At 56.6% G+C, this 57,671-nt stretch carries 55 protein-coding genes (1 of these 55 running past the window's edge); 6 read left to right on the top strand and 49 right to left on the bottom strand.

Annotated features, from left to right (window positions below):
* Nucleotides 1–214 precede the first annotated feature (214 nt).
* The 8 genes from ACFFSY_RS31035 to serS all read right to left on the bottom strand — a co-directional run bounded on the left by ACFFSY_RS31035 (nt 215) and on the right by serS (nt 7,279).
* Nucleotides 215–769, bottom strand: coding sequence for an SLOG family protein (locus ACFFSY_RS31035; RefSeq protein WP_377501590.1), 555 nt, complete (start codon nt 767–769; stop codon nt 215–217).
* A 139-nt stretch (nt 770–908) separates the two neighbouring features.
* Nucleotides 909–1,265, bottom strand: a complete 357-nt coding sequence (locus ACFFSY_RS31040) for a DUF3243 domain-containing protein (RefSeq protein WP_377501592.1) — start codon at nt 1,263–1,265, stop codon at nt 909–911.
* Nucleotides 1,266–1,410: 145 nt separating this feature from the next.
* Entirely contained in the window at nt 1,411–1,770 is a 360-nt protein-coding gene (locus ACFFSY_RS31045; protein ID WP_377501594.1) for a hypothetical protein, read from the bottom strand.
* A gap of 77 nt (nt 1,771–1,847) precedes the next feature.
* Nucleotides 1,848–3,155 carry a hypothetical protein gene (locus tag ACFFSY_RS31050; RefSeq protein WP_377501596.1) on the bottom strand — a complete coding sequence of 436 codons (1,308 nt, stop codon included), beginning with the start codon at nt 3,153–3,155 and terminating at the stop codon, nt 1,848–1,850.
* Nucleotides 3,152–4,255, bottom strand: coding sequence for a DUF58 domain-containing protein (locus ACFFSY_RS31055; RefSeq protein WP_377501598.1), 1,104 nt, complete (start codon nt 4,253–4,255; stop codon nt 3,152–3,154). The genes ACFFSY_RS31050 and ACFFSY_RS31055 overlap by 4 nt, the downstream gene beginning before the upstream one ends.
* Before the next feature lie 32 nt (nt 4,256–4,287).
* The gene (locus ACFFSY_RS31060) at nt 4,288–5,250 is read right to left on the bottom strand and encodes an AAA family ATPase (RefSeq protein ID WP_377501600.1); all 963 of its coding nucleotides are present in this window, start codon (nt 5,248–5,250) and stop codon (nt 4,288–4,290) included.
* 146 nt (nt 5,251–5,396) lie between these two features.
* A complete protein-coding gene (locus ACFFSY_RS31065; RefSeq protein ID WP_377501602.1) occupies nt 5,397–5,783 on the bottom strand; it encodes a VOC family protein in 387 nt (128 codons plus the stop codon).
* 212 nt (nt 5,784–5,995) lie between these two features.
* The gene (gene serS, locus ACFFSY_RS31070) at nt 5,996–7,279 is read right to left on the bottom strand and encodes a serine--tRNA ligase (RefSeq protein ID WP_377501604.1); all 1,284 of its coding nucleotides are present in this window, start codon (nt 7,277–7,279) and stop codon (nt 5,996–5,998) included.
* A gap of 375 nt (nt 7,280–7,654) precedes the next feature.
* Here serS and hlpB point away from each other — a divergent pair, with 375 nt between their 5' ends.
* Nucleotides 7,655–7,963, top strand: coding sequence for an HNH nuclease-like protein HlpB (gene hlpB / locus ACFFSY_RS31075; protein WP_377501606.1), 309 nt, complete (start codon nt 7,655–7,657; stop codon nt 7,961–7,963).
* Between the two features lie 101 nt (nt 7,964–8,064).
* Here the strand turns inward: hlpB and ACFFSY_RS31080 are convergent, their stop codons facing one another.
* Nucleotides 8,065–8,598: an ADP-heptose synthase gene (locus ACFFSY_RS31080; RefSeq protein WP_377501608.1), complete on the bottom strand. Its 534-nt coding sequence runs from the start codon at nt 8,596–8,598 to the stop codon at nt 8,065–8,067.
* 183 nt (nt 8,599–8,781) lie between these two features.
* On the opposite strand from ACFFSY_RS31080, the gene ACFFSY_RS31085 reads away from it, so the two are divergent.
* Nucleotides 8,782–9,762 (top strand): YpdA family putative bacillithiol disulfide reductase, encoded by a 981-nt coding sequence (locus tag ACFFSY_RS31085; protein WP_377501610.1) that lies wholly within the window; start codon nt 8,782–8,784, stop codon nt 9,760–9,762.
* A 51-nt stretch (nt 9,763–9,813) separates the two neighbouring features.
* Here ACFFSY_RS31085 and ACFFSY_RS31090 read toward each other — a convergent pair whose 3' ends face one another.
* The 10 genes from ACFFSY_RS31090 to ACFFSY_RS31135 form a co-directional block, all read right to left on the bottom strand.
* Nucleotides 9,814–11,223 carry an aldehyde dehydrogenase gene (locus ACFFSY_RS31090; protein ID WP_377501612.1) on the bottom strand — a complete coding sequence of 470 codons (1,410 nt, stop codon included), beginning with the start codon at nt 11,221–11,223 and terminating at the stop codon, nt 9,814–9,816.
* 108 nt (nt 11,224–11,331) lie between these two features.
* Nucleotides 11,332–12,243, bottom strand: a complete 912-nt coding sequence (locus ACFFSY_RS31095; RefSeq protein WP_377501614.1) for a polysaccharide deacetylase family protein — start codon at nt 12,241–12,243, stop codon at nt 11,332–11,334.
* A gap of 143 nt (nt 12,244–12,386) precedes the next feature.
* Nucleotides 12,387–13,397, bottom strand: coding sequence for a phosphotransferase (locus tag ACFFSY_RS31100; RefSeq protein ID WP_377501616.1), 1,011 nt, complete (start codon nt 13,395–13,397; stop codon nt 12,387–12,389).
* 163 nt (nt 13,398–13,560) lie between these two features.
* The gene (locus ACFFSY_RS31105) at nt 13,561–14,235 is read right to left on the bottom strand and encodes an MOSC domain-containing protein (RefSeq protein WP_377501618.1); all 675 of its coding nucleotides are present in this window, start codon (nt 14,233–14,235) and stop codon (nt 13,561–13,563) included.
* 418 nt (nt 14,236–14,653) lie between these two features.
* Nucleotides 14,654–16,246, bottom strand: coding sequence for an amino acid permease (locus tag ACFFSY_RS31110; RefSeq protein ID WP_377501620.1), 1,593 nt, complete (start codon nt 16,244–16,246; stop codon nt 14,654–14,656).
* Between the two features lie 68 nt (nt 16,247–16,314).
* Nucleotides 16,315–16,605 carry a hypothetical protein gene (locus tag ACFFSY_RS31115; RefSeq protein WP_377501622.1) on the bottom strand — a complete coding sequence of 97 codons (291 nt, stop codon included), beginning with the start codon at nt 16,603–16,605 and terminating at the stop codon, nt 16,315–16,317.
* A gap of 15 nt (nt 16,606–16,620) precedes the next feature.
* Entirely contained in the window at nt 16,621–17,208 is a 588-nt protein-coding gene (locus tag ACFFSY_RS31120; RefSeq protein WP_377501624.1) for a response regulator, read from the bottom strand.
* Between the two features lie 95 nt (nt 17,209–17,303).
* Nucleotides 17,304–17,915, bottom strand: coding sequence for a PdaC/RsiV family protein (locus tag ACFFSY_RS31125; RefSeq protein ID WP_377501626.1), 612 nt, complete (start codon nt 17,913–17,915; stop codon nt 17,304–17,306).
* A gap of 89 nt (nt 17,916–18,004) precedes the next feature.
* Complete coding sequence (locus ACFFSY_RS31130) at nt 18,005–18,730, bottom strand: phosphonate ABC transporter ATP-binding protein (protein WP_377501628.1); 726 nt, start codon at nt 18,728–18,730, stop codon at nt 18,005–18,007.
* Between the two features lie 570 nt (nt 18,731–19,300).
* Nucleotides 19,301–19,438 (bottom strand): hypothetical protein, encoded by a 138-nt coding sequence (locus tag ACFFSY_RS31135; RefSeq protein WP_377501630.1) that lies wholly within the window; start codon nt 19,436–19,438, stop codon nt 19,301–19,303.
* 124 nt (nt 19,439–19,562) lie between these two features.
* On the opposite strand from ACFFSY_RS31135, the gene ACFFSY_RS31140 reads away from it, so the two are divergent.
* Nucleotides 19,563–20,300 (top strand): HAD family hydrolase, encoded by a 738-nt coding sequence (locus tag ACFFSY_RS31140; RefSeq protein ID WP_377501632.1) that lies wholly within the window; start codon nt 19,563–19,565, stop codon nt 20,298–20,300.
* Between the two features lie 313 nt (nt 20,301–20,613).
* On the opposite strand, the gene ACFFSY_RS31145 is transcribed toward ACFFSY_RS31140, so the two are convergent.
* The 9 genes from ACFFSY_RS31145 to pdhA all read right to left on the bottom strand — a co-directional run bounded on the left by ACFFSY_RS31145 (nt 20,614) and on the right by pdhA (nt 32,530).
* Nucleotides 20,614–22,998 carry a DNA topoisomerase 3 gene (locus ACFFSY_RS31145; protein WP_377501634.1) on the bottom strand — a complete coding sequence of 795 codons (2,385 nt, stop codon included), beginning with the start codon at nt 22,996–22,998 and terminating at the stop codon, nt 20,614–20,616.
* Nucleotides 22,999–23,010: 12 nt separating this feature from the next.
* Nucleotides 23,011–24,174 carry a hypothetical protein gene (locus tag ACFFSY_RS31150; RefSeq protein ID WP_377501636.1) on the bottom strand — a complete coding sequence of 388 codons (1,164 nt, stop codon included), beginning with the start codon at nt 24,172–24,174 and terminating at the stop codon, nt 23,011–23,013.
* A gap of 52 nt (nt 24,175–24,226) precedes the next feature.
* Nucleotides 24,227–24,547 (bottom strand): hypothetical protein, encoded by a 321-nt coding sequence (locus tag ACFFSY_RS31155; protein ID WP_377501638.1) that lies wholly within the window; start codon nt 24,545–24,547, stop codon nt 24,227–24,229.
* Between the two features lie 89 nt (nt 24,548–24,636).
* A complete protein-coding gene (locus ACFFSY_RS31160; protein ID WP_377501640.1) occupies nt 24,637–26,124 on the bottom strand; it encodes a glutamate synthase subunit beta in 1,488 nt (495 codons plus the stop codon).
* A gap of 221 nt (nt 26,125–26,345) precedes the next feature.
* Entirely contained in the window at nt 26,346–26,849 is a 504-nt protein-coding gene (locus tag ACFFSY_RS31165; RefSeq protein ID WP_377501642.1) for a dihydrofolate reductase, read from the bottom strand.
* A gap of 639 nt (nt 26,850–27,488) precedes the next feature.
* On the bottom strand, nt 27,489–28,910 hold the full coding sequence (gene lpdA / locus ACFFSY_RS31170; protein ID WP_377501644.1) for a dihydrolipoyl dehydrogenase: 1,422 nt from the start codon (nt 28,908–28,910) through the stop codon (nt 27,489–27,491).
* A gap of 2 nt (nt 28,911–28,912) precedes the next feature.
* A complete protein-coding gene (locus ACFFSY_RS31175) occupies nt 28,913–30,214 on the bottom strand; it encodes a dihydrolipoamide acetyltransferase family protein (RefSeq protein ID WP_377501646.1) in 1,302 nt (433 codons plus the stop codon).
* A 98-nt stretch (nt 30,215–30,312) separates the two neighbouring features.
* Nucleotides 30,313–31,290, bottom strand: coding sequence for an alpha-ketoacid dehydrogenase subunit beta (locus ACFFSY_RS31180; protein ID WP_377501648.1), 978 nt, complete (start codon nt 31,288–31,290; stop codon nt 30,313–30,315).
* 160 nt (nt 31,291–31,450) lie between these two features.
* The gene (pdhA, locus tag ACFFSY_RS31185; RefSeq protein WP_377501650.1) at nt 31,451–32,530 is read right to left on the bottom strand and encodes a pyruvate dehydrogenase (acetyl-transferring) E1 component subunit alpha; all 1,080 of its coding nucleotides are present in this window, start codon (nt 32,528–32,530) and stop codon (nt 31,451–31,453) included.
* Nucleotides 32,531–32,820: 290 nt separating this feature from the next.
* Between pdhA and ACFFSY_RS31190 the strand changes: the two genes are divergently transcribed.
* A complete protein-coding gene (locus ACFFSY_RS31190; RefSeq protein WP_377501652.1) occupies nt 32,821–33,561 on the top strand; it encodes an alpha/beta hydrolase in 741 nt (246 codons plus the stop codon).
* 96 nt (nt 33,562–33,657) lie between these two features.
* On the opposite strand, the gene ACFFSY_RS31195 is transcribed toward ACFFSY_RS31190, so the two are convergent.
* A complete protein-coding gene (locus tag ACFFSY_RS31195; protein WP_377501654.1) occupies nt 33,658–34,140 on the bottom strand; it encodes a low molecular weight protein-tyrosine-phosphatase in 483 nt (160 codons plus the stop codon).
* Complete coding sequence (locus ACFFSY_RS31200; protein WP_377502125.1) at nt 34,137–34,820, bottom strand: trimeric intracellular cation channel family protein; 684 nt, start codon at nt 34,818–34,820, stop codon at nt 34,137–34,139. Before ACFFSY_RS31200 ends, ACFFSY_RS31195 begins: the two co-directional genes overlap by 4 nt.
* 269 nt (nt 34,821–35,089) lie before the next feature.
* On the opposite strand from ACFFSY_RS31200, the gene ACFFSY_RS31205 reads away from it, so the two are divergent.
* Nucleotides 35,090–35,731 carry a thiamine diphosphokinase gene (locus ACFFSY_RS31205; protein WP_377501656.1) on the top strand — a complete coding sequence of 214 codons (642 nt, stop codon included), beginning with the start codon at nt 35,090–35,092 and terminating at the stop codon, nt 35,729–35,731.
* Nucleotides 35,732–35,846: 115 nt separating this feature from the next.
* Here ACFFSY_RS31205 and ACFFSY_RS31210 read toward each other — a convergent pair whose 3' ends face one another.
* From ACFFSY_RS31210 to ACFFSY_RS31290, 17 genes are all read right to left on the bottom strand, one after another.
* Nucleotides 35,847–37,823 (bottom strand): endonuclease MutS2, encoded by a 1,977-nt coding sequence (locus ACFFSY_RS31210; RefSeq protein ID WP_377501658.1) that lies wholly within the window; start codon nt 37,821–37,823, stop codon nt 35,847–35,849.
* Between the two features lie 504 nt (nt 37,824–38,327).
* Nucleotides 38,328–39,104, bottom strand: a complete 777-nt coding sequence (locus ACFFSY_RS31215) for an MBL fold metallo-hydrolase (protein ID WP_377501660.1) — start codon at nt 39,102–39,104, stop codon at nt 38,328–38,330.
* Between the two features lie 30 nt (nt 39,105–39,134).
* Nucleotides 39,135–39,803, bottom strand: coding sequence for a GNAT family N-acetyltransferase (locus ACFFSY_RS31220; protein WP_377501662.1), 669 nt, complete (start codon nt 39,801–39,803; stop codon nt 39,135–39,137).
* A 15-nt stretch (nt 39,804–39,818) separates the two neighbouring features.
* Nucleotides 39,819–40,487, bottom strand: coding sequence for a GNAT family N-acetyltransferase (locus tag ACFFSY_RS31225; protein ID WP_377501664.1), 669 nt, complete (start codon nt 40,485–40,487; stop codon nt 39,819–39,821).
* A 7-nt stretch (nt 40,488–40,494) separates the two neighbouring features.
* Nucleotides 40,495–41,355: a carbon-nitrogen hydrolase family protein gene (locus ACFFSY_RS31230; RefSeq protein ID WP_377501666.1), complete on the bottom strand. Its 861-nt coding sequence runs from the start codon at nt 41,353–41,355 to the stop codon at nt 40,495–40,497.
* A gap of 61 nt (nt 41,356–41,416) precedes the next feature.
* Nucleotides 41,417–42,772: a HAMP domain-containing sensor histidine kinase gene (locus ACFFSY_RS31235; RefSeq protein ID WP_377501668.1), complete on the bottom strand. Its 1,356-nt coding sequence runs from the start codon at nt 42,770–42,772 to the stop codon at nt 41,417–41,419.
* Complete coding sequence (locus ACFFSY_RS31240; protein ID WP_148931157.1) at nt 42,769–43,467, bottom strand: response regulator transcription factor; 699 nt, start codon at nt 43,465–43,467, stop codon at nt 42,769–42,771. The genes ACFFSY_RS31235 and ACFFSY_RS31240 overlap by 4 nt, the downstream gene beginning before the upstream one ends.
* Nucleotides 43,468–43,685: 218 nt before the next feature.
* Nucleotides 43,686–45,338: a serine/threonine protein kinase gene (locus ACFFSY_RS31245; RefSeq protein ID WP_377501670.1), complete on the bottom strand. Its 1,653-nt coding sequence runs from the start codon at nt 45,336–45,338 to the stop codon at nt 43,686–43,688.
* 101 nt (nt 45,339–45,439) lie between these two features.
* Entirely contained in the window at nt 45,440–46,456 is a 1,017-nt protein-coding gene (locus tag ACFFSY_RS31250; RefSeq protein WP_377501672.1) for a 23S rRNA (cytidine(2498)-2'-O)-methyltransferase RlmM, read from the bottom strand.
* Nucleotides 46,453–47,238, bottom strand: a complete 786-nt coding sequence (locus ACFFSY_RS31255; RefSeq protein WP_377502128.1) for an ABC transporter ATP-binding protein — start codon at nt 47,236–47,238, stop codon at nt 46,453–46,455. Before ACFFSY_RS31255 ends, ACFFSY_RS31250 begins: the two co-directional genes overlap by 4 nt.
* A 53-nt stretch (nt 47,239–47,291) precedes the next feature.
* The gene (locus ACFFSY_RS31260; protein ID WP_377501674.1) at nt 47,292–47,597 is read right to left on the bottom strand and encodes a cyclic-phosphate processing receiver domain-containing protein; all 306 of its coding nucleotides are present in this window, start codon (nt 47,595–47,597) and stop codon (nt 47,292–47,294) included.
* Nucleotides 47,594–48,430, bottom strand: a complete 837-nt coding sequence (locus ACFFSY_RS31265; RefSeq protein WP_377501676.1) for a deoxyribonuclease IV — start codon at nt 48,428–48,430, stop codon at nt 47,594–47,596. The genes ACFFSY_RS31260 and ACFFSY_RS31265 overlap by 4 nt, the downstream gene beginning before the upstream one ends.
* 6 nt (nt 48,431–48,436) lie before the next feature.
* A complete protein-coding gene (locus ACFFSY_RS31270) occupies nt 48,437–49,252 on the bottom strand; it encodes an Fpg/Nei family DNA glycosylase (RefSeq protein ID WP_377501678.1) in 816 nt (271 codons plus the stop codon).
* A gap of 98 nt (nt 49,253–49,350) precedes the next feature.
* The gene (locus ACFFSY_RS31275; protein WP_377501680.1) at nt 49,351–50,166 is read right to left on the bottom strand and encodes a TIGR01457 family HAD-type hydrolase; all 816 of its coding nucleotides are present in this window, start codon (nt 50,164–50,166) and stop codon (nt 49,351–49,353) included.
* Between the two features lie 234 nt (nt 50,167–50,400).
* The gene (locus ACFFSY_RS31280; RefSeq protein WP_377501682.1) at nt 50,401–51,795 is read right to left on the bottom strand and encodes a ribonuclease H-like domain-containing protein; all 1,395 of its coding nucleotides are present in this window, start codon (nt 51,793–51,795) and stop codon (nt 50,401–50,403) included.
* Nucleotides 51,796–51,851: 56 nt separating this feature from the next.
* A complete protein-coding gene (locus ACFFSY_RS31285) occupies nt 51,852–54,107 on the bottom strand; it encodes a DEAD/DEAH box helicase (protein ID WP_377501684.1) in 2,256 nt (751 codons plus the stop codon).
* A gap of 149 nt (nt 54,108–54,256) precedes the next feature.
* Nucleotides 54,257–55,228 carry a metal-dependent hydrolase gene (locus tag ACFFSY_RS31290; protein WP_377501686.1) on the bottom strand — a complete coding sequence of 324 codons (972 nt, stop codon included), beginning with the start codon at nt 55,226–55,228 and terminating at the stop codon, nt 54,257–54,259.
* 213 nt (nt 55,229–55,441) lie between these two features.
* Between ACFFSY_RS31290 and tlp the strand changes: the two genes are divergently transcribed.
* The gene (gene tlp / locus ACFFSY_RS31295) at nt 55,442–55,657 is read left to right on the top strand and encodes a small acid-soluble spore protein Tlp (RefSeq protein ID WP_377501688.1); all 216 of its coding nucleotides are present in this window, start codon (nt 55,442–55,444) and stop codon (nt 55,655–55,657) included.
* 91 nt (nt 55,658–55,748) lie between these two features.
* Here tlp and rnz read toward each other — a convergent pair whose 3' ends face one another.
* Nucleotides 55,749–56,675: a ribonuclease Z gene (gene rnz / locus ACFFSY_RS31300; protein ID WP_377501690.1), complete on the bottom strand. Its 927-nt coding sequence runs from the start codon at nt 56,673–56,675 to the stop codon at nt 55,749–55,751.
* Nucleotides 56,676–56,831: 156 nt separating this feature from the next.
* Nucleotides 56,832–57,671: the 3' end of a methionine synthase gene (gene metH / locus ACFFSY_RS31305; RefSeq protein ID WP_377501692.1), read on the bottom strand. Its footprint extends 2,601 nt past the window's final position; 840 of the gene's 3,441 nt are visible here — the last part of the coding sequence; its start codon lies beyond the right edge, outside the window; its stop codon occupies nt 56,832–56,834.

Consider the following 57,671-nt stretch of genomic DNA (forward strand, 5'->3'; position numbering starts at 1 on the left):
ATCCGGGAACAACAGCGATCGGAAGAACATGCGACCGCGCAGTGGATGCGGTAACCAAAAAATTGCATTTGAAAACGGGGGTGTCCCAACGTCATCTTTTCGATGACTTTTGGGACACCCCCCTCGTTATCCTACATATGAAAGATGAGTTACCGCATCAGAAGCTCGTTCGTATGTCGGATGCATCAAAAACGCGCTTAAGAACATCAGCCGCTCAGCTAATGTCCCAATTCTGCTCGTCCGCCGCGTTCTGCACATCTTCTCCCGTCAGGATGATATACCCATACCCTTCTTCCTCGTGCTTCTTCAAGGCGCGCTGCTTCATGAACTTGGGACTAGCCTCTCCGTTCTCTTCGTCATAAAACAGCAGAATGCCGTCCGTCTTGCGAAACAGCAGCTCATCGCGCGCTTTCAGCTGCCATACCCCTTCATAAGGTTGTTTGCTGACGCTCGCGTAATAATCCACCTGCTTCAACATTCCCCGGTAATAATCTTGCTTCGCTTCATTCCATTTCTCTTCCGGGTTCAGATAAGCCGCTATGATGGAGAGCTTGAGCGCCGGATACCGTTCCTTCAGCGCGATCGCCACCTCGCACGCCCACAGGTCCACGCCATATTGGCCTGGCGTGATGACCCATTCCAGCCCGTCTTCGATAAGCGGCACAAGCTTGTTCTCGATGGCCTTCTTGATAAGCGGGATTCCTTTATGTTTTTGATCGAATATGCCGAGTTCATGGGCGCGATAGCCGGTTACGAGCAAATTATTCATGCTAAACTCCTTGCCTCATCGGGGATGAAGGAATAATTGAGATGCCCTCAGTTTACCCGGATCGCGCCTGGATTGCAAAATGAAAAGCCTTGGCGGCGCGGCATGTACGGCCGCGAACCAAGGCTTCCTCTTGTATGGATTAATGCGTGCCCGCTTCTTTGTTCTGCGCCAGTCTGACAAGCATATGCGCCAAGATGTGCCGTTCCTGCTCATCCCCGACTTTCCATAGCTGCTGGAGCAGCTGCTCCTCGGCGTTGCGAGGCTCCTCGTGCTCGGCGAGATACTGAGCAACCTTCTGCGCGGCAACGGCCAGCTGCTCTTCGTTCAGCCCGATTGCTTCCGCCATCTTGATCCGCTTGCTCAAATACGAACGAAACTGCTCGAAATCCGCCAAAATCTCGTCCTTCTTCTTGGAGCTGAGCCGTTCGATCGTATCCTCGATCTTGCCATTTTGGAGTTCTCCGTCCTTCAGCACTGCATGGTTACGTTCCGTCATCGTTAACGCCTCCTTCTTGGTAATCGGTACACGTATCTTTACCGTAAGGAGACAGGCTTGAATCACCTGCGCATGGCAAAACCGCCCTCGATCCGAATAACGGATCTGGGGCGGCGGCGTGCGCGAATCGATTCGGGAAGCGCGGCTATTGCATAAATCCCGTCGAATTGATCGGCGGGACCGCGCTTGAGGCGGCATTGGCGTTCATGGACATTCGCACTTGCGCCTCGGCTTGCTGGACCCGCTGTGCGATCGCCTGAATTTGGCGTTTTTGCGCATCCATCTGCATTTGAAGCTGATTCTCCGCGATGGAGAGCTCCTGCTGAATGGCTTGCAGCTCGATCAGCACTTGATTGACTTGCTGAGAACGTGAATCGAGGCCGACGTTGCGCAGCGCTTGCTGCGCTTGTATGCGCTCTTGTTCCTTCTGCTGCTGCACTTGCTGCTGGAATTGCTCGTACGAAAGCTGCTGGCTGTTGATCGATTGATTCGGTTGCTGCTGCATATCGGTCAGAACCTCCCTGTTTGCCTAAGGAATAGTTCTAATATGCGCAAAGTCGATTGCTTTATGTAACCAACGGATTATTTTTTTGGTTTCCTTGGCCGTATCTCCCCGGCTAGCCGCGTAAGCTCCTCGTCCTTCGCCTCAATGCCGCCATAGCGATAGGCTGAGTATGCCCGTGTAAGCCTTGTTCCGATATGACGGTCTCCATCCGCGCCTTCTCGAAGCGCTTCGGCTTGCCCTATCTCAATCGGAGTTCGCGACGGATCGAACGGCAAACTCGAATGATGGCGCTCGGATAACCACGTCCGGTAGAGGTGAACAAGCCGGTCAGCCGGACCGCCAGATCTCGGCATCGCTGCATTCCGCCTTCGAATACCGAAGAACGAACGCCCTTTGCGCTCCGGCTTGACGATCCGGTCTACCTCGTCCTGGTAATTGCCTTGATCCACAAGCCGTTCTCGTCGCAGCCAAAGGGTAAGCCGCGCAAGCAAGCCGCGAAGCAGTGCCGGAACAAGCGGCAGACGGCGAATGATCGCAATCAGTATAAAGAGGCCGACAATCCCAATAAAACCGTACATCACCCAATCCCACCACGGAGAGGGCTCGGTTGGCTCGCCGGCGGGTAGCATCGAGGGCGGCGGGGCGACCGGCGTATCTGGCGGCGGCGGCGCGGGCGCTGGTTCCTTGGGAGCTAGGAGACGACGGATCCAAGCGGCAGCTTCGCCCCAGACAGCCCGGAATATTACCTGCAAACTACCGCTCACGGCCAATAGCAGCGTAACCATTAATACAAGTATCGATAGCCGAACGTTACGGCTTCTGACCGCCGCGTCGGCTCCAATGTCCGCCCCCGGCGCGGCCGACTCCGCGCGGACCGTTCGATGATTCACGACGAGCAGCATGATCATCATCGCCGCAACGCCGCCAGCCAGCAAGAGGGCCGACGGAACCGCGAAACGTTCGTTCCGCTGCAAAATAAATGAATACAGCACGTAAATCAGCAGCCCGATGCTGAAATGAGCCGACGTAAATCGTTCCGCCCAAGGCGCGAGCGCCGCTCGTGCCCCGCGATATAAGCCGATCGTGCATCCCAGCGAGGCCGCGATAGCTACAGCTATACCTGCTGAGAAGACCGCAAACAGCAGCGTCCCGACCCCAAGGCCACAGACGCATGTTAGCAGTAAGGTCACTGACGGCTGGCGGAACGCCGCACGTCTGCCCAATAGATAACCGATCGGATAACCTAGCAGCGGGACAAGCCACCAGCCCCTCTCCCATACTGCCGGTTGAACAAGTCCATCCGCTATTAAGAGCAGCGGCAAATAAATGATACACTCGATAACACCTTGGACAAGTACGAGACCGGCTTCCCGAATCCGCATCATGATCGGTACGCCTCCTCGTCCGCCAGCGCTTCGATCGGCAGCCAGTTCACCAGATGACCTTGCTGTCGGAGCACAACAGCCGCCTCCTCCAACGCTTCGCTCCAGAACGCGGACACCACCACGATGTCGCACCGCTCTTCCTCATCCGTTCCGACATCGCGAAGCAGCTCTTCGAACGGAACGCACCGGTGAATGATCAACCTCGCCATAGCGTCAAGGACAAGCATTAGATGCTCCCTGCCCGCCCCTCTCGAGGTCGCGATGTGCTGGCCGGGCTGGTCCAAATCATAGCCGTTCGAGGTAAAACTGAAGGCTAGCCCTTGTTCTTCCGCCAGCTGCATCAATCCCGCGGCCTTGCGGATACCATGCTCGATCAGCTCCTCGTCCGTCACAGCCTGCCACATCCCGGCATGGTCCTCCACGTTCAACAGGACAGCTAACCGGTAGTCGGCTGTATAGTCATGCTTGCGCACCTGAAGCGTCCCCGTACGTGCGGTCGCTCCCCAGTTGACGCTCTTCAGCGGATCGCCGTTCCGGTAGGCTCGAACGCCGCTGACGAGGAACGGATCTTCCATGATCCACCTGCGAACGGATGCATCGCCTTGCCAGCTATGTGCGGGCAGGCCCAGCTCGCTCCGTTCCGCCGGAAGCGGATAGACGGTCAGCTCGGCATTCAGCGTGACTTGCTTCCAATCCCGGAACAAGCCGAATAGATCGCCCCACGACACCGCGGCCGTAGCGAGCCGATATACGCCCCTCCTGGCGCATCGAACTTGATGCCGGCGCGTAATCTGCCTCCGCCCGCCTAAGCTGAACAGGCTTGCATGATTCTGATACAAGGAACCGCTGCTTACATCCAAATTATCGCCGCTGCCGAATTGCAATCCGCTTCGGAGCTGCGATTCGACTCGCAGCCAAGGGACGGGAAGCCGCTTCTCATTCCGGATCCGTTCGATCATCTCGATACGTTCCCCCTCGAAGCAGCTCTGCACGCTGAATGTCCGTTCATAAGACAGCTTGCGCATGCCCCAATAGCGGAACAGCAGACGCTGGGCGGCAAGCACGGGGACGAGGATGAGAATAACCCAATGAATCGTCATCGCTGCACCTTCGATTCCGGCCGCTTCATCGGCTAACCCGCATGCAGCGGCGCATCCGCCGGCACCGCGATCTGGGATAGGACCGAAGCGATGACCTCATCGGCCGCGTGTCCTTTCAGCCGCATCGCGCCTCTTACGACGATTCGATGGGCAAGAGCAGGAACCGCGAGCGCTTTGACGTCGTCGGGCAGCACATATTCCCGTCCGCTTAATGCCGCGCGGATCTGGCATGCCCGAAGCAGCGCCTGCACGCCGCGAGGACTTACGCCTAGTACAACGTCCGCATGCGTACGCGTCGCCTCCGCAATCGCCAGCATATAGCGAAGGAGTTCTTCGCTCACGCTTACCGTTCGACACAGCCGCTGAGCTTCGATGATCTCTGACGGCTCGGCGACAGCCGTCAGCTCTTCAAGCGGATTCGCTTCAAGGAACCGCTTCATGATCGCAATCCCCTCCTCGGCAGTCGGGTAGCCCATCCGAATCTTGAACAGGAACCGGTCGAGCTGCGCTTCGGGCAGCGGGAACGTCCCTTGCTGTTCGACCGGATTCTGCGTAGCGATGACAAGAAACGGCTTCTCGAGCGCGAAAGTCATGCCGTCCAGGCTGACTTGTCCTTCCTCCATGCACTCCAACAGGCTGGATTGCGTCCTTGGCGTAGCCCGGTTGATCTCGTCGGCCAGCACGATGCTGGCGAACAGCGGACCTGGCCGAAACTCGAATTCTCCGCTGCGCTGATTAAAGAAATGGATGCCGGTCAAATCTGAAGGCAGCAGGTCCGGCGTAAATTGAACGCGCTTGAACGACCCGCCGATTGAACGGGCCACCGCTTTGGCAAGGAGCGTCTTGCCCGTACCGGGCACATCCTCGAGCAGCACGTGGCCGGAGGCAATAATGGCGATCAGCATATGGTCGATCACATCGTCTTTGCCGACAATAACGGCGCCGACGTTGTCCCGGATCCGTTCGGCCAGCCGGTGAACAGACTGGAAACTCATGTACACTTCTCCTCTCGGTACTCGCGAAGTATGATAGGAAGCTTTTCCCATTTAGTATAACGGGTAACGAGAGTACGCGCCATGTCCGATCTGACGCGGCCGTCCGCGAATCTCGCCGAACAAGAGATAATAGAAGCGTAAACCGGTCAAGCCGGAGCGACGATCTCCACTTTGATCCGATCCGGATCCTCGAAATAAACGGCATAATGGCGCTCGCCCCCGGCGAATGGATGGGCATGTGCATATAATAGCGTAATACCCCGGTCTTGGAGCGCATCGGTCAACGCGTCCACTTGCTCGCGTGACGCCGCCCGGAACGCCAGATGATTCAGGCCGACGCGCTTCCGGTGGTACGGCACGTCCATATACCGCAGCTCGGCTTGAACGAACACGATGTAGGTGCCGTCCGCGCGATAGCTGACGCCATCCGCCCAGCGTTGATATTGCTCGTACCCGAGCTGCCCGAGCAACCAAGACCAGAACCGCTCGCTTCGTTCCAAATTCGATACATATAATTCAATGTGATGAAGCATTGGTAAGCCACCTCCGTACAGACAAGCTTTTCGGCCGCATCCCCGGCAGCCGAGAAAGGATATGATCATTATAGAACATACGTTCCCTGATTAACAAGCGCACACCGCCAAAAAAAGCTCTCCGGCGCTGTAAGGTCCGGAAAGCTTCATCATCACCTTTTCTTGCAAACAAAAATGCACCTGTCAGTCTCCCCAGACTGCGCCTAATCGCTCTATGGTTGAAGCCGAATCTCCCCCATCCCCCGCATGTATGGGCGAAGCGCTTCCGGCACACGGATCGAGCCGTCCGCCTGCTGATGGTTTTCCAGCAGCGGGATGAGAATCCGAGGCGTCGCCGCCATCGTATTGTTCAGCGTGTACGCATAACGCAGCCGGCCGATATCGTCCCGGTATCGTATTCCCGCCCGTCTGGCCTGGAAATCCAGCAGGTTCGAAGCCGAATGCGTCTCCCCGTAAGCGCCGCGGCTCGGCATCCACGTTTCGATATCGTACTGCTTGTAGTTCTTGTACGAGAGATCGCCCGTGCAGACCGCAACGACCCGGTATGGCAGTTCCAGCAGCCGAAGCAGCTTCTCCGCATGTGCCAATATCCGCTCCAGCCATTGGTCCGCAAGCTCGGGGTCCGCCCGGCAGATGACGACCTGCTCCACTTTGGCGAATTGATGGACGCGATACAAGCCGTGAACATCCTTGCCCGCCTTGCCAACCTCGCTTCGGAAACACGGCGTCGCGGCCGCCAGCCGCATCGGTTCGGTCAGATCGAGCGTCTCTCCCGCATACATGGCTACCAGCGGCACCTCGGCCGTTCCCGCCAAGTAATGGCCGCCTTCTTCGAGCCGGTAAGCCTGATCAAGCCCCACCGGGAAAAATCCCGTCGCGTAAAACGCCTCTTCCTTCGCCATAACCGGTACGTCCAGCAGCGTAAAGCCTTCGTCGTCCAGCAGATCAAGCGCCATTTGTTGTACCGCCCGATGAAGCATGAGGCCAGGCCCTTTCAGCACATACTGACGGCTGCCGCCGACCTTGACGCCGCGCCGCAAATCGAGCAAATCCAGCTCCTCGCCGAGCTCGACATGGCTCTTGACCGGAAATTCCGCTGCCGTCGGCTCGCCCCAACGACGGATCTCCACATTATCCTCATCCGTGGTTCCGTCCGGCGTATCGGGCGAAATCCAATTCGGCACTTCAAGCAAACGCCGATCCCGCTCGTCCTCCAGCCTCTTCAGCTCCGCTTCATCTGCCGTCATCCGGTCCGTAAGCTTAGCGGCTGCCGCCTTCTCTTTCTCTGCCTCCGACTTACGGCCTTCGCGGATGAGCGAGGCGATGAGCGCCGAACGGGCATTGCGCTCCGCTCGCATCGCTTCTACCGCCGCCCTGCGCTGTCTGCAGCCCTCTTCAATCTCAAGCAGCTTCGCGATATCGCAATCAATCCCTCTGCGGTCTGCCGCCTCTTGTACCTCATTTGCCCGTTCTCGGATCATCCGAATGTCCAACATGCCGATCTCCGCCTTTCGTCAGATGGAATGCAAAAAAGCGCTCGTCATCCCCAATATGGGACGAGGAGCGCTTCTCTCGCGGTGCCACCCAACTTAGCCGGCAATAAGCGCCGACTCGCTTTGCTCCGTCTGTAACGGGACGGACCCGGATTACTTAGAGGACGGCAAGCAGCGGTCAGCAGCCGGCAATCCCGATCGCAACGCCTCCGAGTTGGATGCTCTTCATCGGCATGGTTAGCTGTGTAATTGTTAGAGGTGATTATAGCAAAGACGCATTTCCCCTGCAAGCCCTTCCCATCAAGCTTCCGATCCTGCCGCATATTCCCGGTATTCAAGCCGCAAGCTAACCGAATCAAACAGGAGAGGAGCGGTTCCATGGCCAAACACAAACCGGCCGTCGGCCGATGCGCGTTATGCAGGCGGGACGAGGTCGAGCTGACCGAGCATCACTTGACGCCCAAGGAGATGGGCGGCACGTTCATGGAAACGGCTTTGGTATGCCGTACGTGCCACCGGCAAATCCATGCGCTATACACGAACGAGGATCTCGTACGCATGGTCTTGACGACGATCGAGGCGCTCATGGCGGATGCCGCCGTAGCCGCTTACGTGAAGTACATTCGCAAGCAGCCGCCCGGCGTGCTGCCGAAAGTACGCAAATCGGCGCGCGTGAGGAACCGTTGACCGCCCCGACAAGCAAGCCGATGTTCAAGCGCGTTGGTCAATCAAAATCAAAAGACCGGAGAAACAGCCGTTCAGCCGTCGCTCCGGTCTATTGCAGCAGTTTACAGGTCGCGCATCGTCTCCCATTCCGTCGGCGACAGTCCCTCTTCCACCGCGAACTCGTAGTCCTCGATATCGTAGACCTGCACGGGAACCTCGGCTTCGATCAGCCGGTCCTGGAACTCGAACTGGTCGGACAGAAGCGGAATATCCAGCTTCATCGCCGTCAGCAGCAGCTCTGTCTCGATCGGATCGAAATATTCGCCGTACTGCGCGTTGTCGATCCCGTGCACGATCGTAAATTGAATCACGTCGTTCAGCAGCAGCGGGGAACTCTCCCGCCACGGCATTTGAAGCGCTCGCTCGATTTTTTTGCGATTCAGCGGGTCCTCGAAGAACCCGATCAATTCCGCGATTTTCTGCTTCACGTGTTTGTCTTCTTCGGGATCGTCCATAACCGGCTCCGGACTTTCCTTCATATCATACAATTCCAAAACCGTGGAATATGGCAAGACAAAATCGACCGGCCGGCTAGGCACGAGCAATTGTCCATATGTAGCCACCATGACGGCCTCAATAACAAAGCGGCGTCGCATTCTATCTCCCCCTTTACTATCGCCTGAAACCTTGCCTTTGAGGTAGGATCTGAACAAGATAATGGCAAGCGTGAATCTATTATACACTATTCGAACGCCTGTACACACCGTCAAAATGCGGAGCAACCCGCGGCAGTATGGTACAATAAGCAAGACAATGTTGCGAATTGGAGGCGTTCCGTCATGATGGAAGAGCAAGTCATTATTATCGGTGCAGGCCCGTGCGGCTTGGCCGCGGCTATCGAGCTGCAGGATGCCGGCATCGATGCGCTAATTATCGAGAAGCGCAATATCGTCCACTCGATCTCGCAGTACCCCACGTACATGCATTTCTTCAGCACGCCTGAGGTGCTCGAAATCGGCGGGATCCCGTTCACAACCGCAGGCGACAAGCCCTCAAGGCTCGAGGCGCTCAATTACTACCGAACCGTCGCGCGGCGCCGCCAAGTGCGGGTTCATGCCTATGAAGCCGTCCACGCGTTGGACAAGCTGCCGGAAGGCGGCTGGATCGTCAGAAGCACGGACCGTTCCAACACGGAGAAGACGTATCGCGCGCAGAGCATCGTCATCGCGACCGGCTATTTTGACCATCCGAACAAACTGGGCATCCCTGGCGAGGAACTGGACAAAGTAAGTCACTTCTTCCGGGAAGCGCATCCGTATACGGGCATGAAGGTAGCCATCATTGGCGGCAGCAATTCCGCCATCGACGCCGCGCTGGAGCTTGAGCGGGCCGGTGCCGAGGTAACCGTCGTCTACCGGGGCGACGCTTATTCCCCCAGCATCAAGCCTTGGGTGCGGCCGCTGTTCGAGAGCCTCGTCGCCAAAGGCAGAATCGCCATGCGATTTCGTTCGCGCGTCATCGAAATCGGCCCGCTTCATCTCGTCGTGGAGAGCGAAGGCCGCACTGAAACGCTGGAGAACGATTTCGTCCTCGCGCTGACCGGTTTTCATCCGGACCGCGGCTTCCTCGCCTCCGTCGGCGTCACGATGGAAGAAGAAGGTTATCCGACGTTCAATGACGCCACGATGGAGACGAATGTGCCGGGCATCTTTCTCGCCGGCGTTGTCGCCTCAAGACGCGAAGCGAACGAAATCTTCATCGAGACCGGACGCTTCCACGGACGCAAAATCGCAGCCTGCCTGCTAGCTGCCAAGCCTTGATCCTAAGCCGCCTATATGGCGGCTTTTGCTGTTACGGCACATTGGCGCTTGCTATTTCATCGCCTTGCGCAGCAGGCCGATCCGGCTTTTGTCGCTCGGGTAGCGCATCGCCAGATCGAAGCGCGTCGTCTGCTTCAGCACGCTTTTACGATGGGAGAACGTATCGAAGCTGAATTGGCCGTGATAGCTGCCCATGCCACTCTCCCCTACGCCGCCGAAAGGCAGGCTCGAGGTGCCCAAATGCATGAGCGTATCGTTGACGCAGCCCCCGCCGAAGGAGACGCGTGCCAGCACGTCCCGTTCGATCGTGCTATCTTCCGTAAAGAGATATAACGCGAGTGGCTTTGGCCGGTTGTTAATAACATTAATGACATCATCAATTCGATCATAGGTTAGAATCGGCAGGATCGGTCCGAAGATTTCGTCCTGCATAACCGGCTGATCCCACGTTACATTCTCTATTAAGGTCGGCTCGATTTTCAGCCTCTTCCGGTCAAAGCGGCCGCCGTGCGCGAAGTTGCCGCCTCCCTCCAAATAGCCGGTAAGCCGGTCGAAGTGCCTTTCATTGACGATTTTGCCGTAACGGTCCGATTCGATCGGATTGTCGCCGTAAAATGCGCGGATCGAGGACGATAGCGCTTCGACGAACTCCTCCCGGATTTCTTCATGCACCAGCACGTAATCCGGCGCCACGCACGTCTGACCGGCGTTCATAAGCTTACCGTAGGCGATCCGCTTCGCCGCCAGCTTCAGGTTGGCGTCGCGGTGCACGATACACGGGCTTTTGCCTCCCAGCTCCAGCGTCACCGGAATAAGCCGCTTCGCCGCCGCTTCCATAACCACTTTGCCGACGGCTACGCTGCCCGTGAAGAATATATAATCGAAGGACTGCGCGAGCAGCGCGCGGCTTGTCTCCGCATCCCCCTCGACCACCGCCGCGTAAGATGGATCGAATGCCGACTTGAATAGCTTCGCAAGCACGGCCGATACGTTCGGCGTCAGCTCGGAAGGCTTAACGATCACCGTGTTGCCCGCGGCGATTGCCCCGATCACCGGCGCGATCGCCAGCTGGAACGGATAATTCCATGGCGCGATGACGAGCACGGAGCCATATGGCTCGGGCATGATATAGCTCTTGGCTCCGAAGAACAGGAGCGGCGTCCGCACCTTCTTCGGCTTGGCCCATTTGCCCAACCGTTTGATCGCTTCGCTGATTTCCGTATATAACAAGCCGATCTCGGTCATGAACGCCTCGTCGGCCGCTTTGCCCAGATCCGCGTACAAGGCGTCCAGAATGTCCTGCTCGTATGTTTTGACTACGGCCTTGAGCCGGCCCAGCTGCTCCTTGCGGAACGCTAATGACAGTGTCTGCCCTTGCGCGAAATATTGCTTCTGCCTATCCAAGAGCGACGTAATCTCCGTATCTAGCTCAGGCAGATTCCCGTTTGCCGCATCGTTCATGCTATTCCCTCCCGCTTAGTCCCGTTGTTGCCTATATCTCCAAGTATACAACAAACCCCTGCTCCCCCCAAAAAACGAGGGTAAGCAAGGGTTCGCCGAATAGCTGGATTAGTCTTTCGCCCGCTGCAGTTCCCGCAGATCGCGCCATCGGACAGGCAGAATGCCTTCCTCCGCAATCGTGCGCCGAATGTCGGGATCCCGAAACAGCTCCATCTCCATTCCCCTCCTGAGCGGCTCGCCATGAAAAGCCAGCAGCTCGTCGGTCACGAGAGATGGATGAAGGATCACCTCCGACACGCCGGGATGCAAATTACGGAGGAGCGCGATCATCTGCGTTTTAAACGAATCGAAGGTCTCGCCCGGCGCCCCGCGAAACGGAAGACCGAGCAAATAATCCAGGACGACTACGCCCTTCTCATCGGCAAGCTTCGCCATCCGGCCTGCTTGGCTGGCTAGCTCAGGCGGCGCCACCTGACCGTCCTCGAGCAGCAGGTTCCGCGGCAGCCGGAACGGAAGACCGTACTCCGCGCACACGTCGAACACCTCCGCGATGAAGTGCCGCCCGGTCTGTATGCCGTACAAGCTGCCCATATGGTTATCCGCGTGCGTCAGCTCCACGCCAAGCGCCAGCGCCATCTCGATCTGAGCGACGAGTTCCTGGCGAACCTCAGCCGGATCGGCGAATCGCTCGAACGACTTGGCGTCTTTATGGAAATAGCCCTCGTCGGTGACGAGCGACTGCGTAGAGCCGCCTCTGTAGACTGGCCCCCATTTGTACGCGTCCCATTCGCTGGTGAACGTCAAATGAACGCCGACGTCCAAATGGCGATGCCTCGCGCTCCACAGCGCAGCTTCCCTGGCCCAGCCGCAAGGCGTCATAAGCGTGGCTGAAGATACGATCCCGTCCGACAACAATGATTGAATGCCCTGATTAACGGCGTGACACAACCCGAAATCGTCCGCATTGACGATGAGCAACCGGTCTTGAGGCCCGAATCCGAGCCGCTCAGCTGTAGACATTAGGATGGCTCCCTTCCAAGCGAGGATGTAGTGGGATCTCTTACGACCGATTATATGGCGGAAGTTTCAATTCATACCCTTATGCATTCGTGTCGGTAACGGACCACTACGAGGTCCATAGACGACGCCCGTCTTGGCGGCGTTCATGTCAACGTTTCGCGAAAAATCCGATTCAGCTCGAGCCGGTTGCGTTCGATCCATCCGCATACGAAGCTTGTCCGCTCGATCTGGCCCCGCCATACTTCGGGAACGTCAACGCCGTCCGCCAGCCTCCCGGCAAAATGGAGAAAGACGTCCATCATGCGCATCTGCATGAGCGCAGGCAGCATGTCCGCTTCCTCCGTGCCCAGCCGGACTCCTTCGCCGTAGCCCTCGCAGAACAGCCCGATGCGATTCAGCGCGGTACCTGCGTCCGGCCCAGGGAACTCGGCCAAGACGACCGCCAGCTCCATCGCGCGAACATCTACTGTCGCGAACTCGAAATCCAATAGCCCCACGATGCGATCGGCTGCCGCCACGCTGTTCGTGAACACGATATCGCCATGTATCCACTGATGCGGCAGCTTCGCTGCACGGTTGGCAGCCAGCCGCAATTCGGCCCGCAAGCGAACCATTGCCTCGACCTGCTCGGACTCCGCATCAGGAAGACGAAGCGTGTGCGCGAGCTCGGCGAGTCGTTCGTTCGTCATGGCCCGGTGCGTCTCCTCGAACCGATAGTATGCGTCGTATAACGGCTTCACGTCGATCTGCGCGGCAGCCAATCGGCTCGACAGCTTGCTGGCAGCCTCGCCCAGTCCGCGAATGTGCGCCGGGTTATCCGGGCTTGGCCGACGTCCTTCGATATACCGGTATAATGCGGCTAATTTCCCTTCGGGACCTTGCGTTACCGTGCTGCCCCCTTGGTTACGAACCGGCTCAGGCACCCGGATGTCCATATCCTGCCCAATCAAGGCGAGCAGCACGGCATGTTCGACCCGGACGATCGCTTCGTCGCGATGATTGTCGTACACCCGCAGTACATAACGCTCGTCGCCAGCGTAAATCATGCGCGTCGTGTTGTTCATGCCGCTTTCTTCCCGTTCCGCGCGCCAAGGGGACGACCAGTCGTATGCATCTAAAAAAGCGGCGAATTCGCCGCCTATCGTTCCGTTCATGCTGCCTCCGTATATCGTTATTTAATAACATGAATAATTAAGCCCGTATAAGCAACACACTGTATGCCCTCATCGAAAGGATGCATGATCGACTCCGCTGCCCTGCCAGCCAAGCCGGCCATGTCTACGATTCGCTCGGTCAGCGAAGCCGCGGACTCCTCGTTTACGAGCGGCCATCAGCTGCGTTCAATTTCGCCAGGCGGCTGCTCAGCGTCTCGCGCCAGCTTGCGGACAGCGCCGCCACGTTCAGCACCTGAGCGATTCCCGCCGCGTCTTTCTTGTCCGTATGCATGACACGATTCGCTTCCTGCAAAGTAATGCCCGCCGAATCGCGCCGCTCCAGCATGAATGTATCGCCCGATCCAACCTCTCCTTCTTCCAGCACCCGGAAATAAAAGCCCGTGTAGCCCGTCTCCTGCACATGCACCGGCAGCTCCGGCAATCCATGCTTCAAGCCTAGCTTAAAGCACGGCTGTCTTGGCTGGCTCACCTGAACGAGCGCCGAGCCGATGCGCACGACGTCGCCGATGCACAGCTGTTCTTCCGTTAGTCCCTCAGCCGTGAAATTCTCGCCGAACGCCCCTGGCAGAACAGGCCTGCCCCATGCGGACTCCCAATACGGAAAGTGTTCGAGCGAATACACGCACACCGCTTTATCCTCGCCGCCATGGTGGACCAAATCGCCTTGTCCGTCGCCGTGCAGACCGTTCTTGGTCAAGAAGAGCCGCTCGGATGCGGGCTCCTTGTTAATGCCTGTTTGAATCTCTTTGCTGCCATGCATCACGGCAACCGGCAGCGCGACGTTCAGCGACACCAGCTTGCCCAACTGCTCACCCATATCCATCCACTCTCCCGCTTCTCAATATCGTCATTATAGTCTGCCCCGGAAAGAGTTGGCAATCCTGCGTCAGTCCTCCAGGTAACGATGCTGCATAGTCCTGACAACTCCTTATTGGGCAAAGTGGGTCAGCGCATTGAGTCTCACAGCATACGTAATCACACTCGCAGTCGTTTTCGCAGTCATTTTTGCATTCGTTTTCGAATCAGTTTTCGCATTCGTCTTCGCATCCGTTTTCACACTCGCTTGCGCCACTCGCGCCTTTTCGTCATAACCTCGGTTTTCTCGATGCCTTCATGTCGAAACGCCGCCGCTCTTGTTGCTTCCTGCGCTTCCCCGGGAAATGATGCTTCATTTCCCGGATTATTGCGGAAATTTTCTCTCAATTCGAACAAACAGCTCGCGGCGGTATTTCGATTCATCGTCTGCTATCCCTAGAGGTTCCAAAGCCGACTTGTCTGCTCCCGTATACGATGAGCAAGATTAGCAATAAGGCAGTTCCAATCGCTATCCAACCGACTGGCGTGACCAACATCGCCGAGCTGCCTATACAGGTTACGGCCCAACCGACTGTCAGCCACTCTATCCATGGCTCCAATCTCCCCAGTCCCCACGGCCCGATCGCGATCGTCCGTCCAGCGAGTCGCGCGGCGCATCTGCCACCAGCCACGATTACCAAGGCGGCATGCAGCAGCATAATGGCCAACAGGAGCGGCTGGAACGGCAGCGTGACCGCTGCGTTGCGACCGTACACCAGCAGCACCACCGCGCTAATCACGGCGCAGACTGTCACGAATGCGGCATGCGCGCGTAGCGGTACTCGGCGATGTCTGGAGACAATCCGGAACCAATCGGACATCGGAACGCCGCGATCCTGCGCCATCGCGTACCACATTCGCGCCATGCCCGTCAGACTACCCGCGCCGGAGAACCATGTGAATAGAAACACCAATACGGCGACAGAAGGAGTCAACCATGCGTAACCGTCCCCCAATATGGCGCGAATGCCTTCGAGAAGCCCGCCGGCGTCAGGTGAAAAAGGTATTTGCACGAGGAGGAAAGCGAAGAACAAGTAGCCAAAGATAATGGCGTACACGGTAGACAAAAAGATCGCCCAAGGCGTGTTTAGGCGCGAATCCTCCGTCTCTTCCGCCATCCCCCCTGCCCTCTCGCTCCCGATCAGTCCCCGGTACAGCAGCAGCAGGCCGAGCATCGTCGAAGTCGCATTCGGGCCGGCGGCTTGCACGTCCACCGGGTGGTGCTGCCCATAGATCATTTGCACCGGCCAATAACCCGCTCCTGCCGCATAAGCCAGCCCCATGATCATGATGAGTATCGCCGCGATCTCCATCCAGGCTGCAGCGGCGTATAGACGGCCGAGCCGGGCTGGACTGCGCACACTTGTCCAGAATTGCGCGGCGAACAACACCGTTAACAGCGCATAATGGCCAGCAGGAGTCGCGTTATAACCGAATGCTTCCGATAATGTCGAATGCAGCCAAGATGCCGCTAGTACGTTCGTTACCGCATACAAGACGGCTTGCCCCGCGCAATGGAATCCCCCTGCCAGCAAACCCCGCCGCCGCCCCGACGTAGCCAATACCCAGTGGTATACGCCGCCGTTCGAAGGTACCCCAGCCGCAGACGACGCGTACACGCAAGACGCTAGCATGGCGAACAAGCCGATCACCGGCCAGCCAATTCCGAGTGCGGCAGGTCCTCCGTGCCCGATCGCAGGCAAGAGCAGCCAGCAAGCACAGCTAATTAGCCCCATCCCGGAGAACGAGAAGCCGAAGACCGAGAAGCCGCTCATGCGCCGGATCGGCTGCTGAGTATGTCCCGATCTGTTCTGGTCATGCCTGTCCGCTATGAAACTGACGCGTGCCGAATTGTCATGCGCCGATTGGTGGTGAAACGAGCCCGCGGCATGCCTATGAGCCAGATAGCCAAGCAGCAATGCCGACGCGCACACGAACAGAAATAGCGATGAACCGACGATTACGGCCAACATGACGAGGCACCCCCTATTTGACTGTATGTCGCATAGGGCTCCCCAAGCACAAAAAAGCTTCGCCGGTCTTATGACCAGCGAAGCAGGGCGAACATCGTTCCGGCGGCGAACGAGAAGACGAGCACATGCATGGCGAATCGCTTCCACTTGCTTCTTGCCGGCTGCCGCCATAACGCATAGATGTTGACGATGACAACCGCAAGCACATAAACAAGTGCGATTACGATGCCGCGCAGTTTCTCCGCATCCGTGGACGGCGTCATGAATCCATAGATCAACATCGTCGCCCCTACCGCCACGTAGGGAAACAGCAGCCCTAAAATGAAATGCGCAATCGCGCCTATCCACAGCCTGGCCATGTTTACGCGCCTCCTTTACCCGTTCAGCCGGGCCATCACGCTTTGTTTGACATCATCGATCTCGAATGGTTTGGTGAAGAAGGCCGTGACGCCCAATTTGCGGGCCGCATCGATTTTCAGCGGATCGCCGTAGGCCGTGATCATGGCCACATGGACGGTGCGGTTATAGGCGCGAATGGCGGTCAACACCTCGATCCCGTCCATGTCCGGCATTTTGAGATCAAGCAAAATGTAGTCGACCCGCTTCTGCTTCAGGGTCTCGATGGCAGGCTTGCCGTGAGAGAATTCGAACACGCGCAGCCCTTCCAGTTCGAACACTTCGCGCAGCAGCATGCGAATCGCGGTCTGATCGTCGACGATCATCACCGTGGGCGGACCGGACTCCTCCAAGGCTGGCGTCGGATCCAGCGGCGCGTTCTCCACGCTCGTTCCCGTAACGCCTGGCCGTGAAGCGAAATTCGGACCGCTTCGTTCGCTCTCGTTACTTAATGGCGTTAACTTATCCTGCTCCACGGCAAGCCGGCTGCCTCGGTTTCTAGCGGCTCCCCGCCATAGGAGAAGCGCTGCAAGGATGATGAATAGAATGATAACGGCGTATATCATGGATGTGCTTCTCCTTCTTGCTGGCGCAGCCGGCGACTCACATTCTACCGGCGTACTTGGAATGGATTGGGCATTGAACCGCGAACCGCTGTCCTTTAATCGTTCACGATCATCGGGGCAAGCGGTCCGCTGGGACTTACGATATCCGCAAGCTCGAACACCGAGATTGGGAAGTAAGGGAACCCGAACGCATAAGGCGCCAGCTCGTACAAGTCAAAATAGACGACCAATGCGCGGTCCGCCACATAGAAAGACTGATTCGGCGCAATACTCTCAAATTCGCCTAAAGTGGCAATCTGTCTCTCCTTAATCTGCGCTTTAATGAGGTCGGACAATCGTTTCACGTAGGGGCTGCCCGGCTTGAATAGTTCCGCAAGCGAGTAACGCTTGCCTGTTGCGATTTGGAACGTCAGCGATTTCTGCAGCGTCAGTCCGTGAGCGCCGCCCGTATACGCGTAATTGAAGAGCGATAGACTGAGAATGCTTTTCTCGTTCGTCTTCAATTCGAAATACCCCTGCATCTCGGCGCGTGGATCGTCTAATGAACCTTGATCCGCCGCGAGCTCACGCACCTGCTGGCGAATGTCGGCGTTGATCGCGTTGCGCGCAGCCGCGTTCTGAACGCCGCTAACGACCGGAATCCATAATTCCGCTTTGGTGAACGTAATTCGGGATGCTTGCACATGAACCGGAAATTGAAAGGCCATCCTGCATGACACCTGCCTGCTCGTAATGAAATACCTCCCATTATATGCAGGTCGTATGCCATTGGTTATCCGCCTAATTCCCGGTAATACTACAACAGCATTTTTTCGCGCGCGGTCATGCGTCTTCCCTTGATATCCACAACGAGCTTGCCGCCGTTCAGACCCAGGATCCGGTCGGCGAATCGCTCCGCCCAATCGCCTTGCGACAGGACGGCCACGACGGTGATGCCCTGCGTCGCGCACATCCGCTTCAGATCGCTCAGCACGTGTTCAGCCGTATGCGGATCCAGACCCGACACCGGTTCGTCGACCAGCAGCGCCTTCGCGCCGTGCACCAGCGCCCTGGCGATCGCGATGCGCTGCTTCTCGCCGCCGCTTAACTTGTCCCCCTTCTGGTGCGCCTTGTCCAGCAGGCCCATCTTCTCGATCATGTCCATCGCGCCCATATAGTCGTCGTTGCGGATCATGCCTGTCACCCTGCGCCAGATCGGCGTCTGATGCGTCGCGCCGATGAGCACGTTTTTGAGCGCCGTTTTGTTCGGGAGCAGCTCTGGCTTTTCCTCCAGATATGCCATTTCGCGCCGTACTTTCATCTTGCCGGACAGCCCTTTTTTGAAAATGGAAACGCCATCAACTTCGTAATCGCCATAGCTCCACGGCTCGCGCAGCGCCAGACAGCGCAGCAGCATCGATTTCCCGCTTCCGCTTGCGCCTTTGATCGCCACGAACTCTCCTGCGCCAATCTCGAAACTTATATCCGATAAAATGTTCACTTTGCCGGGTAGCTGCTTCGACAATTTCGTTACTCTGATCATGCCCGGTGCGCTCCTTTGCCTACAGTTCTTGCCATCTATCATTCTAGTTTAAATTATTCAAAAAATAGTTTCCATCCGAACAAATGTTTGGTATAATCAAAACAAGAACAAACGTTCCCTCTACCATTCCGAAGGAGTTGATCACCTTGCAACGTTGTGAAAACTATCGTTTTATTGAAACCCGTCGTCCATTCCGGGATTTGACGTTTAAATTTTATGCGGACGGCTCGCTTACGATAATTGACAATGAGGCGGAATCGGTCGTCTCTCCCCGGGATTTAAGAGGCGAGAGCTATGACTTTTACGTCCGCCGCCGGCTGGCTTTTATACGGAAGAATTTGACGGAGAAAATTCAGAAATATGCTTAATCCCGTTAAACAATAGCGCGCGTCACCGGCACGAAGCCATGGTGACGCGCGTTTGTTTGTGCTTATCATTGGTATGCGGATGTGGTCTGCTTCCTGTCGATTGCTCGGTGGGACAGACGCTCACGACATCATCGCCGGACGCTTGGACGGATGCTCGCATAGGACGCATACCGGGTGCTGCCATGTTCTTCAAACAACTGAATTAAGGAAGCTGCTTGTTGATTCCGTTCAGGCTGGCGGGGCGGTTCGCGAGTTTATCCAGATTCGGCGTACGCGAACGAACACGAAACTTGGACTCGTTGTTCTGGTTGTCTTTTTTCTCCGCTTTGTTATAAGGCATGGCTTTAGCTCACCTCCGCTTACATTATTTGTTTCGGCTGCGTCGATTATTCGGTTTGACGAGGGCTATGCGGGTGCGGTAGATTGAGAAGACGACGGAATCATTTGAAGAAGGAGCTTTTACTATGACCAAGCAGAAGATTCTGTTTGATTTGGACGACACGCTCATCTATTGCAACAAGTACTTTTATCACGTCATCGACCAATTCGTCGATGCCATGACGAAGTGGTTCGGCGGCTATGGGCTGACCGAGACGGTCATTCGAGAGAAACAAACGGAGATCGATCTGGCCGGCGTCCATGCGGAAGGCTTCAAGAGCGATCATTTTCCGGAATCGTTCATCGGGACGTACCGATACTTCGCTTCGTTCTATGGACGCGCATGCTCGGCCGTGGAAGAGGATTTCCTCTGGAAGCTGGGCAGAAGCGTATACGATCATCAAGTCGAGCCGTACCCGCATATGGAGGAGACGTTGGACGCGCTCGCATCCAGCGGGCATGAGCTTCACCTGTATACGGGGGGAGAGCTCCTCATCCAGGAACGCAAAATCAAAGCGATGCAGCTGGAACGGTATTTTGACCAGCGGATCTACGTTCGCTCCCGCAAAAATATCGAAGCGATGGAAGACATTCTGGCGACAGGCGGCTTCGACCGTTCCTCGACCTGGATGATCGGCAACTCCATTCGCACCGACATCGTGCCCGCGCTGACCGCAGGGATTCATGCCATTCATATGAAGACCGATATGGAGTGGGTCTTTAATGTCGTCGGGATCGAAGTCGCACCGAAAGGCGCATTCTTCACGCTGCAAGCATTGAAGGAAGTACCGGATACGATTCACGGTTATTTGGGGCGCACATAACGGCAGATGATGCCGTCTTCATCAGAGCCCCTCTGGCGGAACGAGCATGGACGCGAACTACGCGCCTGCCGCTTGCCGGAGGGGTTTTGTTCGTTTTGATGCGGTTCTTATTCAATTCTAGGCGAAGCACGCGCTATGCCGAGCCATCCATCCTCTCCTAACTCCCCCCTTACGGCTGGTCAACGAGAAGCCATTCAGACCGACGCCCGCTAACCGCAAAGCCATGTTTCGCGCACGACAAGCACAAAAAAACGTGCCTCTCGATAGGATTGGTTCCTAACGAGCGAGCACGTTCTTCGTAACTACATGTCGTTTATTCCCGGAACTCGACCGTGCCGACGGTCGGATCCGTCAGCACCAGCTTGCCGGCCACCGAGCTGCCGTCCAGTTGCTTGATCGTCATTTTGCGCGTCTGGCCGCTGGTCGCGAGCGACTTGGCCATCGCGGCCGATACGGCTTTCCCCCGCTGATCCTTCCAAATGACGAATGAGCAGCCTTCTTTGAACCGGATGCAGCCAAAGCCGCGTTTGCCTTCAATCAGCTTGCCGCCGCAGCCGGGACGCGGACAGTCGGCAATCCACTCCGGTGCGCCGGCTGGCTTCGGCTCTCTCGCCGCAACGGCTGTCGCTGTTCGGGCACGGCTCTTCGCCGCGCCAGTTTCTGCGGTAGCTTCCGAGGCAGCCGTCGATCGTACGGTACGGGAAGCACGCGAAGTACCGGAAGCTGCGGATGCGCCAGTCGAAGTGCCGGTTTTGCTTCCGCGCGCGCTGGAACGACCTTTCGCCGCAGCACCGTTCTTCGCCGACCGAACGCCTTTCCCCTCATCTTCTCCGAAGATGGAGGCTTGCGCCTGCGGCTGCTGCTTCACCTTCCCCACGATCATCTCGGCGAATTGCTTCACCTTCTGCATGAACTGCTCGTCAGATGCCTCGCCTCTCGAAATTTGGTGAAGCCGCTGCTCCCAGCGCCCGGTCATCTCCGGAGAAGCGAGCAGCTCGACGCCCGCGCCGCGAATCAGTTCGATCGCCGCACAGCCCTTAGTCGTAATGTCCAGCCGCTTGCCCGCCGGCTGGATGTATCCGACCTGCTTCAGCCGCTCGATCGTCGCCGCCCGGGTTGCTGGCGTGCCGAGTCCGGTCTGCTTCATCGCTTCGCGCAGCTCGTCGTCCTCGATCGATTTGCCCGCGCTCTCCATCGCTTTCAGTAGCGTGCCTTCCGTATACGGCTTAGGCGGCTGTGTCGCTTTCTCGATCCCCGTGGCATCCTTGCAGCGGACCGCTTCGTCCGGGTTGACCGAGAACGGCCGATCGGTCACCATCAGCTCGTCGTCTTGTTCCTCCTGCTGTTCGTCGCCTTTCTTCTTGCGGCCCTTCGCTTTCGGGGCATCCGCACCTTCGTTCCCGAGCACGACACGCCACCCCGGCTCCAGCTGCTCTTTCGCTTTGGTACGGAACTGCTCGCCCTCCACCTCCGTAATCACCTCGTGATGATTGTAGCGAGCAGGCGGATAATAGTGCGAGAGAAACCGGCGAACGATCATATCGTATATGTTCTGCTCTTCGGAACTTAGGGTACCTGGCTTCTTCGGCGTAGGCAGTATCGCATGGTGGTCTTCAACCTTCGCCGGATTGCACACCGCCTTATTCCCTTTGTGCACGCGGCTGCGATCCGCGCCATTGGCCAACTGACCGTATGTCGAAGTTTGCTTCAACATATTCAGCACGTTGCCCATGACCGGAATATTCTCTTCCGTCACATAGTTCGAGCTGGTACGCGGATACGTGATGACTTTATGTTTCTCGTATAACGCCTGGGCGATGTCGAGCGTCTTCTTGGCTGGGTAACCGAATCGGCCGTTCGCTTCCCGCTGCAGCAGCGTCAGGTCGTACAGCCGGAACGGGTATTCCTTGGACTCCGTCTTCTCATAGCTGATTATCCGGCCCGGCTTCCCCTTCACCTTGGCGGCTAGCGCATCGGCTTTCTCCTTCTCGACGATCCGATCGCCCTGCCAAATGCCCTTATAGCTAAAATCCGCCTGCACGAACACGCCCTGCACGATAAAATACGTCTCGCTGTTAAACGCCGTGATTTCCTTATGACGGTCGTACAGCAGCGCCAGTACAGGCGTCTGTACGCGTCCGACCGACAGCAGCGTCTTGTGCTTGATCGTGAACGCGCGCGAAGCGTTCATCCCGACGAGCCAATCCGCTTCACTGCGGGCACGAGCCGCGCGGGTGAGCGAATCGTATTCGGCATCGCTGCGCAGACCATCGAAGCCCTTGCGAATCGTCTCCGGCGTCAGATCGGATATCCATAACCGGTCGACCGGCTGCGACAGCTTCAAATATTGCTTGATCAAATGGAAAATAAGCTGTCCCTCTCGCCCGGCATCGCAGGCGTTGACCAGCTTATTGCAGCGTTTGGCAAGCTCCCCGATCGTCTTCAACTGGTCCGTTGTCCGCGGATTCGGCCACAGCTTGAACCGCTCCGGGATGATCGGCAGATCAGCCGCATTCCAACGCTTATATTTCTCGTCATAACGATCGGGCTCCGCCAAGCTGACGAGATGCCCGATCGCCCACGTAATAATATGATGCTCGCCTTCGAGATAAGTGCGTTTATTTTGCGCTTTCGGCTCCAGCACGGCGGCAATCGTCCGTCCCATGTCCGGCTTCTCTGCGATAATTAACGTTTTCAATGAATCGCCTCTCTATTCCGACTCGCTATCCTCTACGTAGCGCTTCATTGCCCCAAAAATGCTCGAAACTCCCTTGGCCCAGTTCGGATCTTCAGCATATTTGCGGTTCACCCACTTTATAGCATCTGTACCCTCTGGCCGATCCTTGCTCCACTTGTTGACCGTCTTGGAAGCGATTCTCGCCGAATCTTCCAGCGTCGTGTTGTATTCCTCATAGCTGTGAAAAACATTGAACGGATTATTGATCATTTTCTTCGCGAGTTTATGAGACCTTGGCACAAAAGCCTGCTCCTGACCGGTAATCGCAAACAGGAGCAGCGGGTGTATATCAAATTCTTCGGCCGCCTTTAAAATGATATCCCGGTACTCCGCTTCCGCCAATAGGGAATTCTTCGCTTCCAAATACGCGGTCAGACGATCGACATCGACAGCTGCATAACGAAGCTCATTAGGCAGCTCGTTCAGGCGCGTCTGCGGCACCGGTGCGGGCTGGGGCAATGCGGGACGCAGCGCGACCGGCGGCTGCAGCTCCTGAGGCAGCATGGGCGCCAACCTGATCCATCCATAAATAAAAGATGCAGCTAGGACAATCGCGCACAGCAGCGCATACAACCGAGGCCGCTCTTGAAGCGACCAAGGCTTGTCCGGATAGATGCGCTTCCCAGAAGTGGGCGCAGCATCAAGTCCTTCTCCGGCCATCGCATCCTGCGCCGCTCTTTCCTCCCATAGCGCGGTTTCTACTTCGAGCAAGCGCCATTGCTCAGGCTGCAGTTCTGCTCCGTCCTGTGTAAGTGACAGCTGTGCCTTAGCCTGCCTGATGTACTGACTGAACCGCTGCGGATCGAGCGTCCGCTGAAGCCGAGATTCCGCCCACGCTCGAAGAATGTCCACCCACTCGCTCGCCGTATCATCGCGCCGTAAACAGGCGGCAAACACGTGCTCGGCGCCGACGGGAATTTGCTGGCGAGTAACCACCTCGTCTAACAGCTGTCCCGTCAGGATTAACCGCTCCTCTTCTGCGTAGGCAGGAAGCTGCTTCATGACGATTCGCTGCATGGCGTCGGTGACAATCTCGGCATGCCGCTCGCTTGGCAGGCCGGCATACTTACGCGTGACATAGTGCTGAATGTTTCGAACATCGGCCGGCGTCAAAAAGACGGCGCTTTCACTCCGCATCGATCATTCCCCCGGACAAGTTGTTGGTATGCTTATTTTACCACAACTTTCCTTACTGAGGGGTAGCTATTGCGAGGATTTTCGCTTGAATTTCGGACGAAAGCACATAGTTTCGAATCTGTTCCTTCTCGCCCGCGGTGAATTGAAAATCGCAATCGCACCCCGCGTCCTGCGGCACAATTTGGGCAATGACACCGCTATGCGTGCAGATAACTAGCGCTGTCAGCTCCGTGATCGACTGATGTACTTGAGACTCGTCTTCCACGTCGATTCTGAGCTCGATATCGATCCACTGTTCGTCCCTTCTTTCGATCGTCGGGTATAACCCGGTCATTCGCATTTCGCGGATATCGTCGGAATCGTATTGAATCATAGGTCAGATCTCCTTTAATGAAGAAACAAAAAGCGCCCAAAGGCGCTCCTTGCGTGCATCTTATATTCTATTATAGCCGTTATCGCCGCTTATGGCAGCATCGTCGTTCCCATTAGGTAGCGGTCAACCTCGCGAGCGGCTTCGCGACCTTCGTTGATTGCCCATACGACCAAGCTTTGGCCGCGGCGCATGTCGCCTGCCGCGAACACTTTGTCCACGCTCGTGCGATAGTCGCCGTACTTCGCTTTGATGTTCGAACGGCGGTCTTGCTCTAAGCTCAACTGGCTGATGATCGTATTCTCCGGTCCTTCGAAACCGACTGCGATGAATACGAGATCTGCCGGCCAAACGCGCTCCGTGCCCGGAATTTCCGTATAGATCCGGCGTCCGGTCTCATCGACCGTACGTTGGATTTGCACGGTGTGCAGCTCTTTCACGTTACCATTCTCGTCGCCGACGAATTTCTTCGTCAGCACGGAGAATTGACGCGGATCTTCGCCATACAGCGCGCGCGCTTCTTCATGCGCATAATCGAGCGTGTAGACGTTCGGGAATTGCGGCCAAGGGTTCTTCTCTTGATCGCGTTCCAGCGGTGCTTTCGCGTGCGTACCGAACTGCGTCACCGATTTGCAGCCGTGGCGCAGTGCCGTCGCAACGCAGTCCGTACCCGTGTCGCCGCCGCCGATGACGATAACGTCCTTGTCTTGAGCCGAGATGTAGTTGCCATCTTCGAGGTTCGAATCCAGGTAGCTCTTGATCGTGCCGTTCAGGTAATCCATCGCCAGATGAATGCCCTTCAGCTCGCGGCCTTCGATATCCACCTCACGCGCTTTCGTCGCGCCGCCGCACAGGACGACCGCGTCGAAATCCGATACGAGCTGGTCAGCCGAGATGTCTTTGCCGATCTCCGTGTTCGTCGTGAACGTGATGCCTTCCGCTTCAAGCAGGTCTACACGGCGCTGTACGATTTTCTTGTCCAGCTTCATCGTCGGGATGCCGTACGTGAGCAGGCCGCCGATGCGGTCCGCGCGCTCGTATACCGTTACCGTGTGTCCAGCCTTGTTCAGCTGTGCCGCGCAAGCAAGGCCTGCAGGGCCGGAGCCGACGACGGCAACGCGCTTACCTGTGCGCATGAGCGGAGGCTGCGGTACGACCCAGCCTTCTTCGAAGCCTTTGTCGATAATCGATTGCTCGATCGTCTTGATCGTGACAGGGTCGCCGATCAAGCCTACCGTACAGGAGCCTTCGCACGGAGCCGGACAAACGCGCCCCGTGAATTCAGGGAAATTATTCGTTTTATGCAAACGGTCAAGCGCTTCGCGCCACAAACCGCGGTAGATTAAGTTATTCCATTCCGGAATGAGGTTGTTGACCGGGCAGCCGGATGTGCCGCCAGGCAGTTCAATGCCGGTGTGGCAGTATGGCGTGCCGCAATCCATACAACGGGCGCCCTGCGTACGAAGCTGATCGCTGCTGAAGTGCTTGTGGAACTCGTCCCAATCCTTTATTCTCTCTAGCGGACTGCGGTCAGCGGGCAGCTCGCGCTTGTAGTCCATAAATCCTGTTGGTGTAGACATGATCGCTTATCCTCCATCCTTTTTCCCGTTACCCTGGTACAGCAATTCTCTATCAAACTATATCGGGATTCTAGCTTTTATTCAAGATCAATCTTTCGTACCCGGGCCAAAACCATTTACAATATCGTAGCAATTGCACCTAGCGCTGTTAAATGGATTATCCGTATAATCATTTGCACTTTAACGCATATAAGCGTCACAATCATAAAGCTCTTCACTAGCTAATGAGAGGCCATTCTATCATACGTCAGGATGCAGAAATCGTACGCGTTCTTCTCGTCTGCCGAGCGGCAATCCCGCGACGAAACCTTCCATTCGTGCTCGGATAGCGCAGGAAAAAAAGCATCAGCCTCAAAATCGGCCTCCACTTCGGTGAGCACGATCGTATGCGTGAACGGCAAAAGCTGTGCATAAATATTCGCACCGCCGATGACCATGAGATCCTCGCCATACACCCCGTTGTTATAGTTCCTAAGCGCCTCTTCCACAGAACGGACAAGTTCGCAGCCCTCAGGGGCCTGCGCCATCTCCCGGCTCAACACGACATTGCGCCGATTCGGCAGCGGCCTGCCCAGCGACTCGAACGTCTTGCGGCCCATCAGAACGGTTTTGCCCATTGTCGTTTGTTTAAAATGCGCCATCTCGGACGGCAACCGCCATAGAAGCTTGTTGTCTAATCCGATTGCCCGGTTGCGGGCCATTGCGGCGATTTGAATGACAGCCATTCGCACAGCCCCTTTCTTCATTATAATGGCGACATTCACGCGCTTCGTCGGATGATGCTTCCGACCATCTTTCAACAACGATGCGCGGCTGCCACCCGACTAGCGCCCCGGCATCGGTTCCGACATAATGCTCCGATGCTACCACGCTCATAACCGAACATTCCGGATGTACAACCAGAGAATATTCGTGTGATTGCTCAAGATTCAATATCGACTTCCAACTCGTCTTATCGCAGTCTGCAGAACGTATTCCCTTCTCGAGAAACCTTGATAAGTCCAAAACTCCTTCACAAACGGGCATAAAACCGGGATACTGGCCCAAATCAGACCTGCTTCATCCTATTCAATACGAGAACAGCTTACAATCATCCAGAAAAACACGATAATTAAAGCCGTGCTGAACACGTAACACCAAGCGTTATATCCTCCATCATACCATTTCCCGTGTCATTTGTCGTTTCCTTTTGAGCGAATATTCGACAAAATTTCACGAAAAACCGAACGAACCTGTTATTGTCACTTGCTACAAATTAACTATTCGGCGTCTAACCCTAATGTAAGCGATTGCTTTGGCACAACAAAAGAGTCGCTCCATCCTTCTCAGGATGAAACGACTCTGAAGATTCTAAGCGTATGCGATTACTTCTTAGGCGCCAGCGTGTGGATCGGGTGACCCATCGCCAGTTCAGCCGTATCCATCGTGATCTCGCCAAGCGTTGGATGCGCATGGATTGTGAGGGCGATGTCTTCGATCGTTGCGCCCATCTCGATCGCAAGGCCAAGCTCCGCGATCATGTTGGATGCTTCGACGCCCGCGATTTGCGCGCCGAGCACAAGGCCCGTGTCTGCGTCATGAACGAGCTTCATGAAGCCGTCTGCGCCGCCCAGTGTTACAGCACGGCCATTGCCGCCGAACGGGAACTTGCTGGATTTCGCGTTGTAGCCTTTTTCTTTCGCTTCTTTCTCGGTGTAACCAACCGCCGCGCACTCCGGATCGGAGAATGCAACAGCCGGGATACATTTGTAGTCCACTTTGGACGGCAGTCCCGAGATGGCTTCCGCTGCGACTTTCGCTTCGTAGGACGCTTTGTGCGCGAGCGCAGCGCCAGGTACGATATCGCCGATTGCATAGATGTGCGGGATCGATGTGCGGCATTGGTCGTCGACTTCGATCAGACCGCGATCCGTCATTTTGACATTGATCAGGTCCAGGCCAAGCTCGCCGTCCGTGTTCGGACGACGGCCAACCGTAACGAGCAGGTAGTCTGCGGTGACGGATTTCGTCTCGCCGTTCACTTCGTAGGTTACCGTGACGTCTTTGTCGGTTTGCTCAGCGGATTTCGCAAGCGCGCCGTTGACGATGTCGACTTTGTTTTGTTTCAAGTGTTTCACGACCAAGGAGCTCATGTCCTTGTCGAAGCCCGGCATGATCGTGTCCGCGCCTTCGAGGATCGTGATTTCCGTGCCGAACTTGGAGTACATTTGGCCAAGCTCGATGCCGATGTAGCCGCCGCCGATAACGACCATGCTCTTCGGCACTTCGTTCAGGGACAGCGCTTCTGTCGAGGACAGGATGCGGCCGCCGAACGGGAACGGCTTCAGCTCGATCGGACGGGAGCCCGTCGCGATGATGCAGTTCTTGAAGCGGTAGCGAGGCGCTTCCTGCTCGTTGAACAGACGCGCTTCGTTCTCGTTGATGAACATGGCTTCGCCTTGGAACATTTGAACTTTGTTCGCTTTCAGAAGCATCTCGACGCCGCTCGTCATTTTGTTGACGACGGAGTTTTTGTAATCCTGTACTTTCGTGAAGTCGACCGACACGTTCTCCACGGAAAGACCGAATTGGTCCGCGTGCTTCATATGCTCATAGTGGTGAGCGGAATTGATAAGCGCTTTGGACGGAATGCAGCCGACGTTCAAACATACGCCGCCCCATTTGCCTTTGTCGACGATCATGACTTTCTGGCCGAGCTGAGCTGCGCGGATCGCCGCGACGTAACCGCCTGGGCCAGCGCCGATGATTAGTGTATCGATATCGAGTGAAGCGTCTCCTACTACCATGGTTATACCTCCATTACGAGCAGTTGCGGGTCAGCCAGCAGCTGCTTGATGTAGTTCATAAAGTTTTGAGCCGTTGCGCCGTCGATTAGACGGTGGTCGAAGCTAAGCGAGAGTGCCATGACAGGTGCTGCTACGATCTGGCCGTTCTTCACGACAGCCTTCTCGGAGATGCGGCCCGTACCCAAAATTGCTACCTCTGGGAAGTTGATTACCGGTGTAAAGAACATACCGCCTGCGGAACCGATGTTCGTGATGGAGATCGTGCTGCCTTTCATCTCGGCAGGCGTCAGCTTGCCGTCGCGGCCGCGCGTCGCCAGATCGCGAATTGCGTCAGCAACCATCCATACGTTCTTACGGTCCGCGTCATGGATAACAGGCACGATCAAGCCATTGTCCGTATCCGTAGCAATACCAATGTTGTAGTACTTCTTGTACACGATCTCTTGGCTTTGCTCGTCGAGCATCGCGTTCATGATCGGGAATTGACGGCATGCCGCCACAAGCGCCTTCACGATGAATGGCAGATAGGTCAGCTTGACGCCTTTCTTCTCCGCCATCGGCTTCGCTTTCGTGCGCAGCGCGACGAGCTCGGTAACGTCCACTTCGTCCATGATCGTAACATGCGGAGCCGTGTAGACCGATTTGGACATGGCATTTGCAATTGCTTTGCGGATGCCTTTGAACGGAACGCGCTCTTCAGGACGCTCGCCCGCAACGACAACCGGAGCTGCTTTGGCTTCGCCTTGGGATGGCGCAGCAGCTTCCGCTTGCGCGCTAGCCGCCGGTGCCGCAGCCGCGCCGCCGCCGGATGCGAATGCTGTAACATCTTCGCGCGTAATACGGCCGTTCTTGCCGGAACCTGTTACGGAAGCGATGTTAACGCCTTGCTCGCGAGCGAACTTACGTACGCTAGGCGTCGCGAGTACGTTCGCGTTCGAAGCAGCTGGTGCCGCTTGAACTGCAGGTGCCGCCTGAGCAGGAGCCGCGCTCTCAGTCGCCGCCGGTTGAGCTTCAGCCGCCGGAGCGCTGTCGCCAGCCGGAGCCACGCCTTCTGGAAGATCGCCTTCCGCGTCGATGATCGCCACAACTTCGCCAACATGGCACACTTGGCCGTCTTTCGTGAACACTTCCAATACTTTGCCGTTTACCGGACAAGGCACTTCTACGATCGCCTTGTCGTTCTGTACTTCCATGATGATATCGTCGTCCGTCACGCTGTCGCCGGGCTTAATGTGCATTTTGACGATTTCGCCTTCATGCAGGCCCTCGCCCAGCTCAGGGAACCGGTATTCAAACTTTGCCACTTCCGTTACCTCCTCAAAGGTTGGTGAAGCGAAGCGAGGGTAAGCCCCGCATCCGCTCCAATCAATCTTCCCTCGTATCCATTTGGGTTGTTATATATTTAAAATTCCCGTACTTTGTTGACGGCCGCGATGATGCGGGCTTGCGACGGCAGCCAAGCGTCTTCAACTTGGGCAAACGGATATACCGTGTCCGGACCCGCTACGCGGAGAACCGGCGCCTCCAGGTGAAGGATGGCTTTCTCGTTGATTTGCGTGATAATCTCGGCAGCGGCGCCGGAAGTCTTCTGCGCCTCTTGCACAACGATCGCGCGGTTCGTCTTCTGAATCGAAGCGACGATCGTGTCGATGTCGAGCGGAAGCAGTGTGCGAAGGTCGATGACCTCTGCGCTAACACCTTGCTTCTCAAGTTCTTCGGCAGCTTTGACGGCCGTGTGCACCATCATGCCGTACGCGATGATCGTGACGTCTTTACCTTCGCGAACGATATTTGCTTTGCCGATCTCGACCGTGTAATCGCCTTCCGGAACTTCGGCGCGGAATGCGCGATACAGGTTAAGATGCTCCATGAAGAATACCGGATCGTTGTCGCGAATGGCGGAGATCATGAGACCCTTCGCATCGTATGGGTTCGAAGGTACGATGACCTTGATACCCGGCGTCTGGATGGCCAGACCTTCGAGCGAGTCCGTATGCAGCTCTGCCGCTTTAACGCCGCCGCCGAAAGGCGTACGGAATACGATTGGCGAGTTGTAGCGGCCGCCGGAGCGGTAGCGCATGCGCGCGGCTTGTACGAACATTTGATCGAGTGCTTCGTAGATGAAGCCGACGAACTGAATTTCGGCGATCGGACGGAAGCCTTGGATACCCATGCCGACTGCCATGCCCGCGATCGCGGATTCCGCCAGCGGCGTATCGAAAATGCGGTCTTCCCCGAATTCTTCTTGCAAACCTTCCGTAACGCGGAATACGCCGCCGACTTTACCTACGTCCTCGCCGAAGGCGACAACGTTAGCGTCGCGTTTCATCTCCAGACGCATTGCGTCGCGGATCGCTTCCAACATATTCATTTGTGCCATGGTTGTTGGTTCCTCCTAAAAGTATTGTGGAGCTATACGTCTGCGTGGTGCATCGAACAAAACTCGTTCCGAAAGCATACGCTTTATGTTTTTTGTGAGCCCTAACTTCTTCTAGCTCTCTTTATTCTAAAGGGGAGCTCGCTCCCCTACGCAATCCATCTTATTGGAAGTCGGCTTTCTGCTCTTCCAAGTGCTGAGGCGTCGTCTCGAACATCGTGTCGATCAAGCCGGCAACCGTCATTTTCTCGGTTTGCTCCGCTTTCTTGATGTGCTCGTTGACCGTCGCTTTCGCTTCCTCTTTCACGCGGTTCGTATCCTCTTCGGTCCAGAGACCTTTCTTCTCGAGGAATTTGCCGAAGCGGATGAGCGGATCTTTCAGCGCCCACTCGTTCTCTTCGTCTTTGGTGCGGTATTTCGTTGCGTCGTCCGCCATCGAGTGTGGACGGAAACGGTACGTCAGCAATTCGATCAGCGTCGCGCCTTCGCCGTTACGGCCGCGCTCTGCAGCTTCGTGAACCGCTTTGTATACAGCCAGCACGTCCATGCCGTCAACTTGCACGCCTGTGATGCCTGCTGCAATCGCTTTGTGCGCGATCGATGGTGCAGCCGTCTGCTTCGCGAACGGCGTCGTAATCGCGTAACCGTTGTTCTGAACACAGTAAATGACCGGAAGTTTGTATACGCCGGCAAAGTTCATACCTTCGTAGAAATCGCCTTCGGAGGAACCGCCGTCGCCTGTGTACGTGATCGCGACACGCTTCTCGTTCTTCTTCTTGAATGCCATTGCGACGCCTGTCGCATGAAGGATTTGGGCGCCGATGATGATTTGCGGCATCAAGACGTTCACGCCCTCCGGAATTTGGCCGCCATGCTGATGGCCGCGGGAGTACAGGAATGCTTGGTACAGCGGAAGACCGTGCCATACGATCTGCGGCATGTCGCGGTAAGCCGGAGCGATGAAGTCTTCTTTGTTCAGCGCGTATTCGCTGCCGATCATCGAAGCTTCTTGGCCGGACACCGGCGCGTAGAAGCCCAAACGGCCTTGACGGCCCAGGTTAACGGCGCGTTCGTCCCAAGTGCGGGTAAATACCATGCGATACATCAATTCTTTAAGTTGGTCATCCGAAAGATTCGGCATTAAATCGGGATTAACGACTTCGCCTTCAGGCGAGAGAATGGACAACGGATAAACCGGTTCCGTTTGAACTTCGTAAGGCAGCTTGTTTAACAGCTTGCTCATTAAGGTTCACCTCAGCTTAATATTTGAAAAAACACAGGTCACTGTTATAGAATGATTATAACCCTGTTTAATCCGAATGGTCAAAGCATAAAATCGTTTTCACCTTTGATAACTCGCACATTTGGGGAATTATCGTCTCGAATTGTATATGTAACAGGATCATTTATTCTATGGTACAGAATAATACAACAAGCGAAAAGCCGCCTGGTAAGGCGGCGGGCATTCTTTCCCTTCTTTTTGTTTACCCGTAATGCCGATTACTCATGCAAACCGAGAGGAGATTTTCAACCATGACCGATGCCCGCTATTTGAAACGCACGATCGTGAAGGACGAGGTCGACAGCCGCTATTTGCCGGAAGGCAGGCGCGACCTTCGCGTCTTTTTGCCGCCAGGCTATAACGAAGTGCTGAGCTACCCTGTCGTTTATTGCCAAGATGGCGAAGACTTTTTCAATTTCGGCCGCGTGGCGACGATCGCCACTCAGCTCATTCTCGACGAGGGAATCGAACCCTTTATCATCGTAGGCGTTGATGTCGATAAGTCGAAACGGACGAATGAATATTCTCCGGACGGCACGCTTCATGACGGATATGTGCGATTCTTCGCGGAAGAACTTCTTCCTTATATAGAAGGCAAATATGCCGCGCGGCGCGAACCGGCGCACCGCATTCTAGCAGGCGACTCGCTAGGCGGCACTGTCTCGCTGCACATCGCCCTAAGCCATCCGAATCTATTCAATCGCATTATCGCCTTGTCCGGCGCATTCTATCCCGTCTCGCAATCCATCGCTTCGCAAGCAGGCGATTTGAGCGAGATGGAGCTATTCATGATCGTCGGTCTTCAGGAGGATGCCTACGAAACCGACCGCGGGGTCTATAACTTCGTGGCGATTAACCGAGAGATGAAGGCCATTCTAGAGTCCAAAGGCGCCAAGATCCATTACGGCGAGCATGATGGCAAACACGTATGGGGATTTTGGCAGAAGCATATCCCGGCATCGCTCACAACTTTTATCAAACCTGAGTATTAAACATTTGGGCTGGCCAGACATTGCAAAAAGACCGCACTCGACTAATCGAGCACGGTCTTTCTTATAGTTATCCTCGCCCGAAGCGAACCCTGTAGTTTAGACGCCGGCAAACTTCTCTTGACGAATCCGGTTTAACAGCCGATCGCACCCTTCGCTCACGAGCTCGTACGTCTCCTCGAAGTTGCCGGTATAATATGGATCCGGCACGTCGCTTGTTTTGCGCTCCGGGAGCAAATCCATCAGCTTGAACACCTTTGGATGCCCGTCGCACTTACTGCCGAATACGGCTCTAGCATCGCGTTCGTTGTTCCCGTCCATGCATACGATATAGTCAAAATCGGCATAGTCGTCAATTCTCACTTGACGCGCCCGCATGCCCTCGTACGAGATGCCGTGTTCGTCCAACAGCCTCCGTGTCCCTTCATGGGGAACTTTGCCCAGATGCCAGTCACCCGTACCCGCGGAATCAACCCGGATGACATCCGCGAGCCCTTCCGCTTCCACCTTGCTCCTGAATACCGCTTCCGCCATGGGAGAACGGCAAATATTGCCCAAACAAACGAATAACACGCCAATCATAGACGCTCTCCTTTCTTCGCGGCTTGTTCTGCCGCTTTTGCCTGCTGATGGTCGTCCTGATGCACGGATTGCGCCAATGCGTATTTCAGAGATCGTCTTGGCAGCCGCCATTTGAACTGAACTGACATCATGCGGAAAGCGACCACGACGATGAACAACGTTAATAATTCCAGCGGCGTCTCAAACCAACCCAATCCGACAGCCGCTCCGGCCAACATCGCCCAGACGGCGTAAATTTCGTCCCGCAGCACAAGCGGCTTCCTTCCTGCCAATACGTCGCGGATCATGCCGCCGCCGATTCCCGTCAGCATTGCAGCGACGATTACCGCCGACAACGGATGCTTGCCCGTCGCGTATAGAGCCCCCTGGATCGCGAAAGCCGACAACCCGATAGCGTCGAAAAACGCCTCGCTGCGCCGCCAATGCTGTATCCAGCGCACCGGCAGGACAAACGCGATCGTCATCGCCACGACAGCCGTCTTGAGCAGCATCCCTTGCGACCAAAGCGTCGTCACCGGCACGCCGATCAGCAGGTTGCGTATGACACCGCCGCCGAATGCGGTCACGAGGCCCAGCACGTAGACGCCAAGAATGTCGTACTCTTCTTCCATGGCCACGATCGCGCCGCTCACCGCGAAGGCAATCGTACCGATAATGCTGAAAATCGTAAAGACGTCCATATCCACATGCCAGTTCAAGGAATGATGCCTCCGCCTGCCCGCTCGACTCTTCGATGCCATCCCATAATGTCGAACGGTGTCCGTATTTTTCACATTCCCATTTTAGCCGCGCGGTCCGCTTGGCGCAAGAAACTTTTTGCAGTGAACGAGCATGATAGATATCGAGAAGAGACCAAGCGGTGTGACGTTATTCCCTCTAACTGGTCAAGAGGCATGGAACCTTAGTATACTGGTGCTTATGCAGCATTTTTACGAAAGGAGGAACCACCATGCTCAAACAGCGCATATTAATTTTTACAGGTGGACGGCTTGGGCCTTGGGCTATCGGTCTTGTGCAGCCGAACGACTATCTGATCGGCGCGGACAGCGGCGCCTATTTCCTTGTGGATAACGGCTTTGCGCCTGATCTTGCCATTGGCGACTTCGATTCTGTGTCCGGGCAACAGCTCGCATTGATTCGCAGCCGCAGCCGCCGCTTCGAGACGTGCGATCCCATCGATAAAGATTATACCGATACGGAATTAGCGTTCAGGCAAGCCTTGGCACTGGAGCCGCGGGAGATCGTCCTTGTCGGCGCGCTCGGCACGCGCTTCGACCACTCGCTGGCCAACGTTCACCTGCTGCGAGGCGCGCTCGAACGTAACGTGCATGTGTCGATCGTCGATGCCCATAACCGAATCCGGTTAACGGACCGCGAACTATCCGTCACGCCGGGCGGTTACAGCCACGTATCGCTTCTGCCCCTTACGCCGGTGGTGAACGGAATCGATTTGTATGGCTTCCGTTACCCCTTACATAATGCCTCCTTAGAGATCGGCCAGTCGCTCGGCATCAGCAACGTGCTGGAAGACGAGATCGGAACCGTCCGTATTCGCGACGGCTTGCTGCTGGTCATCGAAAGCAAGGATTAACACATATCCTCCCGTTCGCTAACGCGCAGTATTAACCGCTCTTGTATGCTGTTTGCCGCTTACGCCTACCGCGCGTCATGACGGTCCGACTGCTGCCTAGCAACCCTATCGGGTTTTATGAATGGCCAGGTTCGTCGCTTGGCGTCTCGATGGTTAGCCCAGGAACATATTTTCGCTTCATTTGGTTACGCGCTTTGCGATTCGCCTTGCTATCGAACACAATATCCATGTCGTAATCTTGGCCGGGGTACAACTGATCCGAAGGAATGTAGAGCGACAGCCGCTTACGGTTGAATGTCAGCTTCTGTTTCTGCACTTGCACGATGACTTCCCCCCGTTCATCCGCGGCTCGGAACACGATGCCCGTTCGTTTGAGCGGATAGATCCAAACGCAATCGCCGACTTGAAACACGCGCTTCGCCGTCCCGTTCTCCAGTCCGTCGGCATCGTTTATCCCTTGTCCGCGCTTCGCACTGACCGACTCTACAGGTCGTTGGCGCGGCTTCTTCTGCGTCGTCCCTCTTTCGTAAGGCTCCATAGCGACTACCGCAGCCGGCTTCTCGCCTTTCGCAAGCGCAGCCCTCGATTCCGCCCGAGCGATCACTCGTTCCGGCAATCCGAATCGTCTGGCGATGGCGAAAGCGTAGCTGTCCCCCGCTTCTCCGATCTCTAGCTGATAGAGCGGCCGAAGCGTCTGCGGATCGAATGCCATCCGCGCGTTCTCGCAGCCGTCCGTGCTCGCCGCGAACCGTTTAATCTCGTTAAAATGCGTCGTCGCCGCAACCAGAGATCCCCGGACGAGCAGCTCTTCCAATACCGCGATCGAGAGCGCAATCCCTTCGCCCGGATCGGTGCCTGCCGCAAGTTCGTCCAGCAGCAGCAGCGAGCGCTCGCCGGCCGCATCTAGCATCTCCTTCAAGTTCGCCATATGCGCGGAGAACGTGCTAAGCGATTGCTCGATGCTCTGTCCATCGCCGACGTCGGCGAGAATGTGTGTGAACAGACCCAGCTCGGTTCCTTCGGCGGCAGGGATGAGCAAGCCGGATTGCGTCATGAGGGCCAGCAGCCCAATTGTCTTGAGCGTGATCGTCTTGCCGCCCGTATTCGGTCCCGTGATGACGAGTTGCTTCCAGCCGAATCCGAATTCCACGTCGAGCGGCATGGAAGATGCGCCGAGCAGCGGATGTTTCGCCTTCACGAGTTTGATGACCGGCTGCGCGGCCAACTTCGGCGCGCGGCCATCCCACGTCCGCGACAACTTTCCTCTGGCGAAGATGAAGTCGAAGGAAGCCATCGCTTCGACGTTCCATTTTAGCCCGCTCGCATACGCCTCCGCCAAATCCGATAACCCGGATAAAATGACCGTTCGTTCCCGCTCCTCCTCCGCTTTCCACATTTGCCATTCGGTTTGAAGCTCGGCGACGTCGACGGGTTCCACGAACAAGGTTTGCCCGCTAGCCGACTCATCCCAGACCGTCCCTGGCACTTGCTTGCGCAGTTCACGCTTGACCGGGATCACGTAATGCCCGTTGCGCTTGCTGACGATCTGCTCCTGCAAGGCGTTCTTGTACTTGCTCATCGTCTGGTTCAACCGCCGTTCGATCCGATCTTCGGCCGCGGCCAGATGCCGCCGGATATCCGCGAGGTAGGCGCTCGCTTGATCGGTGATCTGTCCATACCGCAGGCAGCGATCCAATTCGTCCCGAAGCTTCTCGCAGTCTTGCATCGAATCGGCATAAGCGCTTATCGTAGGCGCCATGGTTTGTTTCGAGGCCATGTACCGCCGCATCTGCGCGACCGCCGCCAACCAGTTGGCGAGAAACTGCAGCTCCTGCTCGTTATAAATACGACCTTTGCCCAGCAGCTGCATGAAGGGCTCCATCCCTTCCATGGCCGAGAGCGGAACGCTCGCGCCAGTCGCAAGCAGTTTCGCCGCTTCTTCGGTTTCGCATAACCAGGCGCGCACCGTGCTTTCATTCGTGCTTGGGCGGTGTTTGGCCGCAAGCTGCGCCCCAGCCGGCGATACGGTAAATTCGCGCAGCCGATTTTGAATATTGTCGAATTCCAAACGTGTCATGCTTGTTGCGTTCATGGTAGAAGCCTCCTGGCATTCGTATTGGTTTACATGGATCAAAGGCGTTGCGCACCCGAGTCAGCCGTTGGATCAGTAGCCTTCTCTTCGTTGCGAACGCCAAAAAGGGCCGGAAGCGCATGCGCTCCCGGCCCTTTTCATCACAACGGCTCTCCCTTGGACTCACTTCTAGCGTAAAAGAACAATGCGGGACGCTCTCGATCCCCAGGATCGCGATACCATCGCACGTTCCATTCGCTAGTGAGTTCAAAAAAAAACAGCGTGCTCGAAGAGCACGCTGTTTCAGCCGTTGCAGGCGGAAATCTTCATGTTCTTAACTCCTCAACTCGGCAGCAGCGAACACAAAGCTGACCTGTCACAAAAGACAAGACTGCTCCGTACGTCATTCTGCTGTCGAATATGAAATTACGAGTTAAGAACACCAGCAAACATCAAAATTTCCCCTTGCCATGTAAGATGGTTCCATCATAACTGCAATAGCGGCTGCCCGTCAAGCGACTTATCCTAAACGCTTACTTGAAGTCCGCTGTATGCAAAGGCTACTTGGCTCGGAAGCGCGTAATCGCGCCGCAGATCGATATCATGCGACATATGCGTAAACCACGTGCGCGCAGGCTTCAATTCCTCCAGCAGCTGCAGCGCCTCCTTCACGTCGTAGAGGGAACGAGTCTCGACCGGATAAGGCTCTTCATAGAAGCTCGTGCCCAGCACCAGCAGGTCGAGCCCCGCAAGCGGCGCTCGCTGTTCGGACGTCAATGCGATCGAGTCCGAGCAGTACGCCCACGCGCGTCCGTCGGTCGCATGCGTGAATTTGAACGCATACGAGTAGCCGTTCTTGCCATGGTTCACCAACCAGGAATCGAACTGCCATTCGCCGAACGTCATCGTTTCCTCGAGCGGAATGAATCGAACGTTGCGCTCAAGCCAAGGATAGCGTGTTAGAATTTCGCGGATGACGTCCGCTCGCGCGAACGCTTCCCCGCGGCGTTTCAGCCAGCGGCAAGCGTCCGCCCACTCCGCAAGTCCTGCGATATGGTCAAAATGGGCATGGGTGATCAGGATGCGGTCGATGAACCGGTGTCCCGCCATCTCCATCTGCTCGCGCCAATCGGGCCCGCAATCGATCAGCATCTCGCCGAACGATGCGTCGGCGAGATGCACGAGCGGCCTTCTTCTCCGGTTCACGCCGCCGCTCCGCGCTTCAGCGCACACGTCGCAGGAACAATAAACCCGGGGGACTCCCATGGAATCCCCCGTGCCCCAAAAACTGATCGTCGTCATGTTACTCCTCCAAGCTGCCTTGCGTTCGTTCTAGAGCGGTTTGAGCGGAAGCTGCTCCGCTTCGTTAAGCTTAGCCATCATGGCATGCCATTCGTCCGGTTTCGCCGGCAGCGCGCTGTAATACGTATTCAGAAATTGCTGGATAAGCGACGCCGGCAGTTCTGTCAACTCTTCGTCGGCTGGCAGGAAAGACAGATCCAGACCGCTGACCGCTTCTCCGTTCTCTTCCCACGATGGATGTACGTACGGGAAGTCGATCCGCTTGTAACCAATATGGGAGAGTACTTCCCGTCTTACATAGGGGTTCATTGGCGTAAGACCGTCGAACTTCTCCTCGACTTGCGATGGATTATAAATTTCGGCGAACATGCCGATCGGCTCGGTTCCGCTAGCTGCGGCCAATCTTGCGATGTCGCGCTCGCGCCCGCGGAGCAGGAAACGTCCGATGCCAAGCCCTGCTTTGCCGATGATCGTAAAATCGGTCATGGCCACGCGCATATCCGCATAATACCGATACTCCGTCGCACCGACGACCTCACCTTCATGCACGGCGACATATACGTGAATGCTCTCGTCTTGAAGCGGCCCCTCCCATTTGTCGAAAGCAAGCACTTCCTCGGGCGGGAAAATGGTCTTCATCAAATTGTGCATGCTTGCAAATAGCGGATCTTGAATGGACTGTATACGTATGTACTCCACTTCGTTGCCCCCTCGTTATTCTTGGTTGTAAAACGGATTGCGCCATTCCATAAGCGCAGCGTAATGCAGCGACTCTTCGTCCTCCAGGTAATGCGCCACAACGCCAACGGGAAGTCTGCCGCAGCGGAGCAGGAACGAGAGGACCGGGTCACGGCGCTGGCCGTTCACGACGTCCTCCACGTACTGTTCCGGCGTCGCTTCGTCAGAGACGAGATGATAACCCGGCATGCGCCCGCCGCCCAGCAGTCTCCTCAGCCTCAGATGGACGACGACTTCATACATCGTCTGCATAAGCCATTTGCCAATGCCATACTTACGGTAGGCCGGGATGACGCACACGTCAACCACGTAAAGCGTCTCGCCATGCGGCGCATGGTTGCGAATATAGCCATTATCCGTAATAGTGGCCCACGTATGGCTGCCAGACAGCTGCGCATCGTCGACGATAAGCGCGGTCATGGAACCAATCAATCGACCGTCCTCCTCGACGCACAGCGCGCCTTCCGGAAAGCGCGACACATGCTCATTCAATTGCGCCTCGTTCCACCACAGTTCCGCCGGGAACGGCGGCGGAAAACTCTGACGCTGTATCTCGATCATGCCTTCGATATCCGCAAGCCCGTAGTTCCGAATGACAATCTTCTTTGGAGCGCCGTCCGCGTAAACGATCAGCTCTTTGCGCAACTACTTCTCACTCCCAGTCCGGGTACAAATCAACTCTGCGGTCGCGCCATGTCGTCACGGAACCGGCCGCGCGAACGTCCTCGAGCAGCGTCAGATCCAAGTCCGCCACGACGAGCATGTCGTCGTTCATGACTCCCTCGGCTATAATGCCAGCCGGCGGGAACGGGATATCGTTCGGCGAAATGATGGCGGCCTGACCGAAATTGGCGCGCATCAGATCGACCTTGCGCAGCGAGCCGACCGTACCGGTCGTCACGATGTAGACTTGGTTCTCGACCGCGCGCGCATGGCAGCAATAACGTACGCGGTGGAAGCCGTGGCGGTCATCTGTGCACGAAGGGCAGAAGATAACGTCCGCCCCTTGCGCGCGCGCCATCCGCACGATCTCCGGAAACTCGATATCATAGCAGGTCAGCATGGCGATCGTGCCGAACGGCGTATCATACACGCGAAGCGCATCCCCTGGTGCCATATCCCAGCCTTCCACTTCCGTCGGCGTTAAGTGCAGCTTCGGCTGCACCTCCACGCGGCCATCCGGATAGAACAGATGCGCAGCATTCTGACGCTTGTCTTCCGCGACTTCGATCACATGCGTGCCACCGATAATATGCATCCGATATTCAGCCGCAAGCCCTCTGAATAGTTCGATATATTGCTCTGTGAACTCGGGCAGCCGGTCGATCGTCAGCGCCTCGCCGCTCTCATCGCCGATGGAGAGCAGCTGCGTCGTCATAAATTCCGGGAACAGCACGAAATCCGCGCCATACTCGGAGGCATTGCGTATGTAATGCTTCACTTGATGCGCAAATTGCTGAAAGTTCTCAATATCTGCGAGCTTATACTGTACCGCGGCGACTCTGAATTTCATATTCCATCGCTCCTCATCCTCTTATATTGGTCCCGGATCGTGCAGCGGATCCGGGCGTGGCTTATTTCTTGTGGGGCAGCACGACGGTGATGGTCGTTCCTTTGTCCGGCTTGCTGAAGACGTCAATTTGCCCTTCGTGAAGATCCACGATCCGTTTGGCGATCGACAGACCCAGACCAACGCCGCCGGTCGAACGGCTGCGTGCGCCGTCGACCCGGAAGAAACGTTCGAATAAGTGCGGCATATCGTGCTCCGGAATCCCGATCCCCTTGTCGGCGACCGATAACCGGACTGTTCCCTTCGTGACGCTTATAATGATGTCGATCGGCTCTTTGCTGTACTTGATGGCGTTATCGAGCAGGATGACGAGCAACTGGCGTATTTTGTCCTTATCCGCCATCATCTTCACGTCCGTCTTCGGCGTATGGACGCGGATCATCCGTTGGAACGTGGCATGGAGCATGTCCGCCGTCTCATCGGCTAGATGAACAAGATCGAACGACTCCAGCTTCAGCCAATCCTCTTGCTCGGCCTCAGCAAGCATCAGCATCGATTTGGTCAGATTCTGCAGCCGCTGGGATTCCTTCGCGATCGCTTCCACGGCCTCATCCCGCACGTTCTGATCGTCGCGTCCCCATCGCTTGAGCATGTTCGCATAGCTGGAAATAACCGTAAGCGGCGTCTTCAGCTCATGCGATGCGTCGGCCACGAACTGCCGCTGCCGGGCAAACGTGCGGTCGAGCTTCTCGATCATCTGGTTGAACGCTCTGGCCAGCTGTTCCAGTTCCGCCGATTGTTCCTTGCTGCCCAGCTCGATTTTGCGAAGCTTGCCGCTTCGGTCGATCTCCCGCATCGTCTGCACCATATGCTGAATCGGAGAGGTCAACCGCGAAGTGAACCAATAGGTACCGATGACGGCAAACAGGATTGCGCCAACGCTCGTGATGGTCAGGGCGATGACGAGCACCTTCAAATAGCTGTCGAGCATGCTCAGCTTCCGATGAAGCTCCAGCACGCCGATCACCTGCTGACCCTCGTATAGCGGCACCTTCATATAGATGACCCGCTTGCCATCGATGTACAGCATGCCGGTGTCGTACTTCGTGCTGAACGTCGTCTTGAGCGCGAGGAGCTCCTTGTCCGAGCCCTGCGAGTTGACGACCTTCCCGTTCGGCGTTATGATGCGGATCAGCTCGTTGACGTTGTAATAGTCCCGAAGCAGATCCGTCGCCGTCAAGCCGGAAAGATGATCGATTCTGGGATCCTCGAGCAGGATGTTCACCTTGTTCGTCAACAGTTGTTCTTCGCTGCGGATCGTAATTTTGATGACGAACAAATACACGAAAATATTAAATAAAATCAAAATAAAAATAAGCCAAAAAATTGTAAAAAACGTAAATCTGCGTCGTAACGTCATGCATCCGGCTCCTTCAACATGTAACCAACGCCACGAACGGTGTGAATCAGCTTGTGCCGATACCCTTTGTCGATCTTCTGCCTCAAGTAACGGATGTACACATCGACGAGATTCGTTTCGCCGATAAAGTCGTACCCCCATACTTCTGACAAAATATCCTCGCGGGACTTCTCCTCGTTCTTATGCTCCGCCAAAAATACGAGCAGCTCGAATTCGCGAGGCGTCAGCTCGATTGGCGTGTCCTTGCGCATTACCTTGCGGGTGCGCAGCTCGATGGAGAGATCGGCTGTCTTGAGCACGTCGGGACTTTCGGTCTCGCGCGGCTGTTGCCCGAAGATGCGGAGCAAGTTGCGTACCCGGGCGAGAAGCTCTTCCATGGCGAACGGTTTCGTAATGTAGTCGTTGGCGCCGTGTTCGAATCCGCTCACTTTGTCTGGAATCGTATCGCGCGCCGTAAGCAGGATAACCGGAATCGGATTGCCTCCTTGACGAAGCCGCCGCAGCACCTCGATGCCGTTGAGTTCCGGGAGCATCACGTCGAGCAGCACAAGATCCCACTCGCCGGAAGATGCTTGTTCGAATCCGCTTCGGCCATCCGCCGCCCTACCGACGCTGTACCCTTCATGTTCTAGTTCTAATTGCAAAATACGGGCAATGCCGTCTTCATCTTCGATGACCAATATACGTTCATTCATCTGGTTGTCCACCTACTTGTACTAGACTCGCCTACCCTTATCTTCTTCATGATAAAGAAGCTGGCGCTTGTTTTCAAGGCTGGGACGCGAAGGCGCCCCGGTAACTGGTCCTAAAAGCGGACCCGTCGCCGCTACCGGAAGCAAGAAAATGGCTTCTTTTGTCTTTCCCTCCTCGAAATAGGAGGAAATTGGAAGCTTTATTTGCCAGCCATATTGTATCATAGCAAGCTCGGTTTGTGCGCATTCGCAGCTACAATATAACGGATTAAGGGCTCATAGGCCTTCTCCATGACGGCGAGCAGGACGCGATCATCGGTTAGCCACTTGCCCTTCCACAAGAGGTCATGACGCTTCTCCGGCGAAACGTGCGGGATCAGGATGTGCGGACGGATCGGGAAGAGCGATAACCATTGCATTCTCTCCCGGAACGAAATGTCCTTATTGGCCGCCCAGCACGTCATTCGGCCGCAGGCTTGCCGCTCGCGCCTCAGCCGCTCGGCCGCCGCCACATTCACTCCCGACCATTTGGCGGCATCCGGATCCGCGACGAACAAGACGATATCCGCTTCAAGCATTAAAAGATTCGCATCGGGCTCCTTCCAGGCAGTCGATAAGTCGATGACCGAGAAGTCAGCCGCAGCATTCCTCTCCATCAGCCCAAATGCCTGCATACGATCAGTCGGATCGCCCGCCGGCGAGCCATGAGGAGTATCGTTCGAATAACGGGCATGCCAGAGGACGCCATTCTTCTCGAAGCGGGTATAGCCTGGGGCAAGAGGCGTTAGCCTCGTGGGCGATTCTCTCCCCAATCCCCCCTGCAGCAGCGAATGCCATTCCGGTCCCGCCCCTGGATATTCAAAAGCCGCGCATCGTCGATTTCGTCTGGAGAGGAGATGCGACACCGTTAGGGCAACACTGGTCGCGCCAGCTCCGGCGGCGATCGAGGCGACGACGATCCGCTTGCAGCGCGTGGAATGGTAAGGCATGCCGATCGCAGAGACTGGGGCCAGTTCGCTCCGCTCTAGCCGGCTTGTTCGCGCCACCCTATCTTCCGTGCTTCGCTCCCCCAGCAGATGTGCCAGCGCTTTGTAAGCCGCTTTCATATCCGGATACCGTTCCGCTGGACGCGCGGCGAGCATGCGCACGACGAAGCTCTCCAGTTCACGGTATCTGGCATCTGCTGGCGATCGTCCGTTCGAAGCGATGCGCTCTACGCTCCTTTCAACCGGCGCCGCTCCGCCGCTTAGCATATAATAGAGCAGCGCGCCGAGCCCGTAGACGTCGGTACGCGCATCGCTTTGCGTGCCCCCTTCCTGCTCCGGCGCCGCGAATCCCGGTGTGCCCAGCAGCCGGGTGTCCCGGTTCGTGTAAGGTTTATAGCAGCGGGCAATGCCGAAATCAATCAGTTTTACCGTACCGTCCTTTTGAATCATCACATTCGTCGGTTTCAAATCCCTGTGGATCACCGGCGGATGCTGCGTGTGCAAATAATCAAGCGTTTCGGCAAGTTGGAGGCCAATGTCGACGACCGCTTCCACTTCAAAGGGACGTCCCTGGCGGCGTTCTACGTAATCCTTCAAATGGATGCCGTCGATATACGACATCACGAACATATCCATCCCATGATGTTCGCGCGGTATATAGTCGACGATGGCTGGCAGCCGCGGATGGTTCAGCCGCATTAGGAGGGCTGCTTCTTCTGCTAGCTGATCAGTGCCAGCCGCGTGCGGCCGATGCGCCTTGATTGCCCTCAGCATTCCACCTAACCGCGTATCTTCCGCTGCATATACCGCCCCCATCCCACCTGACCCGATCAATCCGAGCAGCCGGTAACGACCCGCGATCAGCATCCCCGTTTCCAAGCCGTTCATATTCGTTCATCCTCCCCAAATTTCTCGTTACGTACAAAAAAAGCATCCTGAACGAATAGACGCATGGCGTCCTTTTCGTTCGGGATGCTTTCCCGTTATGATTATTTCTTGACCAGATATAGCGTAATCTCTTCGCGGTTGTGGAACAGCTGCTTCGCTTTGCGCAGCTTAAAACCGGTCCCGAAACGGGAGATAACGTCTCTGATTGTCTGCAGCGGCTTCTTATGCATCAGCTTAATCGTGACGATCGCGGTCGCACCTTCCTTGAGTGAATCCTGCAGATCCAGCACGAGCCGCACCATCTGCATCGGGCTCCAGCTCATGTCGCAGACGAGCAAATCGAACGTGCCCGGCTCGAATTTCACTTCGGAAGCGTTCTTACGGTAATTCGTCAGCCGGGGGTACTGGAACAACGACGGATGCAGCTCCGCCGGATCGACCGCGGTAACCTTCAAGCCGCGCTCCAGCAGCAGATGCGTCCAGCCGCCCGGCGCCGCTCCGATATCCAAGGCTTCCCGGAACTGCTCGAGTCTGAGCCCGAATGCCCGCTCGGCTTCCAGCAGCTTGAACTTCGCGCGCGAGATTTGCCCTTCTTCCCGTTGAAAGCGGACAGCTCCCCCCGGCCAATCGGAGAGCATCTCCTCCGGGGTCGCGATCCCGACATAGAGCTGCTCCTCGCCTGCGAATAACGATAGGACGACATCCGGCGATTGCACGACCGGTTCGGCTCCGATCTCTTCCAATACCGCGTCGAGCACCGCTTTCGTATCCGATGTCGAATACGGGTACGGACTTCTGTCCGTGCGGCGCACGTGAACAGCTACCGCTTGCCCTTCCAATCGCAGGCGAGCTCCTCGCGCGAGCTCCGACAGCTCCTGCAGATCATCGGCTGAGCCCTGCAGCGGCAGCACCCGTTCCACCGGCTGTATATGCCGCAGGAATATCGGCTCTTGCTCCCGTATGCGCCCCAGTAATTCCTCGCGCTCTAGCGGCAATTCGATTATGAATACTTCCCCGTGCGTAAGCTGGGAGATTCTCATCTCCGTAAACATCCGCCGAAGCTCTTCCATCGCGTACGTGGCAAACCCCCGGTTCGCCGTACAAATCCATTGCGTCAACCTTTTTCTCCTCCTGATGCCGATGCTCGAATCCACGGTCTTCCGTGCGACCATTCGACGGCTACCGGCCAATCATAGGCACGGCTTAGTATCTCGTCAGTTAAGACGTCCCGCTTCGGACCAGCCGCTGCGATCACGCCTTCCAGCACGATGGCCACATGCGTAAATAAAGGGATGATTTCTTCCAAATGATGCGTGACGTATATAACTGCTATGTTGCGTTCGCGAAGGCGGCCTAGATCGGCCAACAGCTTCTCCCGTTCGTAGAGGTCTAATCCCGCGCAAGGCTCGTCCATAATGAGTATCCGCGGGTCGCTCATCAGCGCGCGCGCAAGCAGCACTTTCTTCCTTTCGCCTTGCGACAGCGTGCCAAGCGGCTGTTCGGCCGTATGGGCAAGCCCGACTTCTGCCAGAAGCGCCAACGCCTTCTCGCGGACCGCCGGATCGATCTCCTGATAGAACCGCAGGAACGCGTATTCACCCGTCGCGACAACTTCCCAGACCGGGTCGCGCAGTGTCAATTTCTCGACAAGCGATTGGCTTATATAGCCGATCTGCTTGCGCACTTCCCGCACGTCGCATTCCCCGAACCTGTTGCCGAGCAAATCGACCGTCCCGGACGAGGGGAACATGTAACCGGTCATCATTTCCAACAGCGTCGTCTTGCCCGATCCGTTGCGTCCGAGAATGACCCAGTGCTCGCCTTCGGCGATCGACAAGTTAACACCGCCGAGAATTGTTCGCTCTTCCCGCTTCAAAACTAAATCCTTTAACTGTATCAACACATCGCTCCCGCCTTCCCCGTTACTCCCATGAATCGCAATGACGCTTCGGCCTAGTCCGCCATCGGTCCGTTATGCAGACGTACGTGCTCCGGCGCGTGGCGAAGCAGCAGCTGATACATTTGCATTTTGCCGGATGGCGAGGACGTATGCAAATACACTTCCTGCGGATAAAGCCCGAGCTGGACCATCGCTTGGACGACGTGCAGTCCCGTGGGCTGCCCCCAGCCCAAATCAAAATCGAGCGACAAAATCCCGATCTGCTCGCCTTCGAGCAGCAGGATGCATTCTTCCGCATTCTTCGCCAACACGAAGCCGGCCGGACATGGACGGAAATCGTCCAAATATACGTTGATCATGATCTGTCTCCCCAGCGCTGCAGTAGCGCCAATTGATCGCGATGCGTGCCGTCCTCCCCGGACGGCGTCTCCATGACGAACAGCTTACTCGCCGCGAGCGGGTGATTCAATAACCAAGTCAGCCCCTCCTCGGGAATGTGGCCTTCGCCAATGACGGCGTGTCGATCGCGTCTCGCGCCGCTCGGATACACCGAGTCGTTCAAATGAAAGGCTTCCGTATGGCCCAAAACGCCGAGCGTCTCTGCCTTCGCGAACCATTCCGCTTCGGCTTCGCCTCGCCAAACGCCGGCCGCGAATAAATGGCAAGTATCCAGACAATAACCGATCTTATGCGGGTCGCGGCACAGGGAGCGGATCTGGGCAAGCTCCTCGATCGTCATGCCCATATCCGTGCCATCGCCGGCCTGGTTCTCGATCAGCAGCTTGGCGCTGCCGTTCCATTGCGATGCGACGGCGCTAAGCGTAATCACCGCGTTGCGGTAGCCTTCCAGCGGATCGGGGCCTTTGTACACGCCGAAATGAACGACAACGCCGATCGAGCCACAGGCTTCCGCGATCGCAAGATCGTTCAGCAAGGAGATTGCTGTACGCTCCCGATGACCCGCATCCTCCGATGCGATATTAGTCGGATAAGGCGAATGGGCGATCGATACGAGGCCATGTTCGCGACAGATTGCCGCGCATTTCGCCGCATCCGCCGCATCGTAATCTTTCACCGCCAGGCTGCGCGGGTTTTTCGGGAAATATTGAAACGCGTTCGCGCCCACTTGCACGGCGCGCCTCGCCGCCATTTTGTAGCCGCCTTGGGTGGAAACATGGCAACCGGCTAACATGGCCGATTACCTGCCCTGCTGGCAGTTCGGGCAGTAGAACATTTTGCGCGAGCTGATCTCGGCCTGCACGATCGTGCCGCCGCAGCGCCTGCACGGCTCGCCGCCCCGGTCATAGACGAGACAATGCGCATTGTAACCGCCGGTCAGCGTATCATCCGCCGTCAAGGGCAGCTCCATATACCCGCCCTTGTTCAGCGCGTCATGCAGCACGGTACGCATCGAAGTATACAACCGGTCCCAAGATTCCGGCGCGAGCTCCGGAATGCGCGCGTCCGGCCGAATGCCCGCTTCGAAAGCGATCTCGTCGGCGTAGCAGTTGCCGATCCCCGATAGGACATGCTGGTCGACCAATGCGGTCTTGATCGCGCCGCGCTTGCCCTTGAACCGTTCCTTGAACCGCTCGATGGTTAGACGCGGGTCGAACGGGTCGGGACCTAGTTCCTTCAACTGGGCTTCGGTTTCCTTCTGGGTAAGCAGATGAATATAACCCAGGCGCAGACCGATGAAGCGGAGCGTTCCGCGCTGGAAGCGGATCGCCACTTGGACGGATCGGTCCGGCGCTTCCTCGTCGGCGCCGAAGTAGATCAGCCCGCCCAGCATGAGATGGAGAAGCAATCGCTTTCCATTGTCGAGATGAAAGATGAGCATTTTGCCTCTGCGTTCGATAAACCAGACCGTTCTCCCGGTCAGTTCGGCCTCGAACTGGGCAGGTTCTACGTTAATCGATTTGGCGCGCGCAACTTCCACGCCCGTGATCGTCTGTCCGGCAATCAGCCCCGATAGACGTATTCGGTAATTTTCCATTTCCGGCCATTCCGGCATCGTTCTCTTCCTTCCTGCCCTGCTGCGCAGTCGTTGTGGTTCGGTTACGTTCTATTGTAAACGAGTCGGAGCTTCAATTCCAACTAAAGACCCCTTCTCTACGAAACGGATACGGCTAAAGCCTCAATCCGCTCCATCAGCCGGAACAAGTCGGGGATGATCTCGTCTGGACGGCATCCCGCCTGCTCCAATAGCTGTTCGCAATTGTCCGCATTCGTGTAGCCGGTGAGCACGAGCAGGGACGGACAGCCCGCCGCGTGACCGGCTGCGATATCGGTGAACGGATTGTCTCCGACAACCCAGGCACCGGCGGCCGGCACGTTCAACCTTGCGAGCGCCGCATCCATAAGAATCTTCGAAGGCTTGCCGATCACAATCGGCTGCTTGCCCCCGGCGCGCTCGAGCAGCGCCGCGATCGAGCCCGCGCCCGGTACGAAGCCGCCGTCGGACGGAAGCAGCACGTCGGGGTTCGTCAGCACATAAGGCGCGCCTTCCCGAATGAACCGTACGGCTTCGGCTAGCCTGGCATAGGTCGCGCTGCGATCAAGCCCTTGCACGACATAGTCAGGCTTCTCATCTACCAGCTGCAACCCCTCGCTCCGAAGCGCTTCCTGCAAGCCGCTCTCCCCTACCGCGAACACGCGGGCGCCAGGACGAAGCGCTGCAACATAAGCCGCCGCAGCCTGCGCCGACGTGCACACATCGGATGGCACGGCAGGAATCCCCATCGTGCGCAGCCGCTCGGCGACCGTCTCCGGGGATGCGGTCGAATTATTGGTGACGAATAAATAGGGTATATCGCGCTCCCGCAGAAGCAAGATCAGCTTATCCGCGCCATCGATCATCGTATTGCCATGGTACAACGTGCCATCCAAATCAATAAGAAGCCCTTGCATCATTGCCGGTATTGCCACTAGCGTTTCCCCCTCATTATGTAAGAAGCAGCCGGTTGCCCGGCTGCCTGATCGCGAAGCGGTTCTTTCCTCATATGGCTTATGCTGCGCGGCTGGCTCAAGGCGGCACGGTTCGCGTTATCCTTGTAGGTTGGCTCCCATAATGCGGTGCTTATCCGTTGGCCGCTCGATATAGCCGCCGTTCGTCATACACTCCCGCTAATTATGACGAGCGTACAGCATCGGATGTCCCGGCTAGCCGGACAACTTCGCCAGTTTAGCCCGTAACCTATCCATCCGTTTGCGGATCGCATCCAGCTCGGCTTTGCTCTTGGCATCCAATCGCGTCCCTTCATACCGAGCATGCGCCAGCTCCAGTGCCGACTCGGTAAACGCAAGCGCCAGCTGCGGCTGCTTGGTGCGGTGTTCGTGATACATCGCAAGCTCGATATGAGCCTCCCAGGAGGGCAGCGCATGCTCTGCCATCGCGGCGGCAACCTGTTGCCACAATAACACAGCCCGCGGCCAATTGCCATACTTCTTATCCCGCTCCGCGAGCTGCAGCATCAATCGCGGGTCCGCCTTCCCGCTTGATTCGAATCGCGCGTACAAGGCGGCCGCCTCCGCGCTCTGCCCCATCCGTTCCAGCCACAAGCCGGTTCTCAGCTGTTCCTCCGCCCCTTCCGGATAAGCCAGCCTCCCGCCCATCGCGCCGCTCAATAAATGACCGAACCGGATGACGAGCGCCGCGAGCGATACCATGTCGATCTCGTTATGACGGAATACGCCGAGCAGCGGTTTCGGATTCCCATCCGCGAGAAACTGAAAGTAAATCGCCGGCGCCATCGAGCCCGGCACATCGTCCTCCCGCTCGATGCCAAGCCGCTCTTCTTCCACATGGCTCAGCTTGCAAGAAACTAACGTGTTGCGCCAGATGCTCCGTGACGGATGCAGCAGATCGATATGGTTCGGTTCCCAGCGAAAATCACGGAACCCGTTCAATATAAAACGGCCCGCAAGCACCGGCCAATCGAACGTCCGGCCGTTGTACGTCACCAGATGCGAATACGTCGGAAGCTTCTCGCTTAGATAGCGAAGCATCGCCCGCTCCTCCGCCGGATGCCGGATCAGCATCTGCTGGACGACATACGCGTTCCCCTCGATGAACCCGAGGCCGACCATGAACGGCACGTTACCGGTTCCAACGCCGAGCCCCGTCGTCTCCAAATCGAGGAATAGCATCCGCTCCGGCTCAACCGCCATCGGAACGAGATCCGGATCCACTTTGCGCGCCCCGCTGCTCTTCGCTTCGCTGTACAGCTCGAATTGCGCCAGCCCTTGCAGGACGTCCGCGATTTCGCTCAGCCGATGTTCGCCATGGCGAAAGTCCAGCGGGTATCGGATCTCACGCAGCAGGAACCCGTCTTGCCCCGTTCGGTGAATTTGCACGTTCAAGCCATCCCAGGCCGGAGACAGACGCTCCTCGTCCGTTGCACTCTCCTGTTCTGGCGCCGCATCTGTATCGTTAGGTTGCGACTTAAAGGCAGGCTCCTCACCGCCAGTCGCCTGCGCATCTGCCGGTCCAGATGTATCGGATGCGGCCGATGTTGTTCCGCGCAAACGCATCATTTTCTCCCTTAGGCTGCTCATGCGCTCCCTCCTTTCTCGTTAGGTTAAGGCGGCCGCGCTTCCCGTGGTCACGCCATTTAGAGAAACGACAAGATGTCCATGCTCCGCCGTTTGCCGTCGATGCCGATGATCTCGGTCCCGATGCAGGAAGGACAGCCATCCTTGCAAGGACATTTGCGTATCAGATTCTTCGCGGACTCCTTAATTTCGTCGAACCGCTTGAACACGCTGTCCGCTAGTCCGATTCCACCGGGGTAATGATCATAGACGAAGATGGTCGGCTTGCCCGAATGGACGGCCTTGATCTGGGAGACGACATGAATGTCGTTGCGGTCGCACATGACCATCACCGGAATGATGTGGCGCAATACGTTGGCGATGCCGAGCAGCACTTGCTCGAGCCGGTCGCCCCGAATCTCCGGATCGAGCTGCTCTTCGTTCAGCTCCATCCAGCTTGCGCTCGTATGGAGCTCCTCTTCGGGGAGGTTGATCGGGCCGCTGCCGATATTCTCGAATGTGGACAATTTGATTTTCTTGAAAATCGTCGGGATCGCGTTGACGGTCACATCGCCGAAATGAATAGTGCCCGTTCTGCGAATCGTCGTTCGGTCGATCTCGAGCACCTTCAGCTGCACCGCCAAATTGGCATCCGTATAGTACTCGACGTCCACTTCACGCACATACGCTTTCTTGTGGTCCCAATCCAGCTTCTCGACTTGGAATTGGACGCCTTCATGCAGGTAGATCGCTTCGTCATGAAGCAGCGTCATCGCGCTGAAACGATCCATCTCGCCGATGATCTTGACGTCCGCGACATTCGACTGATCGATGATGACGACGTTCTCCTGCGATGCTGATCGCAGCGAAATGCTGCTCGCCGGGAACGACTGGTTCGCCCAATAGAACGTATCGTCCCGCTTGGTGAGCACCCGCTCCTCGACCAAATATTCCATGATATCCGTGACGTCGAGCGGCCCGAACTCCTCATCGCCCTTGAACGGCAGCTCGTAGGCAGCGCAGCGGAGATGATCGACCAGAATGATCAGATTCTCCGGATTGATGCGGGCCGATTCCGGCGACCGGTCGAAGAAATATTCGGGGTTCTGCACGATGTACTGGTCAATCGGCGTTGAGCTTGCGACCATCAGGATGAGCGCCTCGCCATGACGCCTGCCGGCGCGACCCGCTTGCTGCCAAGTGCTCGCAATGCTCCCGGGGTAACCGCTCATGACGCACACCTGCAGCTGGCCGATATCGACGCCGAGCTCCAGCGCGTTCGTGCTGACGACGCCGAGAATCTCGCCATCGCGCAATCCGCGCTCGATCTCTCTACGCTGCTTCGGCAAATAACCGCCGCGGTAGCCGCGGATCGACTTCGTGCCGAGCTCGTTCTTCACGAGCTCTTGAATATGGCTCAGAATAATTTCGACGCGAACCCGGCTTCGGGCAAAGATGATCGTCTGAATTTTGTTGCGCAGAAATTTCTTGGCCAGACCGTTCACTTCGGCGGTCGCGCTCTTGCGGACGTTCAGCTGCGGATTGACGATCGGCGGATTGTAGAACACGAAATGCTTCCGCCCGCGTGGCGCGCCGTTGTCGTCAATGAGCCGCATCGGCTTGCCGGTCAGCTGCTCCGCCAATTCCTTCGGATTGGCGATCGTGGCCGACGTGCAGATGAATATCGGATTGCTGCCGTAAAACTTGCAGATGCGGCGCAGTCGTCGGATGACGTTGGCCACATGGCTGCCGAACACGCCGCGATACGTGTGCAGCTCGTCCACGACGATATATTTCAAATTCTCGAACAAGCTGACCCACTTCGTATGATGCGGCAGGATTGCGGAATGGAGCATGTCCGGATTCGTAATGACGATATGGCCGGCCTTGCGCACGATCTGCCGGATGGCAGGCGACGTATCGCCGTCGTACGTATAGCTCTTAATATCGATGCCCATCTCCGTAATGATCTCGTTGAGCTCGCTCTTCTGATCTTGGGCAAGCGCCTTGGTCGGGAACAAGTAGAGCGCGCGGCTCGTATCGTCGGCCGCGATCGCCGATAGGACGGGGAGGTTATAACAAAGCGTTTTCCCCGATGCCGTCGGCGTCACGGCGACGATATTCTCGCCTTGCGTAACGGTCTCGTAAGCCGTGTGCTGATGCGAATAAAGCTCTTGAATGCCGCGTTTGGCCAGCGCGGCCGCGATTCGCGGATCCACGCTCGCCGGCATTGGTTTGGTCCGCGCTTCCTGCGGCTCGATTTCATGCCAATGGATAATATTCTCATGACCACGAAGCTCGTGGATAATTTCCGGTAAGGTTTGTTTGCGGAGCATCTATGATTTCACCTCGGTCTACCTACCAGTTTAGCGAATATTTGTTCGTTTTGCTAGAGCTGCGCGATGTAAAAACTCTCCTATTCCGGACCGAGGTGCAGAAAGACCGACGTCCCGACGTGAACGGGAGAGCGGTCTCGTCTCAACGATTAGACATGGGGCGGCTCCCACGTTTTCTTATCCCAGCCGATTCGCTCACGGAGCACGTTCAGCTGCGGATCGAGCGTCACGGCCGTCCCGAACGGCATTTTGTTGTTCGTCCAGAAGCGAACATCGCTCCACACGACCTCGTACCCTTCGGCGACGGACGACACATTCACGTGTATCCGGTCGGCGAATCCGAGGAACGTCTGCACGACGTCTGTTCCGATGGTCGCTCTCGCCTGCGGCGGCAGACGATCTTCGCGAGACTTCGGGATTATCGCTTCCTCCATGATCACCCCGTCTCTAACTTTTCCCAGCCGGAAGATGTTCCCCGTCTCCGCCGTGAACTGCCATACCCGGCCCGAAAGACTGGGCAGCAGCGATATCGTCCCCGCCGCGGGATAAGCCTCGCGTACAATTCGCAGCGTCATATGGTGCACCGTTAGCCTCCAAATGATATATAACGCGGTCAGTCCGTAAGTGATCGCGAACAGCGGCACAGGCGAGAAGCCGAACACCAGCCAAGCCAGCGCGGATACCGTATGCAGCACGAATAAATACGGATCGAACAGACAAAGCGCGTCCAAATGCCACCATCTGCGCGAGAATGGCCGAAAACACTGCACGCCATACCCGTTCAATAAATCCAGCGTAATATGAAAACAAACGGCGGCGAATGTCCAGCATACGAGCGTTAACCAATGCGGCCATTGTCCGAATAACGCGGAGGCTCCTGTACCGATTATCACCGCCCAGATCAGTGGTGCCGGCAAGGAATGCGTCAATCCGCGATGGGTTCGGATGTAGGCCGCCTTCCCTTTCAGACGCATGAACGAATCGAAATCAGGCGCATGACTGCCGATCATCGTTGCGGTCGCCATCGCGGGCAGCAGCTCGGGGTTCGCGGCGACGTGCGGATCGATCATGGATAAACCCGCTAGCGTCAAACCGAATAACAAGTGGCTTCCCGTATCCATTCTCTCGTCCTCCCGTTCGATTGAGGTCTTTAGCACCTCCAGCATAGCGCCCGATCGTAAGCTTCACGTTACCGCCGCATGTGGAATTTGTAACGGGACAAGCTGCTTCCTCGTCCCTCAAGCAAACGCATATTCCCGCCGCGAGCGGCGCAAGCTAGTTCAGGTTGAGCTTCGTAAGCACGACTAAACTGATCAACCTAGGAGGCAATGACAATGGCAAAGCCGGATAACCGCGCCGACAACGTCGAGCATCTGCAGCAGCATGTACAGAACACGGAGCAAAACTTGCATGAAGCCGAGCAATACTTGGATGAACATGCGGACGAAATTTCCACAACCGAGCTGAACGACATTCAAGTCAAGAACGAGCACCGCAAAGAAAGTCTGCAGAAGTTCAGAGCCGAAATTCAAGACGAAGCAAATCAATAATAAGCTGATAGTCCGGCACCGCATTACCCGCGAAAAATCCCCCAAGCGCTGCGCGCATGGGGGATTTGTGTTTTGTTATTCACAAGCTCGCCTAAGATTGCCTTGCGATGTTAATGTCCATATAATCCTCGGCCGCCAGTGAATCCGGAATAAGACCCTTTGCTGCTTCGACCATCTCTTCAAGCGCTTCCGCATCCAGTCTCGAACTGAAATGCGTGAGAACGAGCTTCTTAGCGCCTGCGCGCGAAGCGATCGTCGCGGCTTGGAGCACCGTGGAATGTCCATAGGCCGTCGCTTTCTCCTCCATACCTGCGGCGAAGGTCGCTTCATGAACAAGCAGATCGGCATTCTTGGCCAGATCTACCGCTTCCTCGCAAGGTCGCGTATCGCCCAATATCGTAACAATGCGACCTTGCTGCGGGGGACCGACGACATCCTTGGAGCGGATCCATGTGCCATCCGATAATTGCACGTCCAGCCCCCGCTTCAATTTGCCGTAATCCGGCCCGGGCCTCAGACCTAGCTCGGCTAACGCAGCCAAATTCAGCGCGCCTGGCGATTCCTTCTCTTCGATTCGATATCCGAAACATGGAATCCGGTGCTCCAGCGGCCCAGCGGTGACGATGAAATGCTCGTTGTCTACGATGACACCCGGTTCGATCTCGTTCACGGTGAGGTCGTATTCCAGATGCGTGCCGCTAACTTGGAAGACGGCGTCCAAATAAGCCTGCAGCCCGGGGGGACCGTAAATCTCGAGCGGTACCGCGCCTTCGAAGTATGAGCGGCTGCTTAACAGACCCGGCAATCCATACAGATGGTCGCCGTGCAAATGCGTAATGAAAATTTTATCGAGCCGATTCAACTTATACTTCGTGCCGAGCATCCGGTGCTGCGTGGCTTCGCCGGCGTCGAACAGCCAGAAGGCATGCAGCGGTTCAGGCAGCATGAGCGCGCAGGATGTCACGTTCCGCGTCTTGGTCGGTCTGCCCGCGCTCGTTCCGAAAAATGTGAGGTGCACGAAAACCCTCCTCTCGTCGCGTTATGTTTGTCTCCATATGTATAGCAATACCCTCCAAGACGCGGAATGTATTCCGTCGCTTGAAGGGTATGATGGCGAGCTAACGTCCGCGAAGGCGCATAGATAGGCGACTTGCAGGCGAAATCTCCGCTGTAATCAAGTTTTGTCGATGTTGAAATACTTCGCTTCGGGATGCGCGAACACCATCGCGGAGACGGACGCTTCCGGCTCCATCATGTAGCCTTCCGTCAATTCCACGCCGATATCTTCCGGCTTCATCAGATCGAACAGCGGCTCCTGATCCTCAAGATTCGGACACGCCGGATAGCCGAACGATACCCGAATGCCTTGGTAACGGGCGCCGTGACGCTGTTTCATTGTCATCTCCGGCGGGTCCGGGAATCCCCATGAATCGCGCATCATGTGATGGACTTGTTCAGCCAGTCCTTCGGCCACTTCAAGCGCAACCGACTGGAGCGCATGGGAACGGAGGTAATCGCCTTTGTCCTTCCATTCGTTCGCCAGCTCGCGTACGCCTTGTCCGGCCGTTACGACCAGGAAGCCGACGTAATCCATGACGCCGCTCTCGACCGGCTTCAGGAAGTCCGCCAGACACAGATACGGATCGACCTGCTGGCGCGGGAACGTGAACCGTTTGATCTCCGTCGCCGGGTTCTCCGGATCGTAAATGATGATATCGTTGCCCGACGACTGCGCCGGGAAGAAGCGATACATGCCGTGCGCTTGAATGATGCCCGTCGCAACGCCTTCCTGCAGGATGCCATCTACCGTCTCCTTCAAGTTGACGGCTTTCTCGTTGCCTTCCTTCAGCAGCTGATCCACGTTTCCCTTCAGTCCCAAATGGTGGCCGAGCAGCATCTGCATATTCACGTACGGCACGATCCGCGTCAGCGGCACGTTGCGCAGCACGTGACGGTTCAAGTCCGGAGGGATATAAACCGGCGCATCTTGCGAAATGTTCGAGCGAACGGCGCG

The sequence above is a fragment of the Paenibacillus aurantiacus genome (assembly GCF_042431225.1).
GTDB classification, from domain to species: Bacteria; Bacillota; Bacilli; order Paenibacillales; family Paenibacillaceae; genus Paenibacillus_Z; species Paenibacillus_Z aurantiacus.

Coding starts and splice junctions, on each gene's coding strand:
- ACFFSY_RS31180 (WP_377501648.1), bottom strand. CDS start 31,290: ATGGCACAAATGAATATGTTGGAAGCGATCCGCGACGCAATGCGTCTG.
- ACFFSY_RS31055 (WP_377501598.1), bottom strand. CDS start 4,255: ATGACGATTCATTGGGTTATTCTCATCCTCGTCCCCGTGCTTGCCGCC.
- ACFFSY_RS31110 (WP_377501620.1), bottom strand. CDS start 16,246: ATGTTGGCCGTAATCGTCGGTTCATCGCTATTTCTGTTCGTGTGCGCG.
- ACFFSY_RS31245 (WP_377501670.1), bottom strand. CDS start 45,338: ATGAACGGCTTGGAAACGGGGATGCTGATCGCGGGTCGTTACCGGCTG.
- ACFFSY_RS31120 (WP_377501624.1), bottom strand. CDS start 17,208: ATGATATACGCCGTTATCATTCTATTCATCATCCTTGCAGCGCTTCTC.
- ACFFSY_RS31280 (WP_377501682.1), bottom strand. CDS start 51,795: ATGAGCAGCCTAAGGGAGAAAATGATGCGTTTGCGCGGAACAACATCG.
- ACFFSY_RS31165 (WP_377501642.1), bottom strand. CDS start 26,849: ATGGCTGTCATTCAAATCGCCGCAATGGCCCGCAACCGGGCAATCGGA.
- ACFFSY_RS31235 (WP_377501668.1), bottom strand. CDS start 42,772: ATGACGTTACGACGCAGATTTACGTTTTTTACAATTTTTTGGCTTATT.
- ACFFSY_RS31195 (WP_377501654.1), bottom strand. CDS start 34,140: ATGATTGGCGTGTTATTCGTTTGTTTGGGCAATATTTGCCGTTCTCCC.
- ACFFSY_RS31080 (WP_377501608.1), bottom strand. CDS start 8,598: ATGCGACGCCGCTTTGTTATTGAGGCCGTCATGGTGGCTACATATGGA.
- ACFFSY_RS31065 (WP_377501602.1), bottom strand. CDS start 5,783: ATGCTTCATCACATTGAATTATATGTATCGAATTTGGAACGAAGCGAG.
- ACFFSY_RS31105 (WP_377501618.1), bottom strand. CDS start 14,235: ATGGGTGAGCAGTTGGGCAAGCTGGTGTCGCTGAACGTCGCGCTGCCG.
- ACFFSY_RS31260 (WP_377501674.1), bottom strand. CDS start 47,597: ATGATCAACGTATATTTGGACGATTTCCGTCCATGTCCGGCCGGCTTC.
- lpdA (WP_377501644.1), bottom strand. CDS start 28,910: ATGGTAGTAGGAGACGCTTCACTCGATATCGATACACTAATCATCGGC.
- ACFFSY_RS31040 (WP_377501592.1), bottom strand. CDS start 1,265: ATGACGGAACGTAACCATGCAGTGCTGAAGGACGGAGAACTCCAAAAT.
- ACFFSY_RS31160 (WP_377501640.1), bottom strand. CDS start 26,124: ATGTCTACACCAACAGGATTTATGGACTACAAGCGCGAGCTGCCCGCT.
- ACFFSY_RS31095 (WP_377501614.1), bottom strand. CDS start 12,243: ATGTCTACAGCTGAGCGGCTCGGATTCGGGCCTCAAGACCGGTTGCTC.
- pdhA (WP_377501650.1), bottom strand. CDS start 32,530: ATGAGCAAGCTGTTAAACAAGCTGCCTTACGAAGTTCAAACGGAACCG.
- ACFFSY_RS31140 (WP_377501632.1), top strand. CDS start 19,563: ATGACCAAGCAGAAGATTCTGTTTGATTTGGACGACACGCTCATCTAT.
- ACFFSY_RS31200 (WP_377502125.1), bottom strand. CDS start 34,820: ATGGACGTCTTTACGATTTTCAGCATTATCGGTACGATTGCCTTCGCG.
- ACFFSY_RS31135 (WP_377501630.1), bottom strand. CDS start 19,438: ATGCCTTATAACAAAGCGGAGAAAAAAGACAACCAGAACAACGAGTCC.
- ACFFSY_RS31290 (WP_377501686.1), bottom strand. CDS start 55,228: ATGGATACGGGAAGCCACTTGTTATTCGGTTTGACGCTAGCGGGTTTA.
- ACFFSY_RS31285 (WP_377501684.1), bottom strand. CDS start 54,107: ATGCTCCGCAAACAAACCTTACCGGAAATTATCCACGAGCTTCGTGGT.
- tlp (WP_377501688.1), top strand. CDS start 55,442: ATGGCAAAGCCGGATAACCGCGCCGACAACGTCGAGCATCTGCAGCAG.
- ACFFSY_RS31045 (WP_377501594.1), bottom strand. CDS start 1,770: ATGCAGCAGCAACCGAATCAATCGATCAACAGCCAGCAGCTTTCGTAC.
- ACFFSY_RS31130 (WP_377501628.1), bottom strand. CDS start 18,730: ATGATCAGAGTAACGAAATTGTCGAAGCAGCTACCCGGCAAAGTGAAC.
- ACFFSY_RS31265 (WP_377501676.1), bottom strand. CDS start 48,430: ATGTTAGCCGGTTGCCATGTTTCCACCCAAGGCGGCTACAAAATGGCG.
- ACFFSY_RS31270 (WP_377501678.1), bottom strand. CDS start 49,252: ATGCCGGAATGGCCGGAAATGGAAAATTACCGAATACGTCTATCGGGG.
- ACFFSY_RS31230 (WP_377501666.1), bottom strand. CDS start 41,355: ATGAAATTCAGAGTCGCCGCGGTACAGTATAAGCTCGCAGATATTGAG.
- ACFFSY_RS31085 (WP_377501610.1), top strand. CDS start 8,782: ATGATGGAAGAGCAAGTCATTATTATCGGTGCAGGCCCGTGCGGCTTG.
- ACFFSY_RS31210 (WP_377501658.1), bottom strand. CDS start 37,823: ATGAACGCAACAAGCATGACACGTTTGGAATTCGACAATATTCAAAAT.
- ACFFSY_RS31050 (WP_377501596.1), bottom strand. CDS start 3,155: ATGATGCGGATTCGGGAAGCCGGTCTCGTACTTGTCCAAGGTGTTATC.
- ACFFSY_RS31090 (WP_377501612.1), bottom strand. CDS start 11,223: ATGAACGATGCGGCAAACGGGAATCTGCCTGAGCTAGATACGGAGATT.
- ACFFSY_RS31215 (WP_377501660.1), bottom strand. CDS start 39,104: ATGACGACGATCAGTTTTTGGGGCACGGGGGATTCCATGGGAGTCCCC.
- ACFFSY_RS31100 (WP_377501616.1), bottom strand. CDS start 13,397: ATGAACGGAACGATAGGCGGCGAATTCGCCGCTTTTTTAGATGCATAC.
- ACFFSY_RS31115 (WP_377501622.1), bottom strand. CDS start 16,605: ATGGCCAGGCTGTGGATAGGCGCGATTGCGCATTTCATTTTAGGGCTG.
- ACFFSY_RS31035 (WP_377501590.1), bottom strand. CDS start 769: ATGAATAATTTGCTCGTAACCGGCTATCGCGCCCATGAACTCGGCATA.
- ACFFSY_RS31240 (WP_148931157.1), bottom strand. CDS start 43,467: ATGAATGAACGTATATTGGTCATCGAAGATGAAGACGGCATTGCCCGT.
- ACFFSY_RS31150 (WP_377501636.1), bottom strand. CDS start 24,174: ATGCGGAGTGAAAGCGCCGTCTTTTTGACGCCGGCCGATGTTCGAAAC.
- ACFFSY_RS31060 (WP_377501600.1), bottom strand. CDS start 5,250: ATGAGTTTCCAGTCTGTTCACCGGCTGGCCGAACGGATCCGGGACAAC.
- ACFFSY_RS31205 (WP_377501656.1), top strand. CDS start 35,090: ATGCTCAAACAGCGCATATTAATTTTTACAGGTGGACGGCTTGGGCCT.
- ACFFSY_RS31155 (WP_377501638.1), bottom strand. CDS start 24,547: ATGATTCAATACGATTCCGACGATATCCGCGAAATGCGAATGACCGGG.
- serS (WP_377501604.1), bottom strand. CDS start 7,279: ATGTTGGACATTCGGATGATCCGAGAACGGGCAAATGAGGTACAAGAG.
- ACFFSY_RS31125 (WP_377501626.1), bottom strand. CDS start 17,915: ATGGCCTTTCAATTTCCGGTTCATGTGCAAGCATCCCGAATTACGTTC.
- ACFFSY_RS31190 (WP_377501652.1), top strand. CDS start 32,821: ATGACCGATGCCCGCTATTTGAAACGCACGATCGTGAAGGACGAGGTC.
- hlpB (WP_377501606.1), top strand. CDS start 7,655: ATGGCCAAACACAAACCGGCCGTCGGCCGATGCGCGTTATGCAGGCGG.